The organism is Nocardia wallacei (assembly GCF_029868745.1).
GTDB lineage: Bacteria > Actinomycetota > Actinomycetes > Mycobacteriales > Mycobacteriaceae > Nocardia > Nocardia wallacei_B.
This window is the reverse complement of sequence record NZ_JARWOP010000181.1, coordinates 1-48,984: the sequence shown is the minus strand read 5'-3', so window position 1 is coordinate 48,984 and position 48,984 is coordinate 1. Positions and strand designations below refer to the sequence as shown.

At 70.8% G+C, this 48,984-nt stretch carries 29 protein-coding genes; 26 read left to right on the top strand and 3 right to left on the bottom strand.

Annotation, left to right across the window (positions count from 1 at the left end):
- Window positions 1-13 precede the first annotated feature (13 nt).
- Entirely contained in the window at window positions 14-4,687 is a 4,674-nt protein-coding gene (locus QH470_RS15175) for an acyltransferase domain-containing protein (RefSeq protein ID WP_342228444.1), read from the top strand.
- 18 nt (window positions 4,688-4,705) lie between these two features.
- Complete coding sequence (locus QH470_RS15170) at window positions 4,706-5,383, top strand: class I SAM-dependent methyltransferase (RefSeq protein ID WP_280272998.1); 678 nt, start codon at window positions 4,706-4,708, stop codon at window positions 5,381-5,383.
- 47 nt (window positions 5,384-5,430) lie between these two features.
- On the opposite strand, the gene QH470_RS15165 is transcribed toward QH470_RS15170, so the two are convergent.
- Window positions 5,431-6,024: a VOC family protein gene (locus QH470_RS15165; RefSeq protein WP_400177893.1), complete on the bottom strand. Its 594-nt coding sequence runs from the start codon at window positions 6,022-6,024 to the stop codon at window positions 5,431-5,433.
- Window positions 6,025-6,180: 156 nt separating this feature from the next.
- On the opposite strand from QH470_RS15165, the gene QH470_RS15160 reads away from it, so the two are divergent.
- The 6 genes from QH470_RS15160 to QH470_RS15135 all read left to right on the top strand — a co-directional run bounded on the left by QH470_RS15160 (window position 6,181) and on the right by QH470_RS15135 (window position 11,597).
- Window positions 6,181-7,071: an alpha/beta fold hydrolase gene (locus QH470_RS15160; RefSeq protein ID WP_280272996.1), complete on the top strand. Its 891-nt coding sequence runs from the start codon at window positions 6,181-6,183 to the stop codon at window positions 7,069-7,071.
- 153 nt (window positions 7,072-7,224) lie between these two features.
- A complete protein-coding gene (locus tag QH470_RS15155; protein ID WP_280272995.1) occupies window positions 7,225-7,485 on the top strand; it encodes an acyl carrier protein in 261 nt (86 codons plus the stop codon).
- The gene (locus QH470_RS15150; protein WP_280272994.1) at window positions 7,485-9,029 is read left to right on the top strand and encodes an FAD-dependent monooxygenase; all 1,545 of its coding nucleotides are present in this window, start codon (window positions 7,485-7,487) and stop codon (window positions 9,027-9,029) included. The genes QH470_RS15155 and QH470_RS15150 overlap by 1 nt, the downstream gene beginning before the upstream one ends.
- On the top strand, window positions 9,026-9,898 hold the full coding sequence (locus QH470_RS15145) for a TIGR03621 family F420-dependent LLM class oxidoreductase (RefSeq protein WP_280272993.1): 873 nt from the start codon (window positions 9,026-9,028) through the stop codon (window positions 9,896-9,898). The genes QH470_RS15150 and QH470_RS15145 overlap by 4 nt, the downstream gene beginning before the upstream one ends.
- A gap of 37 nt (window positions 9,899-9,935) precedes the next feature.
- Window positions 9,936-11,009 (top strand): methyltransferase, encoded by a 1,074-nt coding sequence (locus tag QH470_RS15140; protein ID WP_280272992.1) that lies wholly within the window; start codon window positions 9,936-9,938, stop codon window positions 11,007-11,009.
- 12 nt (window positions 11,010-11,021) lie between these two features.
- Window positions 11,022-11,597, top strand: a complete 576-nt coding sequence (locus QH470_RS15135; RefSeq protein ID WP_280272991.1) for a DUF6879 family protein — start codon at window positions 11,022-11,024, stop codon at window positions 11,595-11,597.
- Here the strand turns inward: QH470_RS15135 and QH470_RS15130 are convergent.
- Window positions 11,580-12,434, bottom strand: coding sequence for a TIGR03621 family F420-dependent LLM class oxidoreductase (locus QH470_RS15130; RefSeq protein WP_280272990.1), 855 nt, complete (start codon window positions 12,432-12,434; stop codon window positions 11,580-11,582). The genes QH470_RS15135 and QH470_RS15130 overlap by 18 nt on opposite strands.
- Window positions 12,435-12,657: 223 nt before the next feature.
- Here QH470_RS15130 and QH470_RS15125 point away from each other — a divergent pair, with 223 nt between their 5' ends.
- The 18 genes from QH470_RS15125 to QH470_RS15040 all read left to right on the top strand — a co-directional run bounded on the left by QH470_RS15125 (window position 12,658) and on the right by QH470_RS15040 (window position 47,563).
- Window positions 12,658-12,804, top strand: coding sequence for a hypothetical protein (locus tag QH470_RS15125; protein ID WP_280272989.1), 147 nt, complete (start codon window positions 12,658-12,660; stop codon window positions 12,802-12,804).
- Window positions 12,801-13,049, top strand: a complete 249-nt coding sequence (locus tag QH470_RS15120; RefSeq protein WP_280272988.1) for an acyl carrier protein — start codon at window positions 12,801-12,803, stop codon at window positions 13,047-13,049. Before QH470_RS15125 ends, QH470_RS15120 begins: the two co-directional genes overlap by 4 nt.
- A gap of 19 nt (window positions 13,050-13,068) precedes the next feature.
- Window positions 13,069-14,055, top strand: a complete 987-nt coding sequence (locus QH470_RS15115) for an ACP S-malonyltransferase (protein WP_280272987.1) — start codon at window positions 13,069-13,071, stop codon at window positions 14,053-14,055.
- 48 nt (window positions 14,056-14,103) lie between these two features.
- Window positions 14,104-14,847 carry a 3-oxoacyl-ACP reductase FabG gene (gene fabG, locus QH470_RS15110; protein WP_280272986.1) on the top strand — a complete coding sequence of 248 codons (744 nt, stop codon included), beginning with the start codon at window positions 14,104-14,106 and terminating at the stop codon, window positions 14,845-14,847.
- Complete coding sequence (locus tag QH470_RS15105; protein ID WP_280272985.1) at window positions 14,844-15,266, top strand: ApeI family dehydratase; 423 nt, start codon at window positions 14,844-14,846, stop codon at window positions 15,264-15,266. Before fabG ends, QH470_RS15105 begins: the two co-directional genes overlap by 4 nt.
- A complete protein-coding gene (locus QH470_RS15100) occupies window positions 15,250-15,783 on the top strand; it encodes a 3-hydroxyacyl-ACP dehydratase FabZ family protein (protein ID WP_280272984.1) in 534 nt (177 codons plus the stop codon). The genes QH470_RS15105 and QH470_RS15100 overlap by 17 nt, the downstream gene beginning before the upstream one ends.
- Before the next feature lie 27 nt (window positions 15,784-15,810).
- Window positions 15,811-16,851: an oxygenase MpaB family protein gene (locus tag QH470_RS15095; RefSeq protein WP_280272983.1), complete on the top strand. Its 1,041-nt coding sequence runs from the start codon at window positions 15,811-15,813 to the stop codon at window positions 16,849-16,851.
- The gene (locus QH470_RS15090) at window positions 16,848-17,504 is read left to right on the top strand and encodes a class I SAM-dependent methyltransferase (RefSeq protein ID WP_280272982.1); all 657 of its coding nucleotides are present in this window, start codon (window positions 16,848-16,850) and stop codon (window positions 17,502-17,504) included. The genes QH470_RS15095 and QH470_RS15090 overlap by 4 nt, the downstream gene beginning before the upstream one ends.
- A gap of 19 nt (window positions 17,505-17,523) precedes the next feature.
- Complete coding sequence (locus QH470_RS15085; RefSeq protein WP_280272981.1) at window positions 17,524-18,723, top strand: cytochrome P450; 1,200 nt, start codon at window positions 17,524-17,526, stop codon at window positions 18,721-18,723.
- Between the two features lie 105 nt (window positions 18,724-18,828).
- The gene (locus QH470_RS15080) at window positions 18,829-19,164 is read left to right on the top strand and encodes a histone-like nucleoid-structuring protein Lsr2 (protein ID WP_280272980.1); all 336 of its coding nucleotides are present in this window, start codon (window positions 18,829-18,831) and stop codon (window positions 19,162-19,164) included.
- A 136-nt stretch (window positions 19,165-19,300) separates the two neighbouring features.
- Entirely contained in the window at window positions 19,301-19,960 is a 660-nt protein-coding gene (locus QH470_RS15075; protein WP_280272979.1) for a GAP family protein, read from the top strand.
- Between the two features lie 156 nt (window positions 19,961-20,116).
- The gene (locus tag QH470_RS15070; protein ID WP_280272978.1) at window positions 20,117-20,713 is read left to right on the top strand and encodes a sigma-70 family RNA polymerase sigma factor; all 597 of its coding nucleotides are present in this window, start codon (window positions 20,117-20,119) and stop codon (window positions 20,711-20,713) included.
- A 142-nt stretch (window positions 20,714-20,855) separates the two neighbouring features.
- Window positions 20,856-21,500, top strand: a complete 645-nt coding sequence (gene sigK / locus QH470_RS15065) for an ECF RNA polymerase sigma factor SigK (RefSeq protein ID WP_280272977.1) — start codon at window positions 20,856-20,858, stop codon at window positions 21,498-21,500.
- Complete coding sequence (locus QH470_RS15060; RefSeq protein ID WP_280272976.1) at window positions 21,493-22,221, top strand: anti-sigma factor; 729 nt, start codon at window positions 21,493-21,495, stop codon at window positions 22,219-22,221. Before sigK ends, QH470_RS15060 begins: the two co-directional genes overlap by 8 nt.
- 113 nt (window positions 22,222-22,334) lie before the next feature.
- Entirely contained in the window at window positions 22,335-23,345 is a 1,011-nt protein-coding gene (locus tag QH470_RS15055; RefSeq protein WP_280272975.1) for an alpha/beta hydrolase, read from the top strand.
- Window positions 23,346-23,575: 230 nt separating this feature from the next.
- Window positions 23,576-46,579, top strand: coding sequence for a non-ribosomal peptide synthetase (locus QH470_RS15050; RefSeq protein WP_280272974.1), 23,004 nt, complete (start codon window positions 23,576-23,578; stop codon window positions 46,577-46,579).
- Entirely contained in the window at window positions 46,576-46,818 is a 243-nt protein-coding gene (locus tag QH470_RS15045) for a hypothetical protein (RefSeq protein WP_280272973.1), read from the top strand. Before QH470_RS15050 ends, QH470_RS15045 begins: the two co-directional genes overlap by 4 nt.
- A 10-nt stretch (window positions 46,819-46,828) precedes the next feature.
- On the top strand, window positions 46,829-47,563 hold the full coding sequence (locus QH470_RS15040; protein ID WP_342228443.1) for an alpha/beta hydrolase: 735 nt from the start codon (window positions 46,829-46,831) through the stop codon (window positions 47,561-47,563).
- Here the strand turns inward: QH470_RS15040 and QH470_RS15035 are convergent.
- On the bottom strand, window positions 47,497-48,801 hold the full coding sequence (locus QH470_RS15035) for a GDSL-type esterase/lipase family protein (protein ID WP_280272972.1): 1,305 nt from the start codon (window positions 48,799-48,801) through the stop codon (window positions 47,497-47,499). The two genes, QH470_RS15040 and QH470_RS15035, sit on opposite strands and share 67 nt — an antisense overlap.
- Between the last annotated feature and the right edge of the window lie 183 nt (window positions 48,802-48,984).

Genomic DNA, 48,984 nt, shown 5'->3' with positions numbered 1-48,984 from the left:
TTGGGGTGAGGGTGTGGGTGTTCTTGTGGTGGAGAAGCTTTCGGATGCTGTGCGTAATGGTCATGAGGTTTTTGCGGTGGTGCGTGGTTCGGCGGTGAATCAGGATGGTGCGTCGAATGGTGTGACGGCGCCGAACGGACCCGCACAGCAGCGTGTTATCCGGGCGGCATTGGCGAACGCGGGCTTATCGGTGAGCGATATCGATGTACTGGAGGCGCACGGCACCGGTACGAGGCTCGGCGATCCCATCGAGGCGCAGGCGGCACTGGCGACCTACGGTCAGCGCGACCGCGACGGCGAACCGTTGTGGCTCGGTTCGGTGAAATCCAATATCGGACATACGCAGGCCGCCGCGGGAATGGCGGGGGTGATCAAGATGATTCACGCTATGCGGCACGGGATATTGCCGAAGACGTTGCATGTGGACGAGCCGACGCCGCATGTGGATTGGTCGTCGGGTCATGTGCGCCTGTTGACCGAGCAGCGGCCGTGGCCGGATCTGGGGCGTCCGCGGCGGGCGGCGGTGTCGTCGTTCGGGATATCGGGCACCAACGCCCACGTCATTCTCGAGGAACCTCCCGCGCGGCCGGAGAAGCCGCGCTTTGCGCCGCCCCTCCGCCGAGCTGGCACCGCGGATGGTGAGACCGAAACTCCTACGCCGCACGTTATTCCGTGGGTAGTCTCGGCGCGCTCGCGGGCGGCATTGTCGGCCCAGTGCGAACGATTGCGTGAGTTCGTCGATGAGCGGCCCGAACTGGATGTGGCCGACGTCGGCGTATCCCTGGCGCGGCGGACCGTGTTCGAGTACCGGACGGTGGTGCGCGGAACGGACCGCGAGTCGTTGCTGGCAGGGTTGCGGACAGCCGACGCACAGACGCCCGCCTCGGCCTCGGCGCGCGCCGCGTTCGTGTTCCCCGGCCAGGGCGCGCAGTGGCCGGGGATGGGCCGTGAACTGTACGAACGGTACCCGGTCTTCGCCGCCGCGTGGGATGCCATAACAGAGCAGTTCGGGTATCCGTTGCGAGAGACGGTGTGGGGCAACGACTCCGAGGTGCTCGCGCGGACGGAGAACGCTCAGGCGGGTCTCTTCGCGATCGAAGTGGCACTGTTCCGGCTGCTCGAATCGTGGGGCATGGTCCCCGATGCCGTGGCCGGGCATTCGGTCGGTGAGATCGCCGCCGCGCACGTCGCGGGTGTGCTGTCGCTCCCGGACGCCGTGCGGGTCGTGGCGGCACGGGCCGCGCTGATGCGGTCGCTGCCCGGCGGCGGGGCGATGGTCGCGGTGCAGGCGGCCGCGGACGAAGTGCGGGCGCGGCTGCGTCCCGGAGCGGAGATCGCCGCGGTGAACGGCCCGCGCTCGGTCGTGATCTCCGGCCGCGCCGAGACGGTCGAAGAGGTCGCGGCGGACTTCGCCGCGCAGGGCCGCCGGACGAAGCGGCTCACCGTCTCCCACGCCTTCCACTCCCCGCTCATCGATCCCGTGCTCGCGGACCTCGCCGCCGAACTCCGCGGCATTTCGACCAGCGCTCCGGACATTCCGGTCGTCTCGAATCTCACGGGCGAGTTCGGTGCCGCGGATTACGGCTCGGCGGACTACTGGGTACGGCACGCCCGGCAGACGGTCCGATTCGCCGACGGCATCGCCACGCTACGCGGAAGCGGCATATCGCAGTTCGTGGAGATCGGCCCCGGCAGCGGGCTGACGGCCGCCATCGGTGAGATCGCCGCGGACGCGGTGGTCCTCGCGACCATGCGCAGAGATCGCGGCGAGCAAGAAGCGCTGCTCGACGGCGTAGCGAGGGCCTTCGTCCACGGGCGCGACGTCGAGTGGCAGGCGTTGTTCCGCGAATCGGACGCCCGCCGAATCGCGCTGCCCACCTACGCATTCCAGCATGAGCACTATTGGATTCCCGCCCGGCGCGGCGCGGCCTGGGATGTCGATGAAGCGGCGGGCCGAGCCCACGATGAGGTCGGTGCATTCGCGGCACCGACCGGGACAGCGCCTCATCGAACGCAGCGTGCTGTCCCCAGCGACGACCAGCACGGTGAGGGCGACGATCAGCACGGTGAGTCTGGGCACGATATCCAGCTACCCGGGCCGCAGACCCCAGGCGAATCGGAACGCGCTGCCGCACAGACGGAATCGCTTTATCACGTGCGTTGGCTGCCCGTGGAATCGGAGCGACATCCGGTCGGCGACACGGGCTGGGCCGAGGATGCCGGTGAGCGCGCCGGAATCTGTGCGGATTGGGACCGGGTCCGCACCGGCGGCCCGGTGCCCGACCTGGTGGTCCTGCGGATCGACGCCGCGGCGGAGGCAGTTCCGGAGGGAATGCGCAAATCCACCGGCCGGGTATTTGCCGTACTGCGGGCCTGGCTTACCGACGACCGATACGCGCGCGCCCGCCTGCTCGTCGTCACCAGCGGCGCTATCGATGTGGCGGGAAAAGACGTCACCGACCTCGCCTCCGCACCCGTCTGGGGCCTCGTCCGCGCCGCCCAAGCCGAACACCCCGGCCGCGTCCAGCTCGCCGACACCGACGACTCGGCCGACCTCACCGACCTGGTTCCCCCGGACGAGCCGGAACTCGCCCTCCGCGACGGACAACTCCTGGTCCCCCGATTCGCCCCTGTCCCACACGCCGACCCCGAGCCCACACGCCCCGACCTTGGACCCACACGCCCCGACCTTGGACCCGCACGCCCCGACCCTGGACCCGCACGCCCTGAGTTGGGTTCTGCGAGTACAGCGTCCGGGTCCGGCCTGGATGTGACCGGGACCGTGCTCGTGATCGGGGGGACCACGGGATACGGCGCGCAGGTGGCGCTGCATTTGGCCGCCGCGCTTGGGGCGCGGCGGCTTGTCCTGACCACCTGTGAGCCGGCTCCCGAGGAGGTCGGGAGGCCTCTGCTGGGCGACCTCGCGGACTCGGGCGCCGAGGCGCGGATCGAGGTCTGTGATCCGGCGGAGCGGGATGCTTTGCGGCGCTTGCTCACTCGGCTCGTCGTCGCCGGTGCGCCGCTCGGAATCGTCTACACGGCACCGTCGCCACCGCTCGCGTTGGTGCGCACCCTTGCCCCCGCCCCGTTGGACGCCGCGCTGCGGAACCACGCCGGGGCCTGGCATCTGCACGAACTCACCGCGGATATGGACCTGTCGTTCCTGCTGTTGCTGTCGGCGGCGACCGGATCGGTCCTACCGGCGGCACAGGCCTGCGATGCGGTGGGTAGCGCCTTCCTCGCCGCACTGGCATCCCACCGCAGCGGGCTGGGGCTGCCCGCCACGGCGCTGGCATGGGGGCCGTGGGCCGAACTCGGAGTCGGCGCCCTGACCACCGACCTGCAGCTGGAACGCGTACGGCGGCAGGGTATTTCGCGATTGAGCGGAGAGGAGGCCCTCGGTCTGTTCGACCGTGCCGTCCGGCGCGGCGAACCGGTACTGCACCCGGTACGGATCGACGCCGCCGTCCTGGCCGACCGCACCGACTATCGCCCCGCACTGCTCCGGCAGCTCGTCGCCGACGCCGTGCGTGCGAGACCGGAACCGGAATCCGCGCGAGACCTCACCCATGCCGGGCCGGACGTGCGGCGGGACATCGCCGCGGAGGTGCGGGCCGTCGTCGCGGCCGCACTCGGACACCGGGATCCCGGCGCGGTCGAGCCGGATCGCCCCTTCCTCGAACTCGGGGTGGAATCGCTGAGTGTCATGGACATTCAGGCCGGGGTGCGCCGGAAGAGCGGAATACGGCTGTCGCCCATGGAAATCCTGGATTCCGGCTCGGTCACCGGTCTCGCGGACCTGATCATGTCGCGCCTGGCGCAACCGGACACGTCGAACACCGAAGCCAAGGCCCCCGTCGCCGCGGATCTCGGTGTCGCCGAACTGTTCCGGGCCGCCGTGCGGACCCGCACCGTAGACCGGGGACTGGCACTGATCAGCGCGGCGGCGGACCTGCGCCCGACCTTCGAGGCCGCGGGACCGCCGCCCGCACCGCTGACGCTCTCCCAGGGCCCGGCCGACCCGCTGCTGGTGTGTGTCAGCGCGCCGATCATCACCGGCGGCATCCATCAATACGTGCGTATCGCCAAGCAATTCGAGCGCCGGACACCCGTGAGCGGAGTGCCGTTGGCCGGGTTCGGTGCGGGCGAACCCCTGCCCGCCACCCCCTCGGCCGCGGTCTCCTGGCTGTGTGACGCGGTGGAACACGCGGCGGGAGGACGGCCGATCGTGCTCGTCGGCTACTCCTCGGGCGGCGTCCTGGCGCATGCCGTCGCCGGAGAATTTGCCGCCCGGCGCCCAGGAGAGTTGCGCGGGCTGGTGATGCTCGACAGCTTCCGGCCGGACGCGGCGGGCTGGGGCGCCCCGATGGAACCGTTGTTCGCGGGCATGCTCGACGGCGAGGACGGAACCGGCGACAGCGGTCTCGCGGTGAAGCTCACCGCCATGGCGATGTGGGGCCGCCACCTACGCGCGCTGCCGCTGAACCCGCTGCCGCTGCCCGTGCTGTTCGTCCGCTGCACGGAGAACTACCGCCCGCCCGGCGGCGACCTCCCGGAGTTCCCGCTCGCTTCCCCGTGGCAGCCCGAACACACCGTGCTCGAGGTCGGCTACGACCATTTCACCCTGCTCACCGACGGCGCGGCCGACGTCGCCCGCCACATCGCGACGTGGCTCGCGCAGCACTGACACGGATCGGATTTCGGCATGGGATTGTTCCGCGACATCACCTCCACCTACAGCGGCTTCGAATCGTGGTTCTACGACCGGACGGTGGCCGGCAGCGTGCTGGCCAGCCAGGCCGGTCTCGTCGACAGCCTGCTCGCGGACGTCGCCATCGGCGGCTCGGTCCTCGACGTCGGCTGTGGCGGTGGGCATCTGGCGCTCGCGGTCGCCGAACGCGCCGACGACGTGTCGGTCGTGGGGGTGGACCTCTCGGCGGATCAAGTGGAACGGGCCACCCAGCGGGCGGCCCGGCTCCGTGACCGCGTGACATTTCGCGTGGCCTCCGCGACGGACCTGCCGTTCGCCGACGATCGCTTCTCGACGGTCGTCAGCGTCGGCTCGATCAAACACTGGCCCGACCGGGCCGCGGGAATGGCGGAGCTGGTGCGGGTCCTGCGGCCGGGCGGGCGGCTCACGGTCCTCGAGATCGACCGGGGCTGCACCTTCGAGGCCGCACAGGGTTTCGTCGCGCGCATGAACGCGCCCAAGCTCGCGCGGGGCCCGTTGCTGTGGCATTTCCGGACCTATGTCGCGGGCCAGGGACTGGAACTGGACGAGGCCCGCGCGATGGTGCGGGACCTGCCGCTGCACGATGTCAGCGTGTCGCGCATCCCGCAGGATCCGACCCTGCTCGTGGTGGGGAGAAAGGCCGCGGCGTGAAACCGGCGAAGCGACCCTCCGCGGCCGGAGGGTCGTCGCCGTCGCGGCTAGGACGTCGCGGCCACGGGCGTGCGGTCGGCCGCCGTCTTGGGCTCGTGCACCACCTCGTCCTCGGTGAGTTCCCGGGTCCAGCAGGCGAATTCGAGTAGAACCCCGTCCGGGTCGCGGAAGTAGAACGAGCGGCAGTACACGCCGGGGTGCAGTTGCTCCGCCTCCTGGGTCTCGCTGTCGTCGTGATTGCGGATCGGCCCGACGCCGACCCCCTTGGCCTTGAGCCGCTCGTAGTACTCGTCGAACTTCTCCGGCGGCACATCGAAGGCGATGTGGTTGAGCGAGCTGACGGCGGCGTTCCACTGCGGCGCCTCGGACTCCTGGTCGCCCGGCGGCGGATTGAAATTGCCGGGCCGGCCGTCGGTCCGGTTGGCCAGCCAGAAGATCGTCAGCGACGCGCCGTTGCCGACGTCGAAGACGAACTGCTGCCCGCCGCCGGGCCGTTTGGGCAGGTCCACCGTCTTGATCAGGGGCATCCCCAGGATGTCGCGATAGAACTCGACGGTGCGCTTCATGTCGTCGCACAGCAGCGACACATGATTGAACCCGCCGAAGCTGAATTCATTGTTTGTCCGCCTGGTCATGACCACCTCCGGCTATTGTCTGACACCGAGACCCATAGTAGCTTGAATTGTCGAGCATTGATGGCCGATCGAAGTCCGGACGAAACACGCTGTGGTGCAATGGTTCACACGCCACATGTGTCGATCGCGCTGGTGACGAGCCCGGGTTGGAGGGACATTTCCGTGAATGGTACGAGCCGATCCGGAACATTGCAGGTGCCCGGCGCGGGATTGTTCTACGAGGTCTCCGGCGCCGGGCCGCTGCTGCTCATCTCCGACAACGGCGGCGGGGAGTCGCGCCGCCGCGCGGACTCGATCGCCGAACTCGGCGAGACGTTCACGGTGATCACCTACGACCGCCGCGGCTTCCACCGCAGCCCGCTCACCGCAGACCCGGGCGGGCTGGTCTCGCACCACACCCACGCCGACGACGCGCACATGCTGCTCACCGCGCTGGGCGGACGCCCGGCGACCGTATTCGGCGTCGGCCTCGGCGTCGTGACGGCGCTGCTGCTGGCGGCGCGGCATCCGGAACAGGTCGCCGGCGTGGTCGCGCACACCCCGCACGCCCCCTTCCTGCTGCCCGAACCCGAACGGGGGCGGCACGTTCGCGAATTCCTGGACCTCGCGCACACCTATCGGACGGCCGGCCTGGTCCAGACGATCGTGCGCACCGGGGAGTTCCTCGGCATCGATGTCGCCGACCAGCGCCGCGGCGCGGAAAGCGGCAAGCGGGGACCGGGCGGCGGCCAGACGGCCAAACTCAACCTGAAGTCCCAGGTGATGTCGGCCGAGCGCACCCGCAACTTCGAATGGTTGTACGTCAACGAGATCCCGGCCGCCTGCGAGACCGCCCCGGAACCGGGCGAGCTGTCCGCGTCGGGGGTGGAATTCATTGCGGCCGTGGGTGAATCGACGCCACCGCAGATGTTCGGCAGCCGCTGCGCGCACGCCCTGGCCGATCTCGTCGGCGGCGAGGTGTTCGTGTTCGACGGCGGCTACAACCCGCACATCACCCACCCGGTGGAGTTCGCCGGGCAACTGCGCGCGCTGCTGCGCCGGCAGCCCGCCTGACAGCTCGCCGGGCGCATTGTCGGAACATTGCCGAAGAATGCTCTGACAAAGCGCGGAAAAATTGGATATCGTCGAGACCGGACGTTCGTTCATCCGCCGCCGCGCGGAACCTGCTGGGAGACAGCGGCATCGGATCGGAAACAGGAGACAGCGATGACCGACACGACTTCCTACCAGGCCCACATGGACGAACTGCGCGAGATCGTGTGCGACGTCCTCGAGCTGGAACCCGACGAACTCACCGACGACAGCCTCTTCGTGGAGGACCACGAGGCCGATTCGCTGCGCGCCATCGAGATCCTGGCCCGCCTGGAGAAGACCTACAAGGTGGAGATACCGCAGTCGGAGCTGGCGAAGATGGTCAACATGAAGGCCGTCCACGACGTGGTGGCCGAACACGCGGGATGGCGTTGATGCCGCGTGTGCTGATCGTCGGCGGCGGGCTGGCCGGCCTGTCGGCGGCATTGTTCCTGAACTGGTACGGCGCGGAGGCGGTACTGGTGGAACGACGCCGGGAGACCTCGACACTGCCCAAGGCGCGGCGGATCAATGTCCGCACCGTCGAGATCTTCCGTCAGATCGGGATAGCCGAACGCATCCTGGCGGCCTCCCGGACAGTGTCGTTCCGGGGCGGCGGGCAACTCGCGTCGGCAGGTCCCTCGCTCGTCGCGGCGAAACCTCTCGACCTGCCGCGCCCGCCCGGTCCGGGGCCGTCGGCCGTCACGCCCGTGCAGACCTGCCTGTGCGCGCAGGACCTGCTCGAGCCGGTGCTGCGCGAGATCGCGGCGGAGCGCGGCGTCGAACTGCGCTTCGGCGTCGAATGCGACGACTGGTCCGAGGACGCGGACGGCATCACGGCCTCCGTGCGGGCGGCCGCCGGTGGCATGGAGACGATCCGGGCCGACTACCTCATCGCCGCCGACGGGGCGCACAGCGCGATCCGAGACCGGCTCGGCATCGCCCGCAGCGGCCGCGGGGCCATGGAGACACTGGTCAACATCGAATTCCACGCCGACCTCGCCGCGCTGGTCGACGACCGGGAGAACCGCATTTTCCAGATCGACAACGAGCAGGTCGGCGGGGGACTGGCGGGCGCGGGCGGCGGGCGCTGGTTCTTCACCACCGCCGTGTATGCCGATCGCTCGGAACGGGAATGGGCCGACGCGATGCGGGCCGCGATCGGCGTCCCCGGCATCGAGGTCCGGGTGGCTCGGGTCATGGAATGGACACCGGGAATGTTCATTGCCGACCGATTCGGCGCGGGGCGGGTCTTCCTGGTCGGCGACGCGGCACACGTGATGCCGCCGTACGCCGCGCTGGGCGCGAACACCGGCATCCAGGCCGCGCACAATCTGGCGTGGAAGCTGGCCGACGTGCTGCGCGGCGCCGCCTCGGCGCGCCTGCTCGACACCTACCACGACGAACGACATCCGGTGGGCTGGTTCACCGCCGATCAGTCCAGCCTGCGCAGCGCCGCGGATCTGCGCCGCAAGTACGGCACCTCGCCCGATGGCACGGCGCTGGCCGATCCGACGGTGCTGATCCTCGGCGCCCAGTACCGATCCGCGGCGGTCATCGACGATGGAAGTAGTGCCCCCACAGACCATTTCGCGCTGTCCGGCCAGCCCGGCACCCGGCTCCCGCACCGGCCGCTGGATCACGACCGTTCGACCCTCGACCTGATCGGCCCCGATTTCGCACTGCTCACCGGACCCGATGCGGCGCACTGGAAACCGGCCGTCGACGCCGCCGCGCGACCGGGACTGCGGCTGCACAGCCTGGACGCGCCGTGGGCGGAGTCGGTGGGCCTCGAGGACACCGGCGCGCTGCTGGTCCGCCCGGACCAGGTGGTGGCCTGGCGGGCCCGGCGCGCCCCGGACGACCCGGTGCGGGCGTTGCGGGAGTCGCTCGACCGTGTGCTGCTGAGATCGAGAGTCGTTGCGGTGGAGGACATATGAGCGAGAAGAACACACTCCGATTCGGCGTCAACACGGTGTGGTCGGGCGACCGCACCGCATTCGTCGAGGAATCGCGGCGCGCGGAGAAACTCGGCTTCGACGTCATCGGGCTCGCCGACCATCTCGGATACCCGGCCCCGTTCCCGGCGCTGGTCCTGGCCGCCGAGGCGACCGAACACGTGCTGGTCAACACGTTCGTGCTGAATGCCGGGTTCTACAACCCGGTACTGCTGGCCCGCGAGGTGGCGACGGTGGATCGACTCACCGGCGGCCGCCTCGAACTGGGCATCGGCGCGGGCTACGTAGGGGCCGAATACCGCGCCGCCGCAATACCGTTCGGCACGGCGGGCGACCGCGTCCGGCACCTCGGACGCACCGTCGCCGAACTGCGGCGGCTCTACGCCGACCCCGAATACGCGCCCCGCCCGCACCAGCCGTGCCCGCGGCTGCTGATCGCGGGCGGCGGCGACCGGTTGCTGCGGCTGGCGGCCGAATACGCCGACGTGATCAGCTTCAGCGGCGCCGCCAAGGGACGCGACGGCGGCCGGCTCCCGGCCGGATCGGCGCAGCTGGCCGAGCGCGTGTCCTTCGTCCGGGCGGCCGCGCGCGACCGCCTGAGCGAGGTCGAACTGAACCTGCTCGTGCAGCAGGTCGCCACCGACGCGGGACCGCTGCTCGAGCGGCTGCGGCCGCGGATGCCCGGCATCACCCGCGAAACCCTCGACGACTCACCGGTTTTCCTGCTGGGCACCCCGCGCGATATCGCCGACCAGATCGCGGAACTGCACGAGCGGCTGGGCATCAGCTACTTCACCACCTTCGGCCATTCCATGGACCTGTTCGCCGAAGCCATGGAACTGCTGCGTTGACCGGACGACGGAAATACCAAGGGAGAACGGAACAGCCATGGCCGAACTGACCGCCGAAGCGATGTGCCCGCACTGCGGAGCCGACCCGGACACCGACACGATCACCGACCTGCTCGCCACCCGCTGGATCGGCTACGCGATGACCACGGCCGCCGAACTCGGCGTCGCCGACGCGCTCGCCGACGGACCCCGGTCGGCGGCCGCCGTCGCCGCGGCCACCGGGGCCGACGAGGTGGGCGTGACCAGCCTGCTGCGCGCGCTCGCGACCATCGGCCTGGTGCGCCAGCTCGACGACGGCGAGCTGTTCGAGGCGACCGCCGCCGGCGCCGCGCTGCGTGCCGACGCGCCCGGCTCGCTGCGGGACGCGGTACTCGTCTCCGGCGGTGAACGTTTCCTGCACGGCTGGATGCGGCTCACCGAGCGTGTCCGGGCCGGGCGCGCGCCGATCAGCGAGCAGGAGCGCGTGGACGATCCCTTCGACCGCCTGGCCACGCTGCCCGAGGCGCAGGACCGGTTCCACACCGCCATGGCCGACGCGACCGCTGCGGTCGCACAGGCCGTCGCCGACGCCTACGACTACACCGGGATCGGCAGCATCGTGGACGTCGGCGGCGGGTACGGCACGCTGCTGCCGCCGATCCTGCGCCGCTACCCGGACATGACCGGCGTGGTCTTCGACCGGTCCTATTGCCGGGCGGGCGCGGAGCGCGTCATCGCCGACGCCGGTCTGGCCGACCGGTACCGCTTCGCGGGCGGCAGTTTCTTCAGCGATCCGCTGCCGCAGGCGGCCGACGCCTACGTGCTCAAGAGCGTGCTGCACGACTGGGACGACGACCGGGCGGTGGAGATCCTGCGCCGCTGCCGCGCGGCGATGGGTGCGCGGTCGCGCTTGCTCGTCGTCGAGGTCGTGATGCCCGACCGCACCGAATCGACCCGCGAACACCGGCAGAAGATCTGGGCGGATCTGACCATGTTCGTCGCCTCCGGGCGCGGCGAGCGCACCGAACGCCGCTACGCGACACTGCTGGGCGCGGCCGGACTACGAATCGCACGGATCGTGCCGACCGCGACGCTGGATCGCGCCGACATCATCGAAGCGGTTCCGGCGTAGAAGGGAACACCCATGTCACGACGGATCACCGAACTGCAATCGCCGGAGATTCGGGGCTTTCTCACCGGCATCCGCTCGTCGTGGTTCCGCCTCGCCACGCTACAGCGGTACGACTTCGATTCCGAGGCGGAGCCGATGCGGGAATACCTGCGCACCGGACGGATCGACAATCTGCCCGACACGTTCCTGCGCGTGATCTCCGGTCACGTCGCCGAGGGGCGCGTGCTGCAGCGGGTGTTCGTCGCCCGCGAACCGCTCGGCGACTACCTGCGTTTCGCGCTGGCCGCGTTCGTCCAGTGTGTGGACGCGGGCGAGGACATCCGGGTGCTGCCGGTGCCCGACGGGCCGTGGCCCGCGGACCTGCCGGAAGGGTTCGACTACTGGCTGTTCGACGACACTGCCCTGTGGTCGATGGAATTCGACGCGGACGACCGGTTCGTGGCGACGCAGGAACTCACCAACCCGGCCCTGGCCGCGCAGTGCCGGCGGTGGCGCGACCTCGCGGTGGCGCGGTCGCTGCCGCTGCGGGAGTACCTCTCGCCCGGCGTGGCCGCGGTGGGCGCGGAAACCTCAAGCGCCCCGCAGTAATTCGACGACCGGAGCGAACTCGTCCTGGTGCCGGTCGGGTACGGCGAAGTAGGAGATGCCGAACCGCTCCCGGAGGTCCTCGACCTGTTTCGCGATCTCCGGGATCGTCCCCACCAGGAGTATCGGGAGGTCGGCGAGGACCTCGGCGGGCAGCCGGAACCGCCGGGTGAGGGCGCGCAGGGCGGCGTCGCGGTCGTCGGTGACCACCACCGCGCGGAGGGTGAGATTGCGTTCGATCGCGGCCGATCGGTCGGCGGCGACGCGGTCGAAGTAGGCCACCCGCTCGGCGAAAGCACGCTGCCCGAGCGGGCTCAGCCCGCCGGCCGACGACGGGTCGTAGCGCATGCCGAGGAAGCTCACGATATCGGCGTGGCGGGCGGCCAGTCGCAGGACGCGGTCTCCATTGCCCGCCACCAGGATCGGTACGTCCGTCCGTCCGCCGAGCGCCGTGCGGGCGGTGTCGAGGGCGCGGGCCAGATCGTCCACTCGATCCCGCGGCGAGCCGGGGTCGATGCCCGCGGCCGCGAATTCCTGTGGCAGATAACCGGTTCCGAGACCCAGTTCGAATCGTCCCGCGATGTTCCCGGCCGCCGTGGCTACCTCACGGGCCAGCAGCGCTGTCGGATACAGGCCGGTGTTGAGCACGTAGGTGCCGACGCGCAGCGGCGTGGCGGAAGCCGCGGCCACGGCGAACGAGAAGGGTGCGGGAGTCGCCAGATGGTCGGGCGCCAGCAGGATGTCGTAGCCCTGCGATGCGGCGCGAACCCCGGCCGCAATCCATTCCCGGTCCGCCGGAGCCGTCATGATGCTGATCCCGAACCTGAATGCTCGTGTCATGCCGCCGAGCCTCCCAAATCATCGAACTGTGCACGAAAACAGCTGGCCACCAAGGTATGTGGCGTCCACAGTGTGGTCTGCGGTGGCGTTCGCCGCGCAGCGCAGCAATGATCGAAACAATGCACTGAAATGTTATCCGATGCTTGCCCCCGGCCGCCGCGCTCGCGTACTGTCATTTATCGAGCAGCTGCCCGGCCGACGGTGGTCGTGACATTGTTCGTCCGTGACCGGAGGTGGGATCGTGGAGTTCGCGTCGACCCCGTGGTACGGATCGCTGTTCGTCATGCTCGCGCCGTGGGCCTGGGCGCACGCGGCCGCGGTGATGCCGATCTGGCCGTATCCGGCACCGGAGGAGAGGTTGCAGTCATGACCAGTTCGACCAGACCCGACATCGAGGAGCTTCGCGAACTCGTCTCCGACGTCTTCGATATCGATCCCGAGCAGGTCACCGCCACCGCGCATTTCAAGGAAGATCTCGGCGCCGACTCGGCCAAGGGCCTGGAGCTGGCGGTGCATCTGGTGCGCCGGTACAACGTGGAGGTCAGCGGCGAGGAACTGCTCGAACTCGGCAATGTCCAGGGGCTCTACGACCACCTGCTCGGCCGGCTGCCCTGACCGCCGGCGGGGTGAGGTCATGACCGTCGAGGAGGTCCGGGCGCCCGGCGCCGTCGCCCTGCTGTTCCCGGGACAGGGGGCGCAACGGCCCGGAATGGGGCAGCCGTGGACCGAGACGGAATCCTGGGCTCTGGTGGCCGCCCTCGCCGAGCTGACCGGGCGTGACATCGCCGGACTGCTGCTGCACGCCGACGCGGCGACCCTGCGGCGCACCGACAATGCGCAACTGGCCACCTTCGCACTGGAAATGGTGGTGCTCGCCGAACTCGCGGCCGCGGGACTTCCGGTGGACGGTGTGGCCGGTTGCGCCGGGCACAGCCTGGGGGAGTACTCGGCGCTGGTCGCCGCCGGAGTGCTCGGTCTCGCCGACGCCGCGCGGGTGGTGAGCGTCCGCGCGGAGGCCATGGTCGTGGCCGCGCGAGAGCGGCCCGGGACCATGGCGGTCGTCGTCAATGCCGATCACGCCGACAGCGCCGGTCTGGTCACGCGGGTGCGAGAGACGGGTGCGGAGGTCTGGGTGGCGGGAATCAATGCGCCGCAACAGATCACCGTCGCCGGGACCGAGCCCGGGCTGGCCGCGCTCGATGCCGGAGTCCGCGAGATCGGCGGCAAACTCATCGACCTGCGGGTCGGCGGCGCGTTCCACACACCGTTCATGAGCCCGGCGGTGCCCGCCGTCGCCGCGGCGCTGGCCGCGGTCGCGGTGACGCCGGGCCGGACCGCGGTCGTCACCAATGCCGACGGCCTGGTCAAGAAGGGGCCCGCCGACTGGGCGGAGCTGGCGTGCCGGCAACTGGTCGAACCGGTGCAGTGGCACCGCACCATGCAGAGTCTCACCGGCGATCTCGGCGCTCGCATTCTTGTGGAGGTAGGCCCCGGTAAGGCGCTGTGCGGCCTGGCCCGGCTGCACGACCGCGCATTGGTCGCGCTCACAGTGAATTGTCCCGCCGACATACCGGCGGCCGCGCGAGCGGCCGAGGCGGCACGGGAGTCGCCGGGCCGCTGAGCAACCGACGGTCCGGCCCGCCGCGAGCCGGAGAGAGAGGTGACGGAGATGAGCGACGACGGGGCGTGTGCCGTCGTGACCGGCGGATCGCGCGGCATCGGCCGTGCGATCGCGGTGCGGCTGGCGCGATCCGGCTACGACATCGGGCTGTGCTACCGCACCGACGAGAACGCGGCGCGCGAGGTCGCCGACGCCGTCACGGAGGCGGGCCGGAAATGTCACTACGCGCGGTGCGAGGTCGCCGACGACACCGCGGTGCGGCATTTCCTCGACGCGGTCGAGGAGTCGATCGGGCCGATCGAGGCGCTGGTCAACTGCGCGGGGGTGATCCGGGACAAACCACTGGCGCTGCAGTCGGACGCGGACTGGCACACCGTGCTCGACACGAATCTGACCGGCACCTTCCACTTCTGCCGACGGCTGGCGTTCAGCTTCATCAAGCAGCGGAAGGGAGTGATCGTCAATATCTCCTCGGTCGCCGGGGAACGCGGCAACGCCGGGCAGACGAACTACGCCGCCGCCAAGGCGGGCATCGACGGCCTGAGCCGGTCACTGGCAAAGGAGCTGGGGCCCTACGGTATTCGCGTCAACTCCGTCGCGCCCGGCTGGATCGAGACCGAGATGACCGCCGCGTCGAAACAGGCCGCCCGCGAGCGCGCGCTCGAGGCGATCACCCTGCGCCGCTTCGGAACTCCCGAGGAAGTCGCCGACCTGGTGCACTTCCTGGTCTCGGACGCCGCGAGTTTCATTACCGGCCAAGTCATCCGGATCGATGGGGGGATGGTCCTGTGACCGGGACGGTCGCCTCGCCGATTCCCGCCGCGGGGCTGACGGTGACGGTGCCGCGCGACGGCGAATTCGAGGCCGTGCGGTCCGTCGTCGCCTCGGATCCCTATCAGGCGGGGCACTATCCGGACTATCTCATCTATCCGGGCGTCTTCATTGTCGAGAATGTCGTCCGGGCGGCGGAAGTAGCTCTGGCGCAAGGGGTTCCCGGCGGGGCCGGGCCGCTGCGGCGCCTGCGATCCGGACGTTTCACCGCGCCGGTGCGCCCGGGCGATCGGCTCGTCGTGCGCGGGAAATTCTCCGTCGACCGATCGGGAGGGCGGATCGAGGTGCGGGCGACCTGCGTGCGCGGCGACGGCGTCACCGCCGCCACCGTGCGCCTCGTCTTCGCGCTGAACGGAGGCGCGGATGCTGGAATACGGTGAGATCGGGCGGTTTCTGCCGCACCGGCATCCGATGCTGCTGGTGGACCGGGTGCTGTCGTACGCCGCGGGTGAGCGCATCTCCACGGTCAAGGCGGTCTCCGGGGCCGAGCCGTGTTACGCGGGCCTGCCCGCGGACGCGCCGCCGGCGGCGTTCGGCTATCCCGAGACCCTGCTGGTCGAATCGTTCGCGCAGAGCGGCGCGCTGCTGTGGCTGCTGACCGCGCACGACCGCCGGGAACCGCTCGGCGGCGTCGGCATGGTCGCCGTGCTGCGCGAGTGCGTCTTCGAACGCCGGGTGTGGCCCGGTGACCTGGTCCGCCACGAGGTCCGGCTGGAACGGATGATCGGCGACAACGTGGTGTTCTCCGGCGAGATGTCGACGCCCGCGGGCCGGGTGGCGACGGTCGATTCCATCATCGCCGCATTCCGTCCGGGGGACTCCCTCGCGGCGTCGGAGAATGTTACCGAAACAATGTCGCGAACATCCGATGACGTTGTGCCGCAAGCATTGCAGTGAATGTGGGACTGCGGTACCGTCGATGCGGTGCAGATCATTTCCATGATCGGTGGCTCGGGCGAGGACGGGGACGATGCCGCCGGGAAATCCGCGCGGCGCGCCGCCACCCCACCGCTCGTTCCGGAGCGGTCCGCCGACTCCAGCCTGAAAAGATCTGAGCTACACCAACTCCCGCTCTCGCCGCACTCGCTCACCTGGCGGTACATGGGTGATTTCCGGCATTTCGGCATCGCGCTGCGGAGCGCGGTCACCCAGGCGGTGCACCCGCAATTCGCGCAGGCGGGTATGCAGCATTCGCGGGCGCACGGCCCGATGGAACGGCTGCGCGTCGCCTTCGCCCCGATCTTCGAAACCGTCTACGCCCCACCGGAACAGGCCCGCAAGCGTGGTCTGCAGATCCGGAACTACCACAAACCGTTGTCGGGGACCATGCCGGGCGGCGGCCGGTACCACTCGCTGGACGCGAATACATTCTTTTTCGCGCACGCCACATTTCTCGACCACCTGGTGACCGGCATCGACCGGTTCGTGCGAAGGCTGAGCCCGGCCGAGAAGGAGCGGCTGTTCCGGGAGAGCCTGGACCTGTACTCGATGTGGGGCGTCGCCCTGCCCGCCGACGCGCCGCGCAGCTGGGCGGAATTCGAGGAGTACTTCGAGCGCGTACTGCGTGAGGAGAGCCGGGGCAATATCGGCGCCCGGCACGTGGCCCGCCGGCTCAACAGCCGCACGCTGCCGCATCCGCCGGGCGGAAAGATCCCGCCCCGCGCTTGGAATGCGTTCGTCGCCGTGCTGATGTTCCTGACCATCGGCGGCACCCCGGCCGCCGTGCGGGAACAACTGGAGATCTCCTGGTCGGCCCGGGAGGAGCGGCTGTATGTGGCGGTGTGCGCGGTGAGCCGGGCACTGAGTCCGCTCTGGGAGCGGCTCGCTCCGCTGTCGTGGCGTTACCCGCAAGTCGCGGTGGCGGCCTTCCGCCGCGAACGCATCAATCCCCGCCGCATCACCGTGCGGCGGGCAGACGACGCCGATCCGCGCCCGGCGGTGGTGGAGAGGAAGTGGAAACGGTGAAGAAGACCTCCACCAGCACCCTGCCCTACGAGATGTATTACCGCCTGGGACTGGCGTTCTGGGATACGTTCGACACCGATCGCGGGTTGGTCGAACTGGTCGAGGGCGCCGACGCGCTGCCGCCCGGCCGCGCGCTGGACCTCGGCTGCGGCACCGGCCGCAACAGCGTCTACCTGGCGAAGCACGGCTGGGAGGTGACGGGGGTCGAACTGGTCGCCGAGGCCGTCGAGCGCGCGCGGGAGCGGGCCCGTACGGAGGGCGTGACGACGGCCCGGTTCGTGCACGGCGACCTTCTCGCCCTCGAAGACGCCGAGATCGGCGCCGACTACACACTGCTCGTCGACTTCGGCTGCCTGCACAGCGTTCCGTGGAATTCGCGCGACCGGTATGCCGAGGTCGTGACGGCCCATGCGGCGCCCGGCGCCGTGCTGTGGATCTGGGGCCGCGAGGCCTACGGCGAGGTGGGGATGACCGCGGAAGAACTCGGCCGCCGGTTCCCGGCATGGGATGTGGCGCTGGCCGAGGAGGTCCCCAACGAGGAGATGCAGAGCCGAGTGGGGGAGGTGCCCGCTACGCAGCGACCGATTCGCGCCTTCATGACCTCGTCGAAGATCCCGCCGGCCTGGCGATTCCGTCTTGTGAAACAGGCCTGACCACCGAAGGAGGCTCGGTATGCCGGTTACCGAGACACTGCCGCGGCTGCCGTTCCCGCGTGCCAGCGCACTGGAACTCGCGCCCCTGTATGCCGCCTTGCGCGCGGAGACTCCCGTAGCGCGCATCGTCACCCAGGCCGGGTACGAGGCCTGGCTGGTGACGGATTACGAACTGGCCAAACGATTGTTCGCCGATCCCAGGCTGATTCGTATCCACCCCGACGACCCGAACCAGGACCGCAAATTCACCACCTCGTCCTCGGGCGCGCATGTGCCGGCCGACCGCTCGCACGAGCAGACCGACCACGCGAACATCAGAAGGCTGCTGGCTCCGGCGTTCTCGGCGCGCCGGATGCAGCGGCTGCGGCACCGGATCGGCGAACTGGTCGAGGAGTACATCGATCTGCTGCGGGAGCGGCCCCGTCCGCTGGACCTGCACGCGGAGTTCTCCGTGCCGCTGCCCGTGGCGGTGATCTGCGAGATCGTCGGCATCCCGACCGGCGACCGGGACCGGTTTCTGCCGTGGTGTGATGCCATCGGACTGCTCGACGATCCCGCGGCGGGCGTGCGGGCGACGAACGAACTGTTCGCCTACATGATGGATCTGGTGGACCGCAAGCGCCGGGAACCGGGTACGGATGTGGTGTCCGATCTCATCGCCGCCGAGTCCGCCGAGGGCCTGGACGCCACCCTGATCGCCCGGACCGCGGCGGTGCTGTTGTTCGCCGGGCAGACCACGACCGTCGGCCGCATCGACTTCGGCACCTTGTTCCTGCTCGCCGAGCCCGCCCGGTATCGGCGGCTGCGCACGCACCCCGAATCCGTGCCGAGCGCCGTAGAGGAAATCCTCCGCATGGCCGCACCGTCGGACAACGCGATCCATCCGCGGCACGCGCTCGAACCGCTGGAGGTCGGCGGCGTCACCATCGAGAAGGGCGAATTGGTCGTCATCGCCCCGGCCGCCGCCAATCGGGACCCGAACGTGTTCGACACTCCCGACGAATTCGACCCGGCCCGGAACCCGAACCCGCACATCGCTTTCGGGCACGGCGCACACCACTGCATCGGGGCCAACCTGGCCCGCGCCGAGTTGAATGTGGTCTTCACCGAACTACCCCGGCGACTCCCCGGTGTGCGGTTGGCCCGCCCGGCGGAGGCCGTCCAGCTGTATACCGACAAGCTCAACGGCGGCCTGACGGAATTGCTGGTCGACTGGTAGCGCGGCCGTGCCCCGCGAATTCGGGATATCCGCCCCGGAATTGTTTTCCGATTCGTTCCCGGTTTAGTGTTGTCGTTCTTGTACTTCGGCGAAAGAGGCGGGTGTATGGCACGGAAAGTCATCGTCGAGCTGGTGGACGACTACGACGGCAAGTCCGAGGCGAAGGAGACGGTGCGGTTCGCTGTCGACGGCGTGGAGTACGAGATCGACTTGTCGGTGCAGAATGCCGGCAAGCTGCGTGAGGTGTTCGAGCAGTGGGCGGGGCCGGCGCGGAAGGTCGGCCGCATTCCCAAGGGCAAGAGCAGCGTGGTGGCGCGTTCGTCGACCGATCGCGAGCAGACGGCGGCGATCCGGGACTGGGCCCGGCGCAACGGCTACAACGTGTCGAGCCGCGGCCGCATCCAGGCGGATGTGGTGGCGGCGTACAACAAGAATTCCTGACGTCCGCGGGCTCGGTCACGGGGTCCGCGCACGGCGGTTCATCCTCGTCGGGTGAGGTCGCCGCGCGGACCTCGTGATCGAATCCAGCCGCATCGCTTCTCGAACGGCGAGGAGTCGCGACGACAGGGGTTCCGCAATGGGTCCGGTGCTCGGCGAACTGCTACCACTGGCGGTCGGGGTCGCGATCTCGCCGATTCCCGTGGTCGCGGCCATCCTGATGATCCTGTCGAAGCACGGTGGGGGCGCCGGTGGCGGCTTCGCGGTCGGCTGGGTGGTGGGCATCGGCGGCGTGACCGCGGCGGTGACCGCGTTGTCCGGACTGCTCGGGAATACCGGCGGTCGTGAGCCGTCCACGGCGGCCGCCTGGATCAAAATCGTGCTCGGAGTACTGCTCGTGGCGCTGGCCGTCGCGCAATGGCGCGGCCGCGCCGACACGACGCCGCCGGGCTGGATGCGGGCCATCGACCAGCTCACCGCGACCAAGGCGGCCGGGCTGGGCATGCTGCTGTCGGCGGTCAATCCGAAGAACCTGCTGCTGTGCCTGTCGGCGGGCGTCGCCGTGGGCACCGGTGACCTGGGTGCGAGCGGCAAGGTGGGGGCGGTCCTGGTGTTCACGGCGCTCGCGGCGGCGAGCGTGCTGGTCGTGGTCCTCGGCTACGCGATCGCGGCCGACCGTCTCCGCGGCACCCTCGACTCGGCCCGAATCTGGTTGCAGGACAACAACCACGCCGTCATGGCCGTGGTGCTACTCGTGATGGGCGCGGTGGTGGCGGGCAAGGGCATCGCGGGCCTGTGACCCGCGGCTGAATCTGTTCCATTCGTGACCAAACCATCCGGCCGGGCTGTTCGAAGCCCTTCCGAATGACTCGCCCGCGTACCACGAAGGAACGAGCGAATCATGCGCCGGCGGCGTCCGGACGCTGATTCGGCGAAAGCTGCAGGTACCACTCTGATGAACGAAGTGAGCACGGCCGCTGAACTACTTGTCCAAGATCCTCGACCGCGTCTCGCGGACCTGCTCGCCGCGACGGGGAACGGAGACCGCGACGCGTTCGCGGTCTTCTACCGGCACACCAGTCACCGCGTCTTCGGCTTGGCGTTATCGATGATGCGCAATCCGGCGACAGCCGAAGATGTCGCCCAAGAGGTGTACATCCAGGTGTGGTCGCTCGCGGGCCGGTACGACCCGCGGATGTCGAGTCCGGTGGGGTGGCTGATGATGCTGACCCATCGGCGCGTGGTCGACCGCATCCGGGCCGACCGCGCCGCCGCCGGGCGCGAATCGGTGTTCGGCCAGGTGCAGACGGGTCGCTCGCACGACGTGGTGTCCGAGACCGTCGAACAGCATCTGGACGAACAAGCGGTGCGGCGCTGCCTGCACACCCTGACCGCGTTGCAGCGCGAGAGCATCGTGCTGGCCTATTACGGCGGGCTCACCTATCTGCAGGTGTCCGAGCGCCTGCAGACGCCGCTGGCCACCGTGAAAGCGCGCATCCGTGAGGGTCTCAAGCGGCTCGCCGCCGGGCTGGCCGAATCCGGAACGGCATGAGTTGCGCCGTCGGGCAGACCCGGTGAGCGCGTCGGTGCTCGGGGTAAGGTGCGAGGCGAGAGGAGGCCGGTCCGCCGGTCGCGCGCGACCGACAGCATCGGCACTGCCGCCGGGACACCTCTACCTCTGGAGATACCACGCTATGGCGGATGAGCGCCGCATTTCGGTCGGCATCGGCCGTCTCGATGACGGCTTCGAATCGGACGCCTGCCCGGCGCCCGACCGGGACGCCGCCGATCGGCTCGCCGAACTGCTGAAGGGCGTCGCGGGCGGCGATCGGCAGGCGTTCACCCAGCTCTACCGCTCGACCCAGCACCGCGTGTACGGCCTGGCGCTGCGCATCCTGCGACGGCCCGCGCTGGCCGAGGAGATCACCCAGGAGGTCTATCTCCACGTGTGGAAGGCGGCAGCCCAATACGACACTCGCCTGGCCAGTCCGATCGGGTGGCTCATGATGCTCACCCATCGCCGCGCCGTCGACCGGGTTCGGGTCGAAATCTCCGCCACCACAAGGGATCTCGCCTACGGGCAGCGGCAGCTGGGGCGTGACCACGACACCGTCGCCGAGACGGTCGGCCAGCGCTCGGACGAACGTGCGGTCGTGTCCTGCCTCGATACCCTCACCGAAATCCAGCGTGAGACAGTTGCTCTCGCATACTACGGCGGCCGCACCTATGCCGAGGTGGCCGACCACTTGGACGTCCCGCTGAACACCGTGAAGACACGGATTCGGGACGGCCTCAGAAAACTACGGAACTGCTTGACAGGATCGGTGCGCGATGCCTGACCACGACGATGCCGACCTGCTCGAACTGGCGTACCCGTACGCGCTCGACGCGTTGTCCGCCGACGAGCGGCGCGTCGTCGAGCGGCGCCTCGAGGACGCGCCGGAGAGCGTCGCCGACGACTTCCGTGCCACCGTGCACGACCTGCGCGAGACGCTGGCGACGATGACCATCGTCGATGCCGTGCCCGCGCCCCCGGATCTCGAGGCGAGGGTGCAGCGAGCGCTCGACCTCCATCTCGACGGCGCGGCGGACCCGGTACTCGCGGTCGGGCCTGCCCTCCGCATGCGGTGGCTCGCGGCCGCCGCGGCGATCGTGGTCGCCGTCGGAGCGGGCGCCGGAATCGCGGTGTACCGCAGTCAATCCCACGACGCGGGCGAGATCACCGCCGAGCAGATCGACGCACAGCCGGACGGCCGTGAGAGCGTCGCGCCGGTGACGGGCGGCGGTACCGTCACCGTGCACATGTCGCGCCGGCTGGACGCGGCCGTCGTTTCCTTCGAGACCGTGCCGAACCCACCGGCGGACCGCACGTATCAGCTGTGGCTGATCTCGCCGGCGGGCCAGGTCCGTTCGGCCGGCGTGCTGCCCGGTCTGCCCGGCGCGCAGGCGCCGCTGCTCCTGCGTTTCGGTGACGCCGTCCAGCTCGCGCTTTCGATCGAACCGGCGGGCGGCTCGCCCGCACCGACCACCGAGCCCATCGCGGGCGTGCCACTCACCTGACGGCCGCGCCGCGGCGATCGGATCCGCGGCATCGCCAAACCTGAAGGCCCTCCGGCACGAACCCCTCGCGAATTCGTCGCGAAAAGCGCCGACGACTCGACCACGAGGGGCTGATGGTGGATACACAGCGATCGAGACGGACACGGATCACGCGGTGGGCGCTGGCCGGTGCGCTGGCAGCGGCCGGCGTGGCCGGCGGCACCGCGACCGCGGCGCCCGAAACGCCCGGCGTGGTCTCGGTGGCGGACGTCAACGACCGGCAGGAGACGGTGCTGGTCTTCTCGGCCGCGATGAACCGGCCGATTCCGGTGCAGGTCGTCCGCGCCGCGGACCGCTCGCGCCCCACGCTGTACCTGCTCAACGGCTCCGGGGGCGGGCCCAACGAGAGCGGATGGGATGTGCAGACCGACGCGTTCGACTTCCTGCGGGACAAGAACGTGAATGTGGTGACGCCGTTCGGCGGGAGCAACTCCTACTACACCGACTGGATACGCGACGACGCCGTCCTGGGGCACAACAGATGGCAGACCTTCCTCAACGACGAACTGCCGCCGATCATCGAGGACTACCTTTCGGCCGACGGCAACCGCGCGCTGGCCGGGGTGTCGATGAGTGGCACCTCCGTTCTGAACCTGGCGATAGCCAAGCCCGGCTTCTGGAAGAGCGTGGCGTCCTACAGCGGTTGCGCGCAGACCTCCGATCCCGTCGGGCACGAGTTCGTCCGGCTCACGGTGGAGAACTGGGGCGGCGGGCAGAGCGTGGAGAACATGTGGGGCCCGGCCGGCGGGCCGCTGTGGCGGGCCAACGATCCGCTGCTCAACGCGGACCGGTTGCGCGGGACCGCCGTCTATCTGAGTGCGGGCAGCGGGATTCCGGCGTCGCCGCATGACACCCCCGGTGATCGGCGGGTGCGGGAGGGCCGGATTCCGCTGCCGGTGCAGATCGCGTTCGGCGGGCCGATCGAGGCGGCGATCCACTACTGCACAGTCAATCTCACGAACCGGTTGAACGAGCTGGACATTCCGGTGACCTTCGACGACCGACCCGTCGGTACGCACTCGTGGGGCTACTGGGAGGACGATCTGCGCGTCTCCTGGCCGTTCCTGGCGCGATCGCTCGGTTAGCCACAAGTTGACAGAAGTGGCGGCGGGATGGTTTGTTCGGTGGTTGCCAGGGGCGGGAATCGCTTCGGAATCGGCCGGATTCGAGACTTGTTTCCACTGTGAACCAAACCGGATCGCCTGGTGGCACGAATCATCAGTGGGCACTGTCGCGGAGGTTCGAGATGACCTGCGCGACGGTTGCTCATGTGTAACAGTCTCTTCCTTCTCGTTCCGTCGATAGGAGTAGCTGGATGACGTCGTTGGCCCCGAAGTCGACGCGCGAAGCGGTACCGGTGTCAACGCGATCCTTCCCGCTGTCCGAGGCGCAGCTGGGCATGTGGCGGGCCCAGCACATCGCCCCCGGGGTGCCGCTGTCGGTCGCCCAGTACGTCGAGATCCCCGGCGACCTCGACGTCGAGGTGCTCGACGAGGCGATCGACCGCTGCGCCGCGGATCTGCAGAGCGTGCATCTGCGCATCGTCGAGGGGGACAGCGAGCCGACGCAATACGTGGCCACCGATATTCGCATCGCGTCGCAGGTCGTGGATCTGCGCGGGGAGGCGGATCCGCGCGCGGCGGCCCGGCGGTGGATGGAAGACGATACGGCCACACCGATGTCGGCGACGCGGGGGCCGCTGTTCGAGAGCGCGGCGCTGCGCATCGCCGACGCGCGATACTTCTGGTACGCGAAGATGCATCACATCGCGATCGACGGCTACGGGGCGATGCTGGTCATCAGCCGCATCGTGGAGTGGTACAACGCGCAGCTGGACGGTGTCGAGGCCGGTCCGGTGGCGGCCGCCGACCTATACGAGGTCTACCGGTCCGAGCGCGAGTACCGCGAATCCGCCGCCTTCGACGACGACCGGCGGTACTGGCGCGAGCAGGTGTCCACGATGCCGGAGGAATTCACCCTCGGTCACCGGTCCGCGCCCGCCAACAGCCACCGCCGTACCGCCGGCGCCCGGCTCGGGGGAGCCGCGGCTGAGCTGCTCGAGACGGTGCGCACGCGCTCGGGCGCCTCCCGCCCGGCGCTGTTCATCGCCGCTCTCGCAGGCTATTTCGCGGCGGTCACCGGGAGCGACGAGGTGGTCGTCAGCCTCCCCGTGACCGCGCGGACGACACCCGCACTGCGTTCCTCGGCCGGTTACGTGTCGAACGTCGTGCCCCTGCGGATCTCGGTCGCGCCGGAGCTCACCGTTCCGGAACTGGTGCGCGCCACCGCCGAGCGGATCCGGGAGGCGTTGGCGCATCAGCGTTACCGCCACGAGGACATCCGGCGTGATCGGGGCGGCGCGGGCCATCGCCGCGGCTTCTTCGGCCCGGTGGTGAATATCATGCTGTACCACAACCAGTTTCGCTTCGGCTCGGCCATCGGCACCATGCAATTGGTATCGACCGGACCGGTGGACGACCTGTCGGTCAACATCTACAACGGCAGCGACGGCGACGGCCTGCATGTCGACTTCGTCGCCAACCCCGACCGCTACGATCCCGCCGAACTCGACGGTCATCACGAGCGATTCCTCGACTACCTGACCGCGTTCCTGAGCGCCGACGCGGAGACGCGGGTGAACCGGTTACCGCTGATGAGCGCGGCGGAACAGGCTCGCCTGCTCGGCATTCCGGCTCCGGACGGCCCGCGTCGCCCGGGGCCGCAGAGCACGCTGACCGAGCGTTTCGACGCCGTCGCGGCCGCACACGCGCGGCGGTGCGCGGTTCGGTCCGGCGACACGTCGATGACCTACGCGGAACTGGATGCCGCGGCGAACCGCCTGGCCCGCAAGCTGATCGACCTCGGCGTCGCACCGGACGCGCTGGTGGCCGTCGCCCTGCCGAGGTCCGCCGAACTCGTCGTCGCGCTGCTCGCCGTGCTGAAGGCCGGCGGCGCCTACCTGCCCGTGGACCCGGACTATCCGGCGGACCGCATCGAGTTCGTGCTCGCCGACGCCCGGCCGGTCTGCCTGATCACCGCGTCGGACCTGGGCATCGAGACGGCGCCCGAGCTGCCCGTGGTGCGGCTGGACCGCCTGGATCTGTCGGGGTTCGACGCCACCGCGATCACCGACGCCGAGCGGCGCGGGGTGCTCAGGCCCGGCCAACTCGCCTACGTGATCTACACCTCCGGCTCCACCGGCCGCCCGAAGGGCGTCCCGATCCCGCATCGCAATGTCACGACCCTGTTCGCGAATGCCGAGGCGCACTTCGAATTCGGCGCGTCCGACGTGTGGACGATGTTCCATTCGTACGCGTTCGACTTCTCCGTGTGGGAGCTGTGGGGCCCGCTGCTCCACGGCGGCACGCTGGTCGTCGTCGACTACCACACCTCGCGCTCGCCCGAGCAGTTCTTCGAGCTGCTGCGCCGGGAGAACGTGACGGTTCTCAACCAGACCCCGTCGGCGTTCTATCAACTCGACGCGGTGGATCGGGCCGCCGGGCCGGGGACGACGCTGCCCGCGCTGCGGTACGTGGTGTTCGGCGGCGAGGCGCTGGAGCCACGCCGCCTCGCGGGCTGGTACGACCGGCACGGTGACACCGCCCCGCGACTGATCAACATGTACGGCATCACCGAGACCACGGTGCATGTGACGTTTCGCGCCCTCGACGGCGCGGCGTTCGGCGGCGCCCGGCCGCGGGGCATCGGACAGGCGCTGCCCGGATTGCGAATCCTGCTGCTGGACACCAGGTTGCGCCCGGTGCCGACCGGGGTGCCCGGCGAGATCTACGTCGAGGGCAGCCAGCAGGCCCGCGGCTATCTCGGCCGCGCGGAGCTGACGTCGGCCCGGTTCGTCGCCAACCCGTACGGTCCGCCGGGATCTCGGCTGTACCGGTCCGGTGATCTCGGGCAGTGGAGCGCCGACCACGAGGTCGAATACCTCGGCCGCATCGACGACCAGGTCAAGCTGCGCGGTTTCCGCATCGAACTCGGTGAGATCGAGGCGGCGCTGCTGGCGCACGAGACCGTGCGGCAGGTGGCGGTGATCGTGCGGGACGAGTCCGGGTCCCAGCGTCTGGTCGCCTACCTCGTCGGGCAGCCCGGCGCCGCGCCGGACGTGGCCGCGGTCCGCGCCGCCGCCGAATTGCTGCTGCCGGATTACATGGTCCCCTCGGCGTTCGTGGTGCTCGACGCCATTCCGCTCACGGTCAACGGCAAACTCGACCGGCGCGCGCTGCCGCGTCCCGCCGCCGCGGTCGAGGCCTACCGTGCCCCGCGCACCGCCGTCGAGCGGGCGGTGGCCGAGGTGCTCGCCGAGGTGCTGGAGGTGGATCGCGTCGGGCTGGACGACAGCTTCTTCGCGCTCGGCGGCAATTCCCTGTCGGCGACGCGGGTGGCGTCGCGGCTGGGCGCGGTGCTGGACACCACGGTGCCGGTGCGGTTGCTGCTCGAGGAGTCGACCGTCGCCGATCTGGCGGCGCGGGTGCGGCACAGCGGCACCGAGACGCGCACCCCGCTGGCGGGGCGGCGGCGCCCGGCCCGCATCCCGCTGTCGCTGCCGCAGCAACGGCTCTGGTTCATCAACCAATTCGACACCGCCGCAAGCACATACAATATTCCGTTCGCGCTGCGCATGACCGGTGAGCTGGATGTGGCCGCGCTGCGCTACGCACTGGCCGACGTCGTCGAACGGCACGAGTCGCTGCGCACGGTGTTCCCCGGCGACGGCGACGGCGCCACCCAGACGATCGTGCCCGCGTGGGAGGCGGCGCCGCGGCTGCCGGTGGTGGAGGTGGCCGCGGACGAGATCGAGGACCGGCTGCGGGCCGCGGCCCGGCACGGATTCGATCTGACCCGCGAGACGGCGCTGCGCGTGGAACTGCTGCGCGCCGGGCCGCGCGAGCACGTCCTCGCGGTGGTCCTGCATCACATCGCCGCCGACGGCTGGTCGCTGGTGCCGCTGTTCAGCGACCTCATGACGGCCTACACCGCGCGGCGCGCCGGGCACGGCCCGCAGTGGTCGCCGCTGCCGGTGCAGTACGCGGATTACACGCTGTGGCAACGGGAACTGCTCGGTGACGACTCGGCGCCGGAAAGCCGATCGGCCGCACAGCTGGCCTACTGGACCCGGCAACTCGCCGACCTGCCCGAGGAACTCTCGCTGCCCTACGACCGGCACCGCCCGGCCGTGCAGTCGTTCCGCGGCGGGCGAGTCGGCCTCACCCTCGACGCCGACATGCACCGCGGCCTGGCGGAACTCGGGCGCACCGGCAATTCGACGCTGTTCATGGTGGTGCACACGGCGTTCGCGGTCCTGCTGGCACGGTTGTCGGGCATGACCGATGTCGCCGTGGGCACGCCGGTCGCCGGTCGCGGCGAACGCGAACTGGACGATCTGATCGGAATGTTCGTGAACACCTTGGTGTTCCGGGCGCGGGTCGACCCCGGCGCTTCGTTCACCGAATTGCTTGCCCAGCAGCGCGCGGTCGACCTGGCCGCATTCGCCAACGCCGACATCCCGTTCGAGCGACTGGTCGAGGCGTTGAACCCGGTCCGATCGACCGCTCGGCATCCGCTGGTGCAGGTCGGCTTCTCGTTCCACAACCTCGCGCAGTCCGGCCTCGAACTGCCCGGGTTGAGTGTGAGCGGTACCGAAATCGATACCGAGGTAGCGCAATTCGATCTGCAACTGGTTCTGACCGACACCTACACCGACGACGGTGAGCCGGGCGGGCTGCACGGGCACCTGATCTATGCGACGGATCTGTTCGACGAGCCGACCGTGGCACGATTCGTGGCGTGGTTCCAGCGGTTGCTGCGCGGGATCGTGGCCGCGCCCGACACCGCGGTCGGCGAGGTCGGGATGCTGGATCCGGCCGAACTCCGTGAGCTGCTGCACGATCCGAACGCGACCGCACACGCCGTCGCGGCGGACGGCACGCTCGCCTCGCTGTTCGACGCGCAGGCGGGCGCCACCCCGGAGGCGGTGGCGCTGATCGACGCCGGTACCGGTGCGTCGCTGACCTACGCCGAGTTCGCCACGCGCGTGTATCGCCTGGCGCGCCATCTGATTTCGCTGGGCGTCGGCCCCGAGACGCCGGTGGCGCTGGGGCTGCGGCGGTCGGTGGATCTGGTCGTCGGCATGTACGCGGTGGCTGCGGCCGGTGGCACGTATGTGCCGCTGGATCCGGACCAGCCGCGGGACCGCCTGAACCACATCGTCCGCACCGCGGCGCCGCTGTGCGTGCTGACCGCCGCGGAACTCGACTTGGACGCCGATGCCCCGCACCTGCGCATCGACACCCTCGACCTGGCGGATCTGCCCGCGGGCCCGGTGCGCGACGAGGAGCGCGTCCGCCCGCTGCGTCCGCACCACACGGCGTATGTGATCTTCACGTCCGGATCGACCGGGCGGCCCAAGGGCGTCGCCGTGCCGCACCGTGCGATCGTCAACCAATTGTCCTGGAAGAAGGCGGCTTTCGCGCTCGGCACCGGCGACGCCGTCCTGCTGAAGACCACGGCGATGTTCGATCTGTCGGTGTGGGAGTTCTGGTCGGCGCTCGTCTCGGGCGCCCGGCTGGTCGTGGCGGCCCCGGACGGCCACCGCGATCCGGCCTATGTGGCCGGGCTCCTGTCCGAGCAGCACGTCTCGGTGCTGCACGCGGTGCCCTCGATGCTGGAGGCGCTGCTGACGATCACGGGCGGCGCGCTGCCCCCGTCGTTACGGGCGGTGCTGGCCATCGGCGAGGCACTGCCGCCGCAGACCGCCGAGCGGCTCCGCGACGCCGCCCCGGCGGCCGAGCTGTGGAACCTCTACGGCCCCACCGAGGCCGCGGTGTCGGTCACCGCGCACCGGGTCACCGGGGCCGACTCTGCCGCCGTGCCCATCGGTGTGCCGCAATGGAATACGCGGGTGTACGTGCTGGACGGCCGGTTGCGCCCGGTGCCCGTCGGTGTCGCGGGTGAGCTGTACCTGGCGGGCACGCAACTGGCACACGGCTATCTGGGGCGCGCGGCGCTCACGGCCGGGCGGTTCGTCGCCGACCCGTACGCTCCGGCGCCCGGGGAGCGGCTCTACCGCACCGGCGACCTGGTCGCCTGGAACACCGCCGGGGAACTGGAATACCTGGGCCGCACCGACTTCCAGGTCAAGATCCGCGGTTTCCGGATCGAACTGGGTGAGGTCGAAAGCGCGCTGCGGCGGGCGGCGGAGATCGCCGCGGCCCTGGTCACCGTGCACTCGGACCCGGCGACCGGCGACCGGATGGTCGCATATGTGGTTCCCGCGCAAGGGCAGTCCGTGGATACCGCGGCGGTGTCGGCACATCTGTCCGAGCTGCTGCCGTCGTACATGGTCCCGGCCGCGTACGTGATACTCGACGAGTTGCCGCTGACGGCGAACGGGAAGGTGGACCGGCGCGCGCTGCCGGCGCCGGACTTCGGCCCCCGCGAATACCGGCCCCCGCGTGGCGATGTCGAGCGCTCGGTCGCGGCGGTATACGCCGAGGTTCTGGGCGTCGAGCGCGCAGGCTTGGATGACGACTTCTTCACCCTCGGCGGCAACTCGCTGGCCGCCACCCGCGTGGTGGCCCGGCTGAACGAGGCGGTCGCGGCCACCGTGACGGTGCGCGCGGTGTTCGAGGCCCCGACCGTCGCGGGTCTGGCCGCGTGGATCGGCGCACGGCAGCCGGGTTCGCACGCGCGGCCCGTGCTGACGCCGCGTCCGCGGCCGGAGCGGGTTCCGCTGTCGGCCACCCAGCAGCGGCTGTGGTTCCTCAACCGGTTCGACCCCGCCTCCGGGGCATACAACATCGCGGTCGCGCTGCGGATGCGCGGCCCGCTCGATGTCGCCGCGCTGTTCGCGGCGTGCGGCGACCTCGTCGCGCGGCACGAGTCGCTGCGCACGGTGTTCCCCGACAGCGCGGACGGGCCCCACCAGGTAATCCTGGATGCGGCGACGGCCGCCCCGACGCCGGCCGTGCTCGAGGTGCCCGCCGCCGACCTCGAGCCGCGCGCGGCCGCGGCGGCGCGCCGCGGCTTCGACATCACCACCGAGGTTCCGCTGCGCGTCGAACTGCTGCGCGGCGACACCGGCGAACACGTACTGATCCTCGTGCTGCACCACATCGCCGCCGACGGCTGGTCTCTCACGCCGCTGGCCGACGACCTCGCGACGGCCTACCGGGCGCGGTGCGGCGGTGCGGCCCCGCACTGGGAGCCACTGCCGGTGCAATACGCGGACTTCGGACTGTGGCAGCGCGAACTGCTCGGCGACGACACCGACCCGCGGTCGCTCGCGGCCACCCAGCGCGACTACTGGACGTCGCGGCTGGCGGCGCTGCCCGAATGCCTCCAGCTGCCTACCGACCGCCCCCGCCCCACCACGGCGTCCCAGTGCGCGGATACCGTTGCGGCGACAGTGGATTCGCGACTGCACGCCGGGATCGCGGAGCTCGCCCGGCGCAACGACGCCAGCGTGTTCATGGTCCTGCACGCCACGCTCGCGGCGCTGCTCGCGCGGCTGGCGGCGACCGACGACGTGTGTATCGGCACGCCGATCGCCGGGCGCACCGACCACCGGCTGGACGGGCTGATCGGCATGTTCGCGGGGACGCTCGCACTGCGGACCGAGGTCACCCCCGGCCGCCCCTTCCGCGATCTGCTGGCCGCGGTGCGCGACCGCGATCTGGACGATTTCGCCCACGCCGATCTCCCCTTCGAGCGTCTGGTCGAGGTGCTCAACCCGGTGCGGTCGCCCGCGCATCATCCGCTGTTCCAGGTGATGCTGTCGGTGCACAGCGCGGTGCCGGACGGCGTGGACCTGCCCGGCATCGAGGTGTCGGCCGCGGCGATCGAGACCGGATTTACCGCGTGGGACCTGCAATTCACGCTGATCGAGTCCCACACCGCGGACCGGACCGCCGACGGCATCGGGCTGCGCCTGACCTACGCCACCGACCTGTTCGACCGCGCCACCGCCGATCGGCTGTGCGGCCGCTTCCTCGACATGCTGGCGGCCGTGGTCGCCGACGCGCGAATCCCGGTCGGCGACATCGACATTCTCGATGACCGTGAGCGGGCCGTGCTGGCTCCCGCGCGCGGTGAGCCCGCCGCCGCGCCCGTCACCCTGGCCGACTACTTCCGTGCGGTCGTGCGGCAGCGGCCGGACGGTGATGCGGTGCGCGCCGGATCGCGGACCCTGACCTACCGCCAGCTCGACGATCGGACCGACCGGCTGGCCCGCGCCCTGATCGCACGCGGCACGGGCCCCGGTGACGTGGTGGCGCTCGCCCTGGACCGCTCGATCGACTCGGTGGTCGCGGCGATCGCCGTCACCAAGACCGGTGCGGCGTTCCTGCCGATCGACCGCCGGTACCCGGCGGATCGCCTGCGGCACATGGTGTCCGATGCCCGGGCCCGCGTCGGCCTCACCGCGGGCGACCCGGCGGCGCTGCCGGACACGACCGCGTGGCTGACGCTGCCGGAACTCGACGACTCCGCCGCCGGTCCGGTTGTCGACCGAGAACCACTGCGCCCCACCAGGACCGATGACATCGCCTACGTCATCTACACCTCCGGCACGACCGGCCTGCCCAAGGGCGTCGCCGTCACCCACCGCGGCCTGCACAGCTTCGCGGCCGCCCAGCAGCAGCGCTACCAGGTCGACATGTCCTCGCGGACACTGCATTTCGCGTCGCCGAGCTTCGACGCGTCGGTCCTCGAACTGCTGCTGGCGCTCTGCGGCGGGGCGACCATGGTGATCGCCGCGACCGATATCTACGGCGGCGACGAACTGGCCGCCCTGCTCGACCGCGAGCGCATCACGCACGCGTTCCTCACCCCGGCGGCGCTGGCGAGCATCGACGCGGTCCGCCACCCGCTGCCGCGGCTGCGCTGCCTGGTCGTGGGCGGCGAGGCGTGCGGCGCCGAACTGGTCGAGGCGTGGGCGCCGGGCCGCACCATGCTCAACGCCTACGGCCCGACCGAGGCCACGATCGCCGCGATCATCTCCGAGCCGATGCGGCCCGGACAGCCGGTTGTGCTGGGCGACAGGCCGATTCCCGGGGCGAGCCTGGTGGTGCTGGACGAGCGCCTGCACCCGGTTGCCCCCGGCGTCACCGGCGAACTGTATATCGCCGGGGCCGGGCTGGCCCGCGGCTACCTGCATCGGCCCGGTCTGACCGCCCAGCGGTTCGTCGCGAATCCGTTCGCGGACGGCGGAGAACGGCTGTATCGCACCGGGGATCTCGCGCGGTGGACCGCGTCCGGACAGCTGGCCCTGGTGGGCCGCGCCGACGACCAGGTCAAGATCCGCGGCTTCCGTATCGAACTGAGCGAGATCAGCGCGGTCGTCTCCGCCTGCCGGGAGGTGCGATTCGCACACAGCGAGGTCCGCCGCGACCACGCGGGCACGCCGCGGATCGTGACGTACCTGGCGGTCACCGACGGCGCGGTGTTCGATCTCGACGCGATCCGCGGCCACGTGGCCGACCGGCTGCCCACGCACATGATCCCGTCGAAATTCGTCGAGCTGACGACGATTCCGATGACACCGGCGGGCAAGCTGAACCGCACGGCGCTGCCCGAACCCGATTTCACCGTCGCGGCAGTCGCCGGGCGCGAGCCCGAGACACCGAACGAAACGCTGGTCGCCGCGGTCATGGCCGAGGTGGTCGGCCACGCCCCGGTGTTCGCCGACCACAACTTCTTCGAGCTGGGCGGCAACTCGTTGTCCGCGACGCAGCTGGTCTCACGCATCGGCGCGGCCGCACACCGAAAACTGCCCGTGCGTGCGGTATTCGACCACCCCACCCCGGCCGGGCTGGCCGCACTGCTGGACCGCGCCGACGGTTCGGGCCCCGTGCTCGGCCGCCGGGAGCGGCCCGCGCGGATGCCGCTGTCGCCGGTGCAGCAGCGGCTCTGGTTCCTCAACCAGTTCGACACCTCCTCGGGCGCCTACAACATCCCGATCGCGCTGCGGCTGTGCGGTGATCTGGACGTGCCCGCGCTGCGCCGCGCCCTGCACGATGTCGTCGAGCGGCACGAGACGCTGCGCACCGTCTTTCCCGATTCCGCGGACGGCCCGAGTCAGGTGGTGATCTCGGCGGAGGCCGCGCAGATCACGCCGCCGGTGCTGTTCGTCCCCGCCGATCGGGTGGCGGCCCGGGTCCGGGCGCTGGCCCGGCGCGGGTTCGACCTCACCACCGACATTCCGCTGCGCGGCGAGCTGCTGCGCACCGGCGACCGGGAGTTCGTGCTGGTGCTCGTGGTGCACCACATCGCCGCCGACGGGTGGTCGATGACGCCGCTCGCCGCCGACGTCGCCGCGGCGTACCAGGCTCGGCACACCGGACAGCCGCCGCGGTGGACGCCGCTGAGCGTGCAGTACGCGGACTACACGCTCTGGCACCACGAATTGCTCGGCGACGAGCGCGATCCCGGCAGTGTGGCGGCGACCCAGCTGGAGTATTGGCGCCGCACCCTGGCCGAACTGCCCGAATGCCTCGAGCTGCCGACCGACCGGCCCCGACCGGCCGTCGCGACGCACGCCGGCGCCGCGGTCACCGCGCGCATCGACGCCGAAACACACTCGCGCATCACGGAACTGGCGAAAACCCGCGACGCCAGCGTCTTCATGGTGCTGCACGCCGCCCTGGCGGTCCTGCTCGCGCGATTGAGCGGCGGCAGCGATGTGGCGATCGGCACGCCCATCGCCGGGCGCTCCGACGAACAGCTGGAACGATTGATCGGCATGTTCGTCGGCACGCTGGTGCTGCGGACCGAGGTGGCCGAGGACCGCTCGTTCACCGAATTCCTGGACGCGGTGCGCGACACCGACCTGAGTGCCTACGCCCACGCCGACATTCCGTTCGAACGGCTGGTGGAACTGCTGGACCCGGTCCGCTCCACCGCGCATCACCCGCTGTTCCAGGTGATGCTGTCGGTGCACAACTCCGGACCCGCGCCGCTGCGCCTGCCGGGCCTCGAGATCACCGCCGAACAGGCCGATCCCGGCATCGCCAAATTCGATCTGCAGTTCGAGCTCACCGAGACACACACGCCCGAGCAGCGGCCCGGCGGCATCGAGCTGCGCCTGGACTATGCCACGGACCTGTTCGAGCGCCACACCGCCGAGCGCCTCGTGCAGCGCTATCTGCTGGTCCTCGAGGCGCTGGTCACCGCGCCCGCGGCAGGCATCGCCGCGGCGGTCCTGCTGCTCGACGAGGAACGCGCGGCCACGGTCCCCGCCCGCGGGCTCGGACCGGTGTCGGTGGCGACACTGCCCGAGCTGTTCGCGGCGGCGGCGTCGGACACCGACCGTGTCGCGGTGCGGTCCGACACCACCGAGATGAGTTACCGCGAACTCGATACCCGCTCGAACCGCTTGGGGCGCAGCCTGATCGAGCGCGGTGTCGGCCCCGGCGATATCGTCGCGCTCGGGATGACCCGCTCGGTGGAGTCGGTGGTCGCGACGCTCGGCGTGAGCAAGTCGGGGGCGGCCTACCTGCCCGTCGATCCCGACTATCCGCCGGAGCGGATCCGGCACATGGTGTCCGACTCCGGGGCGCGGATCGGCGTCACCACCGACGCCGACGTCGCGCGGTTGCCGGGCGGCGTCGAGTGGCTGACACTCGCGGAGCTGCTCACCGGCAGCGGCGCGCCGATCACCGACTACGACCGGCCGCGGCCGCTGTCGGCCGACGACCTGGCGTACGTGATCTACACCTCCGGTTCCACGGGTCTGCCCAAGGGCGTCGCCGTGACCCATCGCGGACTGGCCAACTTCGCCGCCGCGCAGCGCGACCGGTACGGCGTCGAACCGATTTCGCGCACACTGCATTTCGCGTCGCCGAGTTTCGACGCGTCGGTGCTCGAACTGCTCCTGGCATGGTGCGCGGGCGCGACCATGGTGGTCGCGGCGACCGACATCTACGGCGGTGACGAACTGGCCGACCTGCTCGATCGCGAGCGGATCACCCACGCGTTCGTCACTCCCGCCGCGCTGGCGAGCATCGACGCCGCCCGATGGGCACTGCCGCAGCTGCGGGTCCTGGTCGTCGGCGGCGAGGCGTTCGGCCCGGAGCTGGTCGCGGCGTGGGCGAGCGAGCGTGCGATGTTCAACGCCTACGGCCCGTCGGAAGCGACTGTGGCACCGGCGCTTTCGCGGGAGCTGCGCGCGGACCGCCCGATCGTGCTGGGCGGGCCGATCCGCGGTGTCGAGGCGGTGGTCCTGGACGCCCGGTTGCGGCCGGTGCCGTTGGGTGTGGTGGGGGAGCTGTACGTCGGCGGTGACGGACTGGCCCGCGGTTACCTGGGACGCGCGGGCCTGACCGCCGCGCGATTCGTCGCGAGCCCGTACGGCGGCACCGGCGCGCGGATGTATCGCACCGGCGACCTGGTGCGGTGGATCGGTGACGGCGAGCTGACCTTCGTCGGCCGCGCGGACGATCAGGTGAAGATTCGCGGGTTCCGGATCGAACTCGGCGAGATCACCGCGGTGCTTGCCGCGCATCCCGGAATCCGCTTCGCGCACACCGAGGTGCACACGGGCGCGGGCTCGGCACGTCTCGTCGGTTACGTGGTGGCCGACGAGGGCGTCGACGCGGCGGCCGTGCGCGCCCACGCCGCGGCCGCGCTGCCCGCGCACATGGTGCCCGCGGCGGTGCTGCTGCTGCCGTCGATCCCGCTGACTCCGTCCGGCAAGCTCGATCGGAAGGCCCTGCCGGAACCCGACTTCGCCGCCCTCGACGGGCCGGGCCGGGAACCCGCCACACCCGCCGAATCGCTCGTGGCCGCCGCGATGGCCGCTGCGGCGGGCGTGCCCGCGATCGGCGCCGAGCAGAACTTCTTCGACATCGGCGGCAATTCCCTGTCCGCGACCCGCGTGGTCGCGGCGATCGCGGCCCGGACCGGCTGCCGATTGCCGGTGCGGGCGGTGTTCGAAGCGCCGACGCCCGCCGAGCTGGCGGCGCTGCTGGACGCGCGGGCGCCCGAGGCCGCGCATCCGGAGCTGGTCGCCGGCCCACGGCCGGACCGGATTCCGCTGTCCTCGGCGCAGCGGCGCCTGTGGTTCCTGAACCGGCTGGACTCCTCCTCCGGTGCCTACAACATCCCGATCGTGTTGCGGCTGCGCGGAACTCTCGACCTCGAGGCGTTGCGGCGGGCGGTCGTCGATGTGATCGCGCGGCACGAGATCCTGCGCACCGTGTTCCCGGATTCGCCCGCCGGTCCCACCCAGGAGATCGCCGAGGCGGCGACCGACATCGACTGGACGACGCTCGAGCCCGGCGCCGACCCGGCGGCCGCCTGGACGGCGTTCGCCGCCGCGGGTTTCGACCTGACCGCCGAACCGCCACTGCGCGTGGCACTCTCGCGCCTGGCCGCCGACCACCATGTGCTGATCCTGGTGCTGCACCACATCGCCGCGGACGGCTGGTCGCTGGGCCCGCTGGCCGCCGACATCGCGACGGCCTACGACGCCCGCCGCGCGCGGCGCGACCCGCGGTGGCAGCCGCTGCCGGTGCAGTACGCCGACTACAGCCTGTGGCAGCACGCCGTACTCGGCGCGGAGAGCGACCCGGACAGCGTCGCCGCACGCCAGCTCGACTACTGGCACACCCGGCTCGCCGGTCTGCCCGAATGCTTGGAGCTGCCGGCCGACCGCCCGCGTCCGACGGTGGCTTCCCACGGGGGTGACGTCGTGAATTCCATTGTGCCGGTGGAGGTTCACGAGGCCCTGCTCGGGCTGGCCCGGGCGCACGACGCGAGTCTGTTCATGGTGGTGCACGCGGCGCTGGCGGTGCTGCTGGCGCGCTCGGCGGCTACCACCGACATCGCCATCGGCACGGCCGTCGCGGGGCGCACCGACGAGCGCCTCGATCAACTGATCGGCATGTTCGTGGGCACGCTGGTGCTGCGGACCGAGGTGGACGGCCATCGCACGTTCACCGACCTGCTCGACGCGGTGCGGACGCAGGACCTCGATGCCTACGCGCACGCCGATGTTCCGTTCGAGCGCCTGGTGGAACTGCTCAACCCGGTCCGTTCGACCGCGCATCACCCGCTGTTCCAGGTGATGCTGTCGGTGCACGACGCGGCCCCGGCGGCGCTGCGCCTGACCGACCTCGAGGTGGCCGCCGAGGAACTGCACTCCGCGGTCGCGAAGTGGGACCTGCAGGTCACGCTCACCGAAAGCTACGACGCCGACCGGCGACCCGGCGGGCTCGAACTGTCGATGACCTATGCCACCGACCTGTTCGACCGGACCACCGCCGAGTGGTTCGAGCGGCGTTTCCAGCGTCTCCTGGCGGCCGTGGCGCACAACGCTTTCCGTGCCGTCGGCGATCTCGAACTGCTCGACGCCGACGAGCAGCGGTCGCTGGTCCCGGCGCGCGGTGCGGCGGCGGCCGAACCGTCGGTCCTGGCCGAGATCTTCGCCGCCGCGGCGGCCCGTGACCCGGAACGGACGGCGATCCGGTACGGCGCGCGGACCATGACCTACCGCGACCTCGACGAGCGTTCGAACCGTCTCGCCCGGGCGCTGCTGGCGCGGCGGATCGGACCGGGTGATGTGGTGGCGATCGGGCTGCCGCGCTCGGCCGACTCGATCGTCGCCGCCCTCGCCGTCACCAAGACCGGCGCCGCCTACCTGCCGATCGACGTGCGGCATCCCGCCGAACGCATCCGCCACATGCTCACCGATTCGGGGGTCCGCACCGGAATCACCGCGGCCGCGCACGAACCCGCGCTGCCCGCCGAGGTGTCCTGGCTGACCCTGTCGGAGTCGCTCGACCACGACACCGCCGCACTCACCGACGCCGATCGGATCCGCCCGGCGCGGGTGGACGACCTGGCCTACGTGATCTACACCTCCGGATCGACGGGGCTGCCGAAGGGCGTCGCGGTCACCCATCGCGGCTTGGCCAATTTCGCTGCGGAACAACGTGATCGGTTCCGGATCGACGCGGGGGCGCGCACGCTGCACTTCGCCTCACCGAGTTTCGACGCCTCGGTGCTGGAGATGCTGCTGGCCTGGCCCGCCGCCGCCACGATGGTGATCGCGCCGGCCGACGTGTACGGCGGCGACGAACTGGCCGCGCTGCTGGACCGCGAGCAGGTCACCCACGCCTTCATCACGCCCGCCGCGCTGGCGACCATCGATGTCGAGCGGTGGCCGCTCCCGGCGCTGGGGAACCTGGCGGTCGGTGGCGAGCACGTCAGCCCGGAACTGGTGCGGCGCTGGGCCGTCCGGCGCAATCTGTTCGACGGCTACGGCCCGACCGAGACGACTATCATGACCCTCATCTCCGATCCGCTGTCCGCGGACGGGCCGGTTGTCATGGGCCGTCCCATCCGCGGCACGACGGCCGTGGTGCTCGACGGACGGCTGCGCCCGGTGCCGACCGGCGTGGCGGGCGAACTGTACGTCTCCGGCTGCGGACTGGCCCAGGGCTACCTCGGGCGGCCCGGGCTGACCGCCGCCCGATTCGTGGCGAATCCGTTCGGCGCGCCCGGCGAGCGGGTGTACCGCACCGGCGACGTGGTGCGGTGGACCGGTGACGGCGAACTCGTCTTCGTCGGCCGCTCCGACGATCAGGTGAAGCTTCGCGGCTTCCGCATCGAACTCGGCGAGATCACCTCCGTGGCGTCGCAATGCCCGGGTGTCCGGTTCGCGCACACCGAGGTACGGCGCGCGGCGAGCGCACCGCTGCTGGTCACCTATGTGACGGTGGCCGAGGCCGCCGAGTCGCCGGAGGAAGCGGTCCGGCGGTACCTGTCCGACCGGTTGCCCTCGCACATGGTGCCCGCGGCGATCGTCGTCCTCCCGGCTATTCCGTTGACACCCAACGGCAAACTGGATCGCGCGGCGCTGCCCGAACCGGAGTTCGACGCCGATCCCGCCGCCGGTCGCGCGCCGGTCACCGCGAGCGAGATCCTGGTGGCGGCGGCGATGTCGGCGGTGGTCGGAGCCGAACAGGTGCGGGCGCACCACAATTTCTTCGATCTCGGCGGCAACTCGCTGTCGGCGACGCAACTGGTGGCCCGGATCGCCGCCGAGTCCGGACAGCAGCTGCCGGTCCGGTCGGTGTTCGAGCACCCGACCCCGGCCGCGCTCGCCGCCTTCCTCGACGACGTTGGGGCACACGGCGGTTCGGCGCGACCCGCGCTGACCGTGCGGCCGCGGCCCGAACACATCCCGTTGTCCCCGGCGCAGCAGCGCCTGTGGTTCCTCAACCGCCTCGAACCCGAGTCGGGCGCCTACAACCTTCCGGTCGCGCTGCGGCTGCGCGGCGCACTCGACGCGGACATCCTGGAACAGGCGATCCGCGATGTCGCCGACCGGCACGAGGTGCTGCGCACCGTCTTCCCCGACCGCGGACCCGCGGGCCCCGCCCAGGTCGTCACCTCCGGCGCGGACATTCAGCTCGACATCATCGACGGCCGCGACGGCCACTGGCGGGCCGCCGCGCAGGAGTTCGGCGCGGCCGGATTCGACCTGACCACGCGAATTCCCCTGCGGGCGGCGCTGTTCCGGGTCGCCGCGGAGGAACACGTGCTGGTGCTGGTACTGCATCACATCGCCGCGGACGGCGGTTCGCTGGCGCCCCTGGCCGCCGACATCACCACGGCGTACGGGGCGCGCCGGGCCGGCGGCGCGCCGGACCGCCCGCCGCTGCCGGTGCAATACGCCGACTACAGCATGTGGCAGCGCGAACTGCTCGGCGCCGAGGACGACCCCGCCAGCCTGGCCGCCCGGCAGGCCGCGTACTGGCTGCGGACGCTGGCCGACCTGCCGGAATGCCTCGAGCTGCCCGCCGACCGGCGGCGTCCGGCGCGGCCGTCCTACCGCGGCGGCCGGGTGACGGCCACCATCGACGCGGATGTGCATCGCGGCCTGTCGGAGTTGGCGCGCCGGCACGAGGCCAGCGTGTTCATGGTGCTGCACGCCGCGCTCGCGGTGCTGCTGTCGCGGCTGAGCGGGCGCGGCGACATCGCTGTCGGCACCGCGGTCGCCGGGCGCACCGACCCGCAGCTGGCGGAGCTGGTCGGCATGTTCGTCGGCACCCTGGTGCTGCGTACCGAGGTGCGGGCCACCCGGCCGTTCGACGAACTGCTGGATCGCGTGCGGGAGTCCGACATCGACGCGTTCGCCCATGCCGACCTGCCGTTCGAACGCGTTGTGGACCTGGTGAATCCGACCCGCAGCACCGCGTACCATCCCTTGGTTCAGGTCGGGCTGGCGTTGAACAACCACGCCCCGTGGCAGCTGCGGCTGCCCGGCGTGGAGATCCTGCCCGAGGACGTCGGCGCCGACATCGCCCAGTGGGACCTGCATTTCGGCCTGACCGAAGAAGCGCCGGAGGGCGATGACGGCCCCGGCGCGATCGACGTCTGCGTGCGTTACGCCGCCGATCTGTTCGACGCCGAGACCGCCGAGCGGTTCACCGCGCAGTTCGTCCACATCCTCGCCGAGGTGGCGGCGAACTCCGCGATCACGGTGGGCGACATCGATTTGCTGGACGACAACGAGCGCGACACGCTGGTTCCGGCGCGTGGCGGCCCCGCCGCCGAAACCCGCACGCTGCCAGGCCTTTTCGCGGCCGCCGCGGCCGACCCCGACCGCGTCGCGCTGCGCGAGGGCATGGCCGAGCTGAGCTACCGCGGCCTCGACCAGCGGACCAACCGGCTCGCGCGGATCCTGGCCGGGCACGGTTACGGTCCGGGGGATGTGATCGCGCTGGCCATGGCGCGGTCGCTGGAATCGGTGGTCGCGTCCCTGGCGATCGCGAAGACCGGTGCCGCGTTCCTGCCCGTCGACGTCCGTTATCCGGCCGAGCGGATCCGGCACATGCTTGCCGACGCCGAGGCCCGCATCGGCCTGACGACGAGCGAGCGGATCGCCGAGCTGCCCGACGAGGTGCGGTGGCTGTCGTTCACGGACCTGGACGATCCCGCGGTCTCGCCGCGGGCGCTCACCGGCGCCGAATTCCGGCGGCCGCCCCGCGCCGCCGACGTCGCCTACGTCATCTACACCTCCGGATCGACCGGACGGCCGAAGGGCGTCGCCGTCACCCATCGCGGGCTGTTCAACTGCGCCGAGGTGGTGCGCACCCGCTTCGGCATCGACAGTCGTTCGCGCACACTGCATCTGGCCTCGCCCAGTTTCGACGTGGCGATCCTGGAACTGCTCATCGCCTGGTCCGCCGGGGCCACCATGGTGATCGTCGCCTCCGACACCTACGGCGGCGACGAACTGGCCGAGGTGCTGGAGCACGAGCGGGTGACCCACGCCGTGGTCACCCCGGCCGCGCTCGCGACCATCGATACGCGCCGCTGGCCGCTGCCGGAGCTGCGCACGCTGATCATCGGCGGCGAGGCGTTCGACCAGGACCTGGTCGAGCGGTGGGCCGTGGGCCGGGACGTGATCAACGGCTACGGCCCGAGCGAGGCGACCATCGCGACCACGTTCTCCCGCCCGCTGCAACCGGACCGTCCCATCGCGCTGGGCCGACCGATGCGCGGGGTGACGGCCGTGGTGCTGGACGGCGTGCTGCGGCCCGTGCCCACCGGCGTGATCGGCGACCTCTACGTCGGCGGGACGGGACTGGCGCGGGGCTACCACCGCCGGCCCGCCCTGACCGCGAGCCGCTTCGTCGCCGATCCGTACGGCGACCCCGGCGACCACATGTATCGCACCGGTGACCTGGTGCGCTGGACCAGGGAAGGCGAACTCACCTTCGTCGGCCGCTCGGACGACCAGGTGAAGGTCCGCGGCTTCCGCATCGAGCTGGGCGAGGTCAACGCGGTCGTATCCGGTTGCCCCGGTGTCCGTTTCGCGCACACCGAGCTGCACCGCGACGACGCGGGCGAGGCCAGGATCGTGACCTACGTGGTCGCCACCGGGGACACGGCCGAGTCGCTGACCGAACAGCTGGCCGAGCGCCTGCCCGCCCACATGGTGCCGACCCTGGTGCCGCTCGCCGAGATCCCGCTCTCACCGACCGGCAAGCTGGATCGAAAGGCGTTGCCGCAGCCCGATTTCGCGGCCTCCGCCCGGCCGGGCCGGGCGCCGGAGTCACCGAACGAGCTCCTGGTGGCGGCCGCGATGGCCGATATCGTGGGCCGCTCGGAGGTGGCCGCCGAGCACAGCTTCTTCGACCTGGGCGGCAATTCGCTGTCGGCGACGCAACTTTCGGCGCGGATCGCCACGCTGTCCGGCCACCAGCTGGGCGTGCGGGCGATCTTCGAGCACCCGACCCCGGCGGCTCTGGCCGCGCTGCTCGACGCCGCCGGTCCCGGCTCGGCGCTGCCCGCGCTCGACCGCCGCGACCGGCCCGCCCGCATCCCGCTCTCCCCGGCCCAGCAGCGGCTGTGGCTGCTCAACCGGTTCGACACCACCTCCGGGACCTACAACATCCCGACGGTGCTGCGGCTGCGCGGCGACCTGGACGTGGCGGCGCTGGAACAGGCCCTCGGGGACGTCGTGACCCGCCACGAGGCGCTGCGCACCGTGTTCCCGGATTCCGGCGAGGGACCCAGCCAGGTCGTTCTCGCATTGGAGGAGACCGGTTTCGCGTTGCGGCGGCTCGCCGCCGACGACACCCTGGCGGCGGACCGCGTGCGCGAACTCGCTGCCGAAGGATTCGACGTGCGGGTGGACCCGCCGCTGCGCGCCACCCTGCTGCGGCTGGCCGCCGACGAACACCTGCTGGTCGTCGTCATCCACCACATCGCGGCCGACGGCGGCTCGATCGCGCCGCTGGCCGCCGACCTGGCGACCGCCTACCGGGCCCGCCGGACGGGCGCGGCGCCGGACTGGGCGCCGCTGCCCGTGCAGTACCCGGACTACAGCCTCTGGCAGCGCGAAATACTCGGGGCCGAGGACGATCCGGACGGCCGCCTGGCCGCGCAACTGCGGTACTGGCAGGACACGCTGCGCGGTCTCCCGGAATGCCTGCAACTGCCGACCGATCGGCCGCGCCCGGCCACCCCGAGCCACACGGGCGCATCCGTCCGGACGACGATCGGCGCGCCCACCCACGCCGCGCTGCACGCATTGGTGCGCCGTCACGACGCGACCGTCTTCATGGTGCTGCACACGGCGCTGGCGGTACTGCTGTATCGCCTGTCGGGCAGCGCCGATATCGCGGTGGGCACGCCGATCTCGGGCCGCACCGAGGAGCGGCTCGAGCAGCTGATCGGCATGTTCGTCGGCACCCTGGTGCTGCGGACGCCGCTGACCGCCGATCGGTCGTTCGAGGAGACGCTCGCCGCCGTGCGCGCGGGCGACCTCGATGCCTTCGCCCACGCCGACATCCCGTTCGAGCGGCTGGTCGAGGTGCTGAACCCGGCGCGGTCGACGGCGCACAACCCGCTGTTCCAGGTGATGCTGTCCGTGCACAGCTCCGCCCCGGCACAGCCCCACCTGCCCGGGGTCGAAATCACCGCGGAGACACCGGAATTCGATGTCGCCAAGTTCGATCTCCAGTTCACCCTCGCCGAGGCGTTCGGCACTGATGGGCGGCCGGACGGCATCGAACTCACCGTGACCTACGCGACGGACCTGTTCGATCCGGCCACCGCGGACAGCATCGCGGCGCGGCTGGCCCGGCTGCTCGACGCCGCGGTCGGCGACCCGGCCCGGCCGATCGGCGACCTCGAGGTGCTGTCCGAGCGCGAGGCGAGCGCCCTCGCGCCGGTCCGCCGGCCGTCCGGCACCGCACCGGCGACGCTGACGGATCTGTTCGCCGCGGCCGTGGCGATCAACCCGATCGGCGCGGCGATCCGATACCGGTCCGAGCAGCTGAGCTACGCGCGGCTGGACCGGATCACCAATCAGCTTGCCCGAGTGCTGATCTCGCGGGGCGCCGGACCGGAGCAGTTCGTCGCGGTCGGCATCGCGCGATCGATCCGATCCGTGCTGGCGGTGCTGGCCGTGGCCAAGACCGGCGCGGCCTTCCTGCCCGTCGACCCCGCCTACCCGGCGCAGCGCAAGGAACACATGCTCGCCGACGCGGGGGCGACGATCGGGCTGTGCGTCGGCGAGTCCCGCGGCGATCTGCCCGGCGGCGTCGACTGGCTCGTACTGGACGACCCGGAGTTCGTCGACACCCTGCTGGACGCCTCGGACGCACCCGTCCTCGACACCGATCGGCACGCGCCGGTGCGGCTCGACCAACCGGCGTATCTGATCTACACCTCGGGTTCCACCGGAATTCCCAAGGGCGTCACGGTGACCCACGCCGGACTCGCGAATTTCGCCGCCGAACTGATCGAGCGGTGCGCGGTCGCCGCCGGCTCCCGGGTGCTGCACTTCGCCTCGCCCAGTTTCGACGCGGCGGTGCTGGAGTTGCTGTTCGGCCTCGGCGGCGCGGCCACGACGATCGTCGTCCCCGACGACATCTACGGTGGTGAGCCGCTACGCGAGTTGATGGCCGAGGAAGTGGTGACGCACGCGTTCATCACCCCGGCGGCGCTGGGCACCGTGGACCCGGCCGAGCTGGACCATGTCGAGGTCGTGCTGGTCGGCGGTGACCGGTGCGGTCCGGAACTGGTGCGGCGCTGGGCGGGTGACGCCGGGAAGCGCATGTTCAACGCCTACGGCCCGTCCGAGGCGACCGTCGCCGCGACGATGAGCGCGCCGCTGCGGCCCGGGGTCGCGGTCACCGTCGGCGGGCCGGTCCGCGGCTTCGGGCTGCTCGTGCTCGACGCCCGGCTGCATCCGGTGCCGGTCGGGGCGCCCGGCGAGCTGTATCTGTCCGGCATCGGCCTGGCCCGCGGATACCATGCGCGGCACGGCCTGACGGCGGAACGGTTCGTGGCGAATCCGTTCGGCGAGCCCGGCGAGCGGATGTACCGCACCGGTGACCTGGTGCGCTGGGCGCCGCACGCCGACGGTCTCGAGATCGAGTACCTCGGCCGCACCGACGATCAGGTGAAGATCCGTGGCTTCCGGATCGAGTTCGGTGAGATCGACGCCGCTCTCACCGGCCACCCGCAGGTGCGGCACGCCGTCACCATCGGACACGAGACAGGCAGCGGCGCAACGATACTGGCGTCCTACGTGGCGATGGAGCCGGGCGCCGCGGGTACCGCCGCGGAGTTGAGCCGGTATCTGGCGGCGCGGGTTCCGGCGTACATGGTGCCCCAGGCCGTCACGATCGTGGACGCGCTGCCGATCACACCGGCCGGGAAGATCGATCGGTCCGCGCTGCCCGCGCCGGTGCTCACCGCGAGCGCGAGCTACCGGGCCCCGGCCACGCGCACCGAATCGGCGCTGTGCGCCGCGTTCGAGACGGCGCTCGGCGTCGACACCGTCGGCGCGGAGGACAACTTCTTCGAACTGGGCGGCAACTCCCTGCTGGCGACACAGGTGGTCGCGCTCGTGCGGGAGCGGCACGGGCTCGACGTGCCGATGCAGACGATATTCCTCGACCCCACCCCTGCCGGGATCGCTGCCCGCCTGGACACGGACGCGGACCCCACCGAATCGGTGGTCGACGCGGCCTTCGCCACGGTGCTGCCGCTGCGCGCGGAGGGCAGCGCGCCGCCGCTGTTCTGCGTCCACTCGGTCACCGGGGTGGCGTGGACCTACGCGGGCCTGCTCGCACACCTCGATCCCGAACAGCCGGTGTACGGACTGCAACTGCCGCACCTCACCGGCGACGGCGAGGGCCTGGACACCGTCGAAGCCCTCGCGGCGCGATATGTGGTGGAGATCAGACGAATTCAGCCGGACGGCCCATATCAGCTACTCGGCTGGTCGCTGGGCGGGCTGGTCGCCTTCGAGATCGCCGGTCTGCTCCGGCGCGCCGGAGCAGAGGTCGCGCTGCTGGCCATGATGGACAGCCGGATCCTCGCCGGAGCGCCCGAGCCCGCCGAACCGACGGCCGGGGAGTTGCTCGGCGCGCTGCTCGGCGACGCCGAACTGGGGGCGCGCGAGATCTCCGCGGAGGAGGCGGCCGAGCTGCTGCGTCGCCACCCGGGGCCGTTCGAATCGCTGACCGCCACCCAGGTGCAGCGCCTCTACGACGGCTATCTGGTCGGTACCCGGATGGGGCACCGGTTCCTGCCGGGCCACTACGACGGCGAGCTGGTGTACTTCACGGCCCTCGCCGACTGCGGGCCCGCGGACAGCGACGGCGGCGCCGAACCGGTCGGCGGCGCCGCGGGCTGGCGGCCGTTCGTCGACGCGGAGATCCACGAGTATCTCGTCGACTGCACCCACGTCGAGATGTCCAACCCGGAGGCGCTGGCCGAGATCGCGCCGACCCTGCGGGCACATCTGGTGAAAACCGGCGACCACGTCTTGTCATGACGTCCTGGGAGGAGCTGCACGAACTGACCGGAGCCTATACCTTGGACGCCCTCGCCGGCCTGGAGCTCGACGCCTTCGAATGGCACCTGCTCCGCTGCGGTGGATGCGCCTCGGAGGTCGCCGACATGCACACCGCCGTAGCGCTTTTCGCCACCTCGGCGGCCTGCGCGCCGCCGCCACGGCTGTGGGATTGCATCGCGTCGAGCATCGCCGCAGACGGCGACCAGCGGAACGAATGAGAGGAAACCGATGCCCTTCTTCGAGGGTGTGAACGGCCGCGTGCACTTCCGCAGATGGCCGGCGCCGCGCCCGCGCGTGGTGCTGGTGTTCCTGCACGGGCTGGGCCAGCAGAGCGCCGACTATCACCGTTTCGCGCGGGCGATGAATCGGCACGACATCGACGTCTGGGGAATCGACCACGCCGGGCACGGCCTCAGCGAGGGCGAGGCCGATCGGCATGCGCCCGTCGAGGAGCTGGCCGCCGACGCGCTGACGCTGGTCGCGCGGGCCGAGCGCGAACACGGCGGCCTGCCGCTGGTCCTGATGGGCCATTCGCTGGGCGCGGGGACCGCGCTGATCGCCATGCGCTCCGAGGCCGCCGCGGTGACGGCCGTGCACGCGGTGGTGCTCATCGGGACACCGCCGCAGGCCGAGGCGTGGCGGGTGCCGGCGCCGCCGGTTCCCACGCTGGCGTTGCACGGGTGCGACGATCGCCGGGCGCCGGTGGAACGGATTCGGCGGTGGGCCACGGGCGAGACGCTCGTGGAACTGGTCGAATTCCCCGATGCCGGACACGATCTGCTGCACGAGCCCGTGCGCCGACAGGTCGCCCGCACGATCGTCGACTTCATGGAACGCCAGGCGCGCAGCGTGACCGCGGAGTCGCGATCAGCGGCGGTGTGGCCCGGGGGATGCGGTCAGCAGGAGGGCGATTCGGCGGCGGCGAGCATGGTGAGGTCGATCGTCTCGGCCATTGCCCGGTAACCGGCGAGGCTGGGGTGCAGGCGATCCGGACCGGAGTAGGCGTCGCGCAGGACGGCCGGATTGCCGGGGTCGCGCACGGCCGCATCGAAGTCGACGATGCCGTCGGCGAGGGTCTGGGTGCGGATCCAGGCATTGATCTGCTGGCGGGTCGCTTCGCTGCCGGGTACGAGCAGGGTGCCGTCCACGATGGCGTCGGAGGCGGGGAGGAGCGTGCCGAGCCAGATCTTCTTGCCGTGCCGGTGCGCGGCCTCGATGAGTTGTTCGTATCCGGCGATCATCGCCGGTGCGTCGGCGTGCGGCGGGAGTCCGAGGTCGTTGATCCCCTCCTGGACGAGTACGCCGCCGACTCCGGCCCGGTTCAGGGCGTCGCGCTCGAACCGCGCCAATCCGCTGGGGCCGAGCAGCAGTGGTTCACCGCTGGTGAGGACGCGGTTGCTGCCGATGCCCGCATTGACGACCGAGACCGGGATGTTCGCGGCGTCGAGGCGGTGTTGCAGGACATCGGGGTATCGGCCGTTGGTGTCGGCGACCGCGCGGTCGGCCGGGACGGCCAGCGGGGTAGCGCCGACGAAGCCGTCGGTGATGGAGTCGCCGAAAGCGACCACGGCCCGGGTTCCGGTGGGCGCGAGGACATCCACCGCGTCGACGTAGAACCAGGACCCGGTGGTCGAGGAGAATCCGTCCGGGCCGGATCGCCCGGTCAGATCGCCGCTGCCGGTGGGGGAGTAGTAGGAGGTGGCGTTGGCGTTCCAATGCTTGGTCGGCGGGCCCGCCTGCCCCGCGACGTGCATGCTGACCGCCAGCGGCGCGAACGAGGCGACGGCGAAGTCCACCGGATCGCTGACAGCCTCGGCGCCGGGGGCGAGGGTGGTCCCCGCCTGCCCGCCGAACAGCACCGGCCGGATATCGGTGAGCGCCGCGCCGGACACCTGGTTGCCGATGGTGACCTTGTCGAAAGTGACCGGGGTGACGCCGAATCGGTTGGTCAGGTGCACTCGCAGCTGTGACCCGCCCAGGTGCGGGGTGACGACCATGCGGAAGGTCTGATCGTCCACCGCGAGCGGAATCGGGCCCCCGCTCGCGTCCAGCGGGGTCACGGCGTCGGTCGGGCTGCCCGTCCACGACGCCACGAAATGCTGTCCGCCGCAAGCGGTTTCCTCGGCGTGTGCCGTGGTCACGGCCGAGGCGCTCGCCAGCACGGTGACCGCGAGCAGGGCGAGCCTACCGGCACTGTTCATCGTTGAACTCTCATTCCGATTCGGTTCTGTCAGTTGGCTTTTTGTTGGCGGATGGCGTGGAAGACGTTGGGGTCGACGAGGGTGGAGGTGTCGCCGGGTTCGCGGCCTTCGGCGATGTCGCGGAGGAGGCGGCGCATGATTTTGCCGGAGCGGGTTTTGGGGAGTTCGGGGACGATGTGGATT

Coding starts and splice junctions, on each gene's coding strand:
- QH470_RS15075 (WP_280272979.1), top strand. CDS start 19,301: ATGGGTCCGGTGCTCGGCGAACTGCTACCACTGGCGGTCGGGGTCGCG.
- fabG (WP_280272986.1), top strand. CDS start 14,104: ATGAGCGACGACGGGGCGTGTGCCGTCGTGACCGGCGGATCGCGCGGC.
- QH470_RS15145 (WP_280272993.1), top strand. CDS start 9,026: ATGAGCGAGAAGAACACACTCCGATTCGGCGTCAACACGGTGTGGTCG.
- QH470_RS15130 (WP_280272990.1), bottom strand. CDS start 12,434: ATGACACGAGCATTCAGGTTCGGGATCAGCATCATGACGGCTCCGGCG.
- QH470_RS15040 (WP_342228443.1), top strand. CDS start 46,829: ATGCCCTTCTTCGAGGGTGTGAACGGCCGCGTGCACTTCCGCAGATGG.
- QH470_RS15035 (WP_280272972.1), bottom strand. CDS start 48,801: ATGAACAGTGCCGGTAGGCTCGCCCTGCTCGCGGTCACCGTGCTGGCG.
- QH470_RS15055 (WP_280272975.1), top strand. CDS start 22,335: ATGGTGGATACACAGCGATCGAGACGGACACGGATCACGCGGTGGGCG.
- QH470_RS15070 (WP_280272978.1), top strand. CDS start 20,117: ATGAACGAAGTGAGCACGGCCGCTGAACTACTTGTCCAAGATCCTCGA.
- QH470_RS15050 (WP_280272974.1), top strand. CDS start 23,576: ATGACGTCGTTGGCCCCGAAGTCGACGCGCGAAGCGGTACCGGTGTCA.
- QH470_RS15170 (WP_280272998.1), top strand. CDS start 4,706: ATGGGATTGTTCCGCGACATCACCTCCACCTACAGCGGCTTCGAATCG.
- QH470_RS15150 (WP_280272994.1), top strand. CDS start 7,485: ATGCCGCGTGTGCTGATCGTCGGCGGCGGGCTGGCCGGCCTGTCGGCG.
- sigK (WP_280272977.1), top strand. CDS start 20,856: ATGGCGGATGAGCGCCGCATTTCGGTCGGCATCGGCCGTCTCGATGAC.
- QH470_RS15155 (WP_280272995.1), top strand. CDS start 7,225: ATGACCGACACGACTTCCTACCAGGCCCACATGGACGAACTGCGCGAG.
- QH470_RS15140 (WP_280272992.1), top strand. CDS start 9,936: ATGGCCGAACTGACCGCCGAAGCGATGTGCCCGCACTGCGGAGCCGAC.
- QH470_RS15085 (WP_280272981.1), top strand. CDS start 17,524: ATGCCGGTTACCGAGACACTGCCGCGGCTGCCGTTCCCGCGTGCCAGC.
- QH470_RS15135 (WP_280272991.1), top strand. CDS start 11,022: ATGTCACGACGGATCACCGAACTGCAATCGCCGGAGATTCGGGGCTTT.
- QH470_RS15045 (WP_280272973.1), top strand. CDS start 46,576: ATGACGTCCTGGGAGGAGCTGCACGAACTGACCGGAGCCTATACCTTG.
- QH470_RS15060 (WP_280272976.1), top strand. CDS start 21,493: ATGCCTGACCACGACGATGCCGACCTGCTCGAACTGGCGTACCCGTAC.
- QH470_RS15100 (WP_280272984.1), top strand. CDS start 15,250: ATGCTGGAATACGGTGAGATCGGGCGGTTTCTGCCGCACCGGCATCCG.
- QH470_RS15080 (WP_280272980.1), top strand. CDS start 18,829: ATGGCACGGAAAGTCATCGTCGAGCTGGTGGACGACTACGACGGCAAG.
- QH470_RS15120 (WP_280272988.1), top strand. CDS start 12,801: ATGACCAGTTCGACCAGACCCGACATCGAGGAGCTTCGCGAACTCGTC.
- QH470_RS15115 (WP_280272987.1), top strand. CDS start 13,069: ATGACCGTCGAGGAGGTCCGGGCGCCCGGCGCCGTCGCCCTGCTGTTC.